This is a genomic window from Vreelandella zhuhanensis (genome assembly GCF_009793355.1).
GTDB lineage: Bacteria > Pseudomonadota > Gammaproteobacteria > Pseudomonadales > Halomonadaceae > Vreelandella > Vreelandella zhuhanensis.
The window spans coordinates 1-55,993 of sequence record NZ_WTKP01000012.1; the positions used below are offsets into that span (position 1 = coordinate 1).

Consider the following 55,993-nt stretch of genomic DNA (forward strand, 5'->3'; position numbering starts at 1 on the left):
TATGAGTCCAGCGGACTACGAATCAGAGCTACTAGCAGCTGCTTGAAAAGCATGTCCGGAAAACTGTTGCCAGATCATTCTGCTTTAACGCGGTCGATAAAGAAAAAATAGACAACGGCTTATTTGTTAAACATACCGCCAAGCAAGCAGACGAGGTGTTTACCTTCCACTCGGGCTGGCACTACAGCGGGCAAGGTGAAAAGCAGTCGCTCAGGCTGAGCATTGAAAAATCCAACACAGACGCTACTCAAGTATGGAACGACGAACACCCCATGGTAGCGGTCAGTTTTGTGGAGTTAACCGCTCTGCTGGCGCCTTACTTCGAGGTGCATGTATTTGAGCACAACTACCAGACCATCACCCCCTGGGATAACGTCTCTGGCAATGCGATTTTCGTCTGCGTGAAACGTTAACAACCACCTAATCTGCTGCGATTATTGGTTGAGTTCAGGCTCTATCTATAAGGCAAGAGGAGGCAAGCGCCTCCTCTTGCCTCTACCGTTTGATACACAGCGCTGCCGCGACTTTATGGATTCAAGTCTCTGAATCCGCTCCATTTTGATTTGGCCGTAATTGGCGCTGGATACCGAGCAAGAAATTTCGAAGGATTTGATCCTTGCACTCGCGGTAATTCTTATGACTTGGCTTACGGAAAAAAGCACTTAATTCATGGTTGCTTAAAGGCAAGCCGACCAGCTCAAACACCTCTAAAATATCGTCCGCTTTCAAATTCAGCGCGATGCGCAGCTTCTGAAACACCATATTGTTGTTCAACTGCGCTTCCGGCGCGGGCTGCGGGCCTTCGCGCTTGCCACGCTTGAAGCTGATAAAGCCGTTCAGAAACGCCGCCAGCTCTTTATTTTTCATGGTGACAATGGCGTCGTCGTCATCCTTTTTCAGCCAGGCCGTCACCTGCTCCTGGGTCACGCTGACCTCCGCCAAGGCGAAGATATCCACGATGGTGCTGTCTTTTAAATCGAAGGTGTAACGGATGCGGCGAAAAATATCGTTATTGGTCAAAATGGGGTTCCTGGCCAGTGGTTAGTTTTTCGAGAAGCTTATCAATTTCTGCTTTCAATTCGTCATCTTCAATTCTATTAGCGCTGATTTTTGCCTGCTGAAGGCTTTTGATAGCGGCGTCGGTTTGGCCCAATTCAGTTTGCAGCGTCGCCATGGAAAAACCAATGGACGACATATGGTCTTTCGAATCCATGGCGATGGCTTTTTCTAGCGCTTTTTCATAAACCGCCAGAGCGTCTTCCAAGTCTTCTGTAAAGTCAGCCAGCGTTTCCCACTGCTCCGGGTGATCCTTATCGGTGTTTTCGTTGCCGATGCAAATAGCCCGCAACTCCGCATAGAGCGCATCAAAGGCCTCTCTATCCTCTTTATCGGCGGCTTTCATTAGCTTTTCAGCGAGTTCGTACACCGCCTTGTAAATTTTGGTGTTAATCATAGACCACTACCCTCTGACTCAAAAACATATGACTCAAAAACAGTTGTACAGCAGACCCTGGAAGCGTGAGCTTCTGGGTGGATAAGGGGATTATACCTTGTGGGGATGGGGGTACGGGGGAAAGGTTGGTTAGAAAACAGTGTTGATGCACCAGTGGGAGCGTCTTCGCCGATGGGCACTCACCTGGGGGAAGGTCAAGCCAACGATAATATTCGAGCAACGAACGGCTGATTTTACGCTATGCTGCATCACTTTTTATTTTCGACACACCTTACGACCATCTGTCAGAGCTCCTAATGCCATTTTCAAAACTAGGCTTATCCAGTCCTCTTGTTCAAGCGATTACTGAACTCGGTTACAAAACGCCAACGCCAATCCAGAAACAAGCGATTCCCGCCATTCTTTCGGGTAACGACTTAATCGCCACCGCACAAACAGGGACAGGCAAAACCGCTGCCTTTGTTCTGCCTCTGCTAGAACGATTCAGCAAAGCGGGAACGTTACGCGGCAAGCGCATACGTGCGCTGATTCTAGTGCCGACCCGCGAGCTAGCGGTTCAGGTCGAAGCCAGTGTGGCTCAATACGCTAAACACACGCACCTAACCTCTATGGCTGTGTATGGCGGTGTGGATACCGACGCTCAAAAAGAGCGCCTAATCAAAGGGGTAGATATTCTGGTCGCCACTCCAGGCAGATTGCTTGATTTGGCTCATCAACGTGCGCTGCATTTTGATGAGCTTCAAGTCATGGTATTGGACGAAGCGGACAGAATGGTCGACATGGGTTTTGTCGACGATATCCATAAAATCATAGAACGCCTACCTGAAAACCGTCAGAACTTACTGTTTTCGGCCACAATGACCGACGACGTTCGCGCTCTCGCCTACGATTTTTCAGATAGCAAGATGACCGATCTGGCGGCTGAAATAGCCATTTCTCCCAACATCCGCGCCGCTGCTAACATCAAACAATGGCTAATCACAGTAGACAAGGACAACAAGTCCGCCCTGTTGAGCCACCTGATCAGCGAGCAACAGTGGGATCAGGCGCTTGTTTTTACCGAGAAAAAACACAATGCGGCCAAGCTTGTTGCTCAACTGGAAAAACGCGGCATCAAGGCGGACTCCATTCATGGCGATAGAAGCCAAGCGATGCGCGAGAAGATTTTGGCTCAGTTCAAATCTGGCGAGCTAAAGTACCTGGTCGCCACGGGGGTGGCCGCTCGTGGTTTGGATATTGGTGAGCTGAGTCGTGTGGTGAATTACGATTTACCTTTTAAGCCGGAAGAATACATCCACCGCATTGGCCGAACCGGCCGTGCGGGTGCCTCAGGTGAAGCCATCTCTTTAGTAGACATGAGTGACTTTAAAAATCTTTGTGCCATTGAAAGGCGATTAAAAACTATTATTGAGCGCAAAGAGATTGCAGGTTTCCCGGTTCGAAAAGCAGTACCTGAATCAAACTTGAACTATAGTAAAAAAAGTAATCGTTGATATTTACCAAAGAAGCTTACCTCTTAAAAAAGGTAAGCCTCTTTATTACAGACATTTCAAGAGGCTGGTAAAAACCCATCTAATAGCCCGGCATTAGTGGGATATTTCTCCAACAACTCAAGCAACTTCTGCGCACCTTCTGCGGGTTTAAGTTGTGTCAACGCTCTACGCAATGTCCGTACTTTTTCAATGTCTTTTGCATCAATCAAAAGCTCTTCTCGACGGGTACTGCTCTTGGCGATATCTATCGCAGGGAAAATCCGTTGATTTGCCACTTCGCGTGATAACACGAGTTCCATATTGCCCGTGCCCTTGAACTCCTCGAAGATCACCTGATCCATACGGCTTCCCGTATCCACCAGCACGGTGGCCAGAATGGTAAGCGATCCGCCGTTTTCGATCTTTCTCGCGGCGCCAAACAGTCTTCGTGGTATTTCCATCGCGCGGCTATCCAGCCCACCCGACATAGTGCGACCATTGCCTCGCTGCTCGGCATTATGAACTCGCGATAGCCTCGTCAAAGAATCGATCACAATCATCACATCATGACCGTCGCCTGCTTGCTTACGCGCCGTCTCAAGAAGCTTATCGGCCATACGCACATGGTGTGTGTAGCTTTCGTCCGAAGACGATGCATGTACTTCTGCCGACACACTGCGCTTAAAATCAGTCACTTCTTCGGGGCGCTCATCAATCAGCAAGGCATACAGCTTTATGTCAGGATACGCTTCTGCCACGGCCTGACAGATATGTTTTAACATCGTCGTTTTGCCAGAGCCAGGCGGCGCAACTATCAACCCTCGTTGACCCATCCCAATGGGCGTAATCAAATCCATCGCTCGCACAGTACGCTGCTTAGAGCCAGGCTCTAAATAAATGCGTGGGGAGGGATGAATAGCAACACCATTTAAAAAACGTTTTTCGGGATCATTAGGCAATTGATCTTCCACTTCGTCGGCGGGCTTGGCATCTATCTGTCTTTTCGTCTTCAAACTTAATATTTTTCTCGCCATGATATTGATGGTTCGCCTTGTAAATTTTGGTGTTAATTATTGGCCACTACACCTGCTACTCAAAAAAACTAGTGCTTTTGGCTCTGCCCACTCAGGATAGCCTTCAAGTACCAGCCATTCTTCATTGTCGTTATCTACAACCGAAATTAATGATTCAGGGTTTGGCAAATCGTTGGCTTCATGAATCCATTCTTTGTCACTTGTAGCCCAGTTTTCGTGTTGTTCAGTGAGCCACCATTTAGCATCAGTTGACTCTTCGTTTTCCCACTCTGAATATCGAAGGAGCATTGATGGTTCTATATCCCGAACATTTGGCTGCCAAGTCCCTTATAGCCGTGCAAAATACCGTAAATAACTGTTTTAAATATCTTATTTCTATCGCCTGGCAGCATATACAACATTCGCGTGACCGCTCGTTTTTACATTTCAATCTTACTCTATTAATAAATTTTGCTTAGGTCACGCAGATTTTGGGAAAATTGTGCAGGGGCCAAGTGGTGGGTGGTTTGGTGTTAGCGGCACTAGAGTTGGGGTGCATGCTTGTGGCGCGGTGGATGGGCGGCTGGACGCCGCCATCGTGGGTGCCTTTGGCTCGTTACCTAGCCAAGCGTTACGCCGCGCTACGGATTAGCTGAAGTTCCTTCTCACAGCCATCGCTGCGAAAGTCCATGGAGCTTCAGTTACTTTCCTCTCACGCCTTACCCTTCACACCTCACCCTTAAAGCTCAACCCCTGCCTGAGCCTTGATGCCCTGATCCTTGAAGGCGTGCTTGACCACTTTCATTTCGGTGACGGTGTCCGCCAGGTCGATCAGCTGCTGGGGCGCATAGCGACCGGTGACCACCACATGCTGCATCTCGGGCCGGGCCTGAAGGTCGTCGAGCACCTCGTCCAGGTCCAGGTATTCATGGCGCAGGGCGATGTTGAGTTCATCGAGCAGAATCAGTTTATAGCTATCGTCGGTGAGCATCTTTTTCACCACCTCCCAGGCGGTGCGAGCGGCCTGTTCGTCCTGCTCACGGTTCTGGGTGTCCCAGGTATACCCCTGACCCATGACGTGATAGTCCACGTTGGAATGATCGCTAAAAAAGGCTTCTTCACCGGTACTGAACTTGCCTTTAATAAACTGCACCACCCCGATCTTCATGCCATGGCCCAACGAGCGCGCCACCATACCGAAGCCGGAGCTACTCTTGCCCTTGCCGGGGCCGGTCAACACCAGCAACACACCCTGCTCTTTCTGGGCGCGTTCGATGCGCTCGTGCATGATCTTCTGCTTGGCCGCCATACGGCGGGCATGGCGTTGCGGTTCCTTGGCATTGTCACGCATGACCGAGTTCTCCATTGTGTCCGTTGAACAGATCGGCCACCCACTGGGGGGCCGAGGGAAAGTAGCCGTGAAAATAACTCGCCGTCAGGCGGCCCGCCATACGCGCCTCCCCCGGCATCAGCCCGAACATGGCGTGTTGGGCCCCGTCAGCGTCGCGCAGGGTCTCGACACAGGCCATCAGTCCGCCGCATTCGGCCAGGATCGGCTTGCCTTCGCGGTGATGAGCGTGAACGGCCCGCCGCATGGCCGTATTGGCGGCCAGAGTGGCGCCGTGTAGTTCCGGGTAACCACCGGGCAGCCAGAGGGCGTCGGCTTGGGGCAGCGCTATATCGCTCAAGGGCGAAAAGAAGCTCAGCTCGGCGCCCATGGCTTCCAGCAATTCCAGGTTGGCGCGGTAGATGAAGGCGAAGGCATTGTCCCGGGCGATGGCGATACGCCGCCCTTCCAGCAGACGTGGCGGCGGCGTGGGAGCCGGGGCCTCAAGGCTGACTTTTGCCGGCAGCCGATCCAGGCCCGCTTCCTTCAAGACATTGGCGGCGGCATCCAGAGAAGCATCCAAATCGGGCAACTCACCGCCAGATCGGCGCTACAGGGGTCGCCGCCGAACAGGCCCATGGAGCCTTCCACCAGCACCAGGTCCACGTCACGGGCGGCTTCGGCCAAGCGCCAGCGAATCTCCTCGTCGCCGGTCATCCAGCCGTGCACCTGATAGACCGGTTGGCCGGAGGCCACTTCCAGCACCATGGGGTCGAGATAATCCGGCCCGTGCTTGAAGACCCGCACCTTGCGCCCGGCATTACGGTGCAGGCGGACCATCGCCGCCGTCACCATCGACTTGCCATGACCGGAGGCCGGAGCGGTAATCAGGGCGGCATGGACTTCACCGCGAATCATGGTCGTTGGCATATCACCGCACAGGTACGAAAACGGGAGCGCCGTCGATGTCGGCCGTGGCCAGGCGTTGGTCATACAGGCGTTCGAGAGCGCTCAATTCCAGCATTTGGCTGCATGGCCCCCAACAGGCTTCGCCGTCGGGATACAGCAATAAGAGGTGATCACACCAGCGCGCCGCCAGATTGAGGTCATGCAGGCACATCACTACCGCACTTCCCGCCGCGGCCTGCTCGGCGAGTAATTCCATCACCGCGGTCTGATGATGTAGGTCCAGGTGGTTGGTGGGCTCGTCGGCCAGCCAGATCGTCGGCGACTGGGTAAGTACCGTGGCGATGGCAACGCGTTGACGCTCGCCGCCGGAAAGGGTGCTCACCAGACGATCCGCCAGATGAGCTACGTCCATTCGCGCCAGGGCTGCATGCGTGATGCACAGGTCATCACCGCCTTCCATACGCCAGGGAGAAAGGTAAGGATGACGACCGATCAAGGCGGTTTCGCGCACCGTGGCGGGAAAGCCATCCTGGCGCTCCTGGAACACCAAACCCAGCTGCTGGGCGACCCGGCGACGATTGAGCCTCGCCAGCGGTTCACCGTCCAGGTGCACCTCACCGGAACGTGGCGCCTTTAGCCCCGCCAAGGTATGCAGAAGCGTGGTCTTGCCCGCCCCGTTGGGGCCGAGCACCCCCCACCTCTGCCCCGGCGCCATGCAGAGGTTGAGCGCCCGCCCGGAGGCACGCCCCGGCACATCGATGATCAGCTCCTGGGTGTCAAGTCGGCTCATCAACGGCTCCGGTAAAGCAGATAAAGGAAGGTCGGCACACCCAGAAGTGCGGTGATCACCCCTACCGGCAACTGCTCAGGGGCGATCAGGGTGCGCGCCAGGGTATCGGCCAGCACCAATAGTGTGCCACCGGCCAGCGCGCAGGCCGGCAAGACCAGACGCTGATCATTGCCCACCACCAGACGCAGCATGTGCGGCACCACCAAGCCCACGAAACCGATGCTGCCGGCGGTGGTCACGGCCATGGCGGTCAGCAGGCTGGCGCTGATGTAGATCGTCCATTCCAGCGGGCGTACCGCCACCCCCAGCGCCGCCGCCTGCAACGGCCCCCGGGCCAGCACATTCAGGCTACGCCCCAGCGGCATTACCAGAACGCAGACGACTGCCAGCAAGGCCAGGGGTGGCCAGGGAGTCCGGGCGTAGGAGAGATCGCCCATCAGCCAGTAGAGCATGCCGGGCAGACGCCCGACGGGACTGATCGCCAGCATCAAGGTGATCACCGCGCCCCAGCCAGAGGCCACCACCACCCCGGTGAGCAGCAAGCGTGACGGCGTCCAGCTTCCCGTGCCATGAGCCAGGCCGAACACCAGCAGCGTCGAGGTGAGCGCCCCGGCGAATGCCGAACCGGAGATGACCATGCCACCCATTCCCGCCAGCATGGCGACCAAGGCCCCCACCGAGGCGCCGCCGGAAAGCCCCAGTACATAGGGGTCGGCCAGCGGGTTGCGCAACAGCACCTGCATCAATGCCCCCGCCACCGCCAGCAACCCCCCGGTAGCGAAGGCGGCCAAGGTACGCGGCACCCGGAGCTCAAGCACCAGGGTTTGCGCCAAGGCGTCGCCTTCGCCACGCAACACCGCCCACACATCCATCAACGAAAGCGAAGCGCTACCCACGCTGAGCGAAAACCCCATTGCCAGCAGTGCGGCCAGCGACAGGATGCCCAGCGGCAACCCCAGCGAACGCCACCAGCGCCGGGGGGCGACGGAATAGGCAAGATCAGCGCTGTTCACGCGCCACCTCGAGTTTTTCGCAGAATAGCCGGCTGCCTTCGAGCAGGCGCGGCGTGGGGCGTTGGATCAGCGAAGGCGGCACAAAGAACAGGTTGTCGCTTTGTACCGCCTGAAGGTTGGGATATTGCTCCCAGTGGGTCAGCCAATCGCGATTTTCTTCACCCATACCGCCCGCCAGAATCGCTTCGGGATCGGCGGCCAGCACCGATTCGTCATCTATGCGCGGTACCAGGCGCGAAAGATCGCCGAACACATTGACGCCACCGCACAGCGTCAGCACCTTGCCGATGAAATGTTCATCGTTGATGGTCATCAAGGGTTCATCCCAGACTTGATAGAACACCTTCACCGGCTCGGCATTCTTGAACGTTGCGGCAAGCTCGGCAATTCCCTGACGAAAATCCTCCGCCGCCCGAAAGCCTTCTTTCTGGCTAGCCGCCAGCTGCGCCAGCCGCTCGATGACGCTGGCAACCCCTGCAAAATCGCGCGGCTCGATATAGAACACCGGCAACCCCAGCGCTTCGATGGTTTCCAGCTGCTCAGCAGGATTACCGGTGGTCCAGCCGATCACCAGATCCGGGCGCAGCGTGACCAGCGCTTCCAGATCTATGCGCGTGTGGCTACCTACCGACTGCACCTTTTGGGCCTCGGGCGGGTAGTCACTGTAGGAGACCACCGCCACCACCTGCTCTCCGGCGCCGGCGGCGTAGACCAATTCCGTAGCACCTGGCGAAAGCGCGGCAATGCGCTTGGCGGGAGCCTCCAGGCACACTTCGCGCTCCCGGTCATCGACTGCGCATACCTCTTCGTCGGCCAGGACCGCTGCCAGGGGCAGCAGCGCCAAGGCCAAGGCTAACCAACGCAATAGGCTAGTGATCATCATCCACCGAAGTGCAGGTTAAGGAAGGCGGCACGGCCGGCATTGAGGTAGTCGAACGGCATCGCCTGGAAGGTGACCGGATCAAAGTCGGCGCCCTGAGCAGTGACGATCTCCTTGTCGAAAGCGTTCTCCAGCGTGGCGCGCAGCGACCACATCGGGGCAAAGTCCCAGCCAGCACGCAAGTTGACGATGCCGTAGCCGGGCAGTCGCTCGGAATTAGCTGCGTCATTGTAGCGATGATTCTGGGTGATCCAAGAGCCGCCCAGCGACCAGTCGCCCAGTTCCCGATCCACATCCAGGCGCAGCCCCTGGGTGGCACGACGCGCCAGGCGGTTGCCGGCGTTGTCACCGCTGCGGCTCTCCGGGTCCATCCAGGTCAAGGCGGCGGCAAGGGTCCAGTCATCGATCTCGGCACCCAGGGCCAGCTCGGCGCCGCGGATGCGTGCCTCGTTGACGTTGACCGGGCGGAAGGCCTCGTCGAGAGCGATCAGGTCATCCACCTCCGTCTGGTAGGCGGCGAGGTCCCAGAACCAGTTGCCGTACTGGCCGCGCAGGCCAAGCTCGAATGTGCTCGACGTTTCCGCGCTCAGGTCGGGATTGCTGGAGCCCGCGAAGGGAAAGTAGAGCTCGTTGAAGGTGGGTGCACGGAAGGCCGTCCCATAGCTTGCACGCGCCACATGTTGCTCATCCAGCGCATAGCCAAGGGCCAGGCTGCCGGTCAACTCCTCGCCGAACGCCTGGTTGTCATCATGGCGCAGACTCAGCTGGGTCGTCAGCGGATAAAAATCCAGGAAACCCTGCGCAAAAATGGCTCGGTTGTATCGCTGCTCTTCATCGAAGGAGAGCCCGGATGTCTGGCTATCGCCAAGATCATCCTCGCTGTACTCGGCACCCATTACCACCTCATGAGGGCCGAATGCCAGGATGTTCTTCCAGTTGGCGGTGCGAGTCCGGGTCTCGAACAGCGACGTATAGGTCGGCGCTACGGTATCGCGCTCGTCGCGAGCCTCACTCAGGGTGACGCGGCTTGACCAGGAGTCCGTCACCGGAGCTTCCGCATAGACCGCTGCGACCTGCTGAACGAAGTCATCTTCGGCAGGGCCGGACGAGTCGTACTCGGTGCTGCCACGCCCCCGCAGCGCCAGCATGCCCACCTCGGCGCCACCGTCGAAGGTATGCGAGAGCCGAACCAACCCGGAGGTATTGTCATACCCCTTGTCGTCACCGCCGCGGCGCACCGGTGCGCCCTCGGTATCGAAGCGGCTGACGGCGAAATGGTAACGGGTACCGTCCTCGGCGCCGGAGAGGCTGGCGCTGTAGCGCTGGGAATCGAAGGAACCGCCGCCCACTGAAATGCGCGGCTGGGGTGCGCCCTCTTCACCTTCGGGTGTAAACAGCTGGATCACGCCTCCCACCGCATCGGCACCGTAGAGGCTGCCGCGCGGCCCGCGCACGATCTCGGCACTCTCGAACATCCGCGGGTCGAGAAACTCCCAGGCGGCCGCCCCGGTGGTGGCGGAGCGCAGTCGAATACCGTCGATCAGCAGGATGTTGGCATTGCTGCCGGTGCCGCGTAGGAAGAGACTGCTCTGCTTGCCGAAGCTGCCCTGGGTGGTGATGTCCACACCCGGCTGGCCGCGCAGCAGGTCGGTAACGCTGGTGGGATCCTGGCGACGTAACGTGGCTTCATCGAGCACAGTGACGGACGCCAGCGTTTCATCGGCGGTACGCGGTGCCAAGGTGGCGGTGACCACAACCGGGTTGAGACGCTGGGGGGCATTGGAAGTATCGAGAGTATCAGCCTGGGCCTGAACGGCCATCGGCAGCGCGGCCAGGCTGAAGGCAGCTAGACCACGGGTGGCATTAATTCTGGTTTTCATGAGTATCCCTTGCTCGCCGTACTCACCCGTACGGCTGGTTATCTTGGCAGTCGTCAGGACACGGCAAGAGATCGAGGAAGAGAAAGGGAGAACGAAAAAATAAAATGGCGACGCCTGCCCCGCCTCAACGTCGCCCACCGCAACCCGGCATTGAACTCTCGGGCCGGTCTCCGGGCTGACGAGCGAAAGCAGGGTTTGAAAGACCCGGCTTTCCGAACGGCTGCCTTCCCGTGCACGCGGCACAGTGGCGTAAGAGCCGTTCTTGTCTCGATCACCGTTGCGGGGGCAGCGTCGGAATAGCGTTCAAAAAGCGCACCGACTTCCCGTTTCACTGACGACAACTTGATTGCCACCAGCACCTGAGAGAAGGCGTAAATTAGCAACCCGGCCCGGGAAGGTCAATGACGCATCTCGGGTAACCCGATGCTTTCATCCCAGGCGCTTGGGCAACCCATGGCATGGGCACCAGGTTTATCAGCGTAACCCGCGGCATTTTTATAGCTTGACAAATGTCCAACCTGGCCCAATATAACATCCATATGGATGGCACATGGATTCCATCCACCCGATATTACCTTCAGAGGAAACTCCATGGCCGTACACGAATTACGTCGCAAGCCCGGCGATACCAGCGAAAAGATCACCATCAACCTTGGGGTGGTCGACCTGGGCCAGATCGATCTGCTGGTACAGGAAGGCTTCTATTCCAACCGTACTGATCTGATTCGCACGGCGATCCGCAACCAGCTGGCTACCCATGCGGAAGTGGTCAAGGAAACCGTGGCTCGCAAGACCTTTGTACTGGGCATGCAGCATTACAGCCGCAGCGATCTCGAGGCGTTACAAGCCGCCGGAGAAAAGCTGCAAATCCAGGTATTGGGGCTTGCCAGCATTGCCGAGGACGTTTCCCCGCAGCTGGCGCTTGCCACTATCGATTCGGTGGTGGTGCTGGGTGCCTTGCACGCCAGTGCCGCCGTCAAGTCCGCCTTGGCGGACCGGATCCATTGATGTCGCCAAGGCGACAAGGATAACTCAATGAATAACCCCATGCTGTCGGAAAAAATGCGTGAAGCCACCCGCCTTACTCAGGCGGGAAGGCTCGATGAAGCAATGGCATTGATCCAAGGCTCCTTGAATGGCATGCCCGGCGACGCTTTCGCTTCCGGGGCCGCTAATGGTGCAGAAGCCCCTACTTCAGGGCAGGGAGAGACCATAGAAGGAAGCTGTGAGGTAGTGGATGAGAAGCAAGATGCTCAACCCAAGGCCAGGCAGTGGAAAACGGCCAAGCCAAAGCCGACCGCAACAGCGAAAAGCTGGTCCTCAGCCTTCACTAACGTCAACGTCAACGCCGAGCCGGACAGCCCACCCGCCCCGGGGAAATTTACCAGCGGCACCTACAAGAGCGCCGTGGGCTTGCGCCGCTACAAGCTGTATATTCCTAGCGGCTATACCGGCCAGCCCTTGCCGCTGGTGGTCATGCTCCACGGTTGCACCCAGGATCCCGATGATTTCGCCAAGGGAACCAACATGAACCGCTTGGCGGAAGAGCAGCTATGTTGCGTGCTCTACCCCGCCCAACCCGCTAGCGCCAATGCCAACAAGTGCTGGAACTGGTTCAAGACTTCCGATCAGCAGCGCGACGGGGGCGAACCTGCGATCATTGCCGGGATGACCCGCCAGATTCTCGAAGAGCATCACCTCGACCCCAGACGGGTCTACGTAGCCGGTTTATCAGCCGGGGGCGCCATGGCGACAACGCTTGCCATGACCCACCCGGATCTTTACGCCGCGGTGGGCGTGCATTCAGGGCTGCCGCACGGCGTTGCTCAGGACTTGCCCTCCGCGCTCGGGGTGATGCAAGGCGGTACCGGCCCCTTGGCCAATGCCAACCCCACGACGACGTCCCCCTGGTCATCCCCTGTGCCCGCAGTGGTATTTCATGGCGACCGCGACACCACCGTGCATCCGTCCAATGCGGAGCGAGTTGCCGGGCAATATGGCGTAAAGGCGGCCAACCAGCGTGACAATGTAAAGGTGCAAGCTGGCCGAATTCCCAACGGCCATGCTTATACCCGTACCATTCACCATGACGCCAAGGGTAAGCCCCGCCTGGAGCAGTGGCAGATTCACGGTGCCGGTCATGCCTGGTCGGGGGGCAGCTTGCAGGGCTCCTATACCGACCCCAAAGGCCCCGATGCCACCGGCGAAATGCTGCGCTTTTTCTACGCCCATGCGAAAGAGTAAGCTCTGAAGAGTAAGCCCTGTACAACCACTACCAACCTGGAGAGCAGCGCGATGACCGCCATGTTGAGCAAAACCAAATCCAGCTTTTACCGGCGGCTCTACGTTGCCTACCTGATCGATCAAGGCATCGCCAGTGTACCGGCCTTGATCGAGACGACCCGAATGCCGAGACGTACCGCCCAGGACACTATCACCTCCCTGGCCGAACTGGACATCATCTGTGAGTTCGAGAAAGACGTTGGGGAGCGCCACAATATCGGTCAGTACCGGATTCGCGACTGGGGGCCTATCGACAAGCAGTGGGTGGCCAACCATGCCGATAGACTCAAAGCTGCTCTGGGTTACGATTAACCGCTTCGGGTCATGATCGACCGACTGGGGTCCTGATCAATCGTCAACTGTCTTCCTCACGCCAAGCCAGGCGCGCGGCATTCAAGGTCACGCTCAAGGAGCTTGCCACCATCGCCAATACCGCCATCAACGGCGGTATTGGCATCAGGATGACCAGCCCCAGCGCCAAGCCATTGTAAAGCCCTGAAAACACCAGGTTCTGACGCATCACCCGGCGGGTGCGCCTTGCAATACGCAGCGCCTGAGCCACCCCCGCAATACCCGGACTCATCAGCTGAACTGCAGCCCCTTCCCGGGCGGCATCACCAGCGTTCAGAGAGGCAACTCCCACCCCGGCACCGGCCAACCCCAGCGCATCGTTGATGCCATCGCCGACGTACAGCGTCGGCGATGGCAAACCTTGCAGCAACCGCGCCTTGGCTTCGGGCGAACGCCCCGGATAGCACTCGCCTGGCTTAAATCCTACGGCTTTGCCTAATGCCATGGCCGGCCCCGCTCTGTCACCACTGATCAGCGCAAGCAGATACCCCTCGCGGCGCAGTCCGGCCAAGGTTGCATGCGCATCCGGCAAAGGCTGCTCCCCCAGATAAAAGCTTGCCAGCCATTGTCCGTCACAACCCAACATCACTTCCGAGTTATCGGGGTGGGCAATCGCCTGGCTATCCGGCACCGTGATGCCATTGGCTTTCAACCAGGCGCAGCTACCCAGGTAAAGCTCGCGGCCATCCTTCAGGCGCACGTAGCGCCCCTGGCCGGGAATTTCCTCGGTGGTTTCGCTCGCCATATTCACGTCTTGGCTACCCTGCTCGGCCCAGCGCCCCAAGGCCTGGGCAAGTGGATGCTCACTGCGTTGCGTGGCGGCGGCCAGCAATGTGTTCAATTCCTCTGCCGATACAGTTCGCGCCGCATTGAACGAGATTACTTCGGGCAAACCCGGCGTCAGGGTGCCGGTCTTGTCGAAAGCCACCGAGCGCACCTCGGCCAGGGTTTCAAAGCTAGCCGGGTCGCGCAGCACCACGCCCTGCCCCAGGGCGGCGCTGCTGCCCGCGAGACTCGCCAAAGGAACCGCCAGCCCCACGGCACAGGGACAGGCCACAACCAGCACGGAAAGCGCTCGCACCATGGTATCTTCCCATGGTACCCCGACCAATGCCGCCACGCACAAGGTTGTGGCGGCCAGTACCAGTGCCACCGGACTCAACCAGGCGGCGAAGCGGTCGGCCAACCGCTGCAGCTCGCCTTTGCGCGCCTGATGAAAACGCATCTGTTCGCGCATGCGATCCAGCCGACACTCCCCCGCCACCGCACTGACCCGCATCACCAAATCAGCACCCAGGTTGCGACAACCTGCATGGAGGGCGGTGCCAGGCGGCAAACGGCGGGGCACGCTTTCGCCGGTCAAGGGAGCCAGATCGACCCAGGCGGGCGAGTCTTCGACATAGCCATCCAGAGGAAGGGTGGCGCCCTTGTCCACGCGGATTCTGGCATTACGCGGCACTTCAGTTCGGGCGCGCTCTTCCCAACGCCCCTGCTCCCGGCAGGCAACGGTCGTTTCGGGTAGCGCTAGGGCATCCAGGGCGCGCAGCCCGCGATGACGACACAGGGTATCCACCAGGCGTCCCACCAACAGCAACCCAATCAACATCACCGCGGTATCGAAATACACCTCGGCCGAGCCACGCGCCAAAAGACCCAGCGAAACGACTACGGCACCCCAGACACCCAGGCTCACCAGAACGTCCATACCGGGTTTTCGGGCGCGCAAGGTGCGCCATCCGGCGCGGTAAAACGGCACGCCGGAAAATAGCACCACCGGCAAGGAGAATGCGCCCGAAACCCAGGCCAGAACGTACTCGATCTCGGCTGAAGATACCGCCTCGGCATAAATCAACAGCGAAGCCAGCATCGTCCACATGCCGAACACGGCTGCCACCGACAGGCGCAATGCCAGGTAACGGCTTTCCTTTTCCAGCCGCGCATGGGCGTCGAGGGTGGTCTCAGGCAGGCCTAGCGAATAGCCCAGTCGGCGCACCACCGGCGCCAGGGCTTCCAAGGTGATTCCCGAGGTTTTGGCTGACGCTCTCCCTCTGACCCAAAGGCTCGCACTGGGATAATGCACGCTAGCCGCCGCCACCTCGGGAAGGCGTTGCAGCCGCGCCTCGATAGCCAGGGCGCAGCTGCTGCACCACATGCCACCAAGGGAAAAGAGTGCCTCCTGGCTTGCGGTGGGCTTTGCATCAGGTTCGGGCGAAAGAGGAGTATTCATTCAGTGGGTGACAGCCCTACGCAGAAGCGTGACAAGAGTCGTTAGACACAGGGTGACAAGCCAAGCACCGGTACGCCCACAAACAGCACCGCAACCATGGAAGCCAAATAAAGCCCCGCGGACACAATGGCGCAAAAGTGTGCGGCTCGCATAGTTGTCTGTTGCGAGGCGTGAAAGCATTTCCAGGCCAGCCATGCCAAGAAGGCGACGGTTATCAGGGTCAATAGAGCAAGTCCAGCGTTGAGCAGAGTAAGCGGGCCTTGCTCGGGATCGGGAGGCGCTATTGCACAGACCACCGACAGCCCGCCATACATGGCCACAAACCATACACTCCACAGCGTCAAGCCCACGACCAAATTGATAGGGTGCGTCCAGAGTATTTGCCTCATGTGGTCCCTCCTATCATTCTGGGAAGTACCGCCAGAGAAACCACGACTATCCAGTAAACTCCCAAGTTATAACGCCATAGAAGTCTGACCACCACGGGTTCCAGGGGAGCTTCCACCCCCACATAACCGTAACCCACACGCAGGCCTTGCAATAGCGTGAGTACCGCACCAAAGCCAGTGTGCAGCATCACATAGACCAGGCTGACCATCAGCACGGCATCATGCGCAGTGGCGGTCACGTCCAGCTCAGCCAGCACCAGCACCCACACCAGCAGGCCAAGCTGAACAGCCCCCAAGGCACTGATCATATAGAGGCCTTTGGCCAGGCCAGCCCCTTGGCGACGGCGAAGACGACGTACACAGCGTTCCAGCCACAACCAGCCGGCACTCGACGCCAGCCCGGCCAATACCAGAAGCGTGAGTGAAAGCGGTGATTCAGGCGGCATGCTCCACTCGGGTGAAATCGTCCAGAGGTAGAACCAGCCGAATAGCAATGAAAGAAAGAAGGCCCCATTGGCCAGCAAGGCCACTGCCATGGTCCAGACGCCGGGGCCATCCAGAGTACGGGAGTGAAGCGGCGGATTGCCGGGCTGCTCACGGGTATCCGGCGCCGCCCTGGGGTGAGCGCCGTTCTCCCAGGACCAACGCAGCAAGAAGCCGGCCGCGACCAGAACGGCTATGCCCGCCAGCGGATACCAGCGCAGCAACAGGCTGATACACACCACCGCCAAGGCCAGGGCGGCGAACAAGGGCCACCAGGAATTGGTGGGTATATGGATCACTTCGCGCAACTTGCCGGTCAAGGGATCGGTTCCCCATATTTCACGACGTCCATGAAAGGCCGCCGCCAAGCCATGCCTGCCTTCGGCGATAGTGCGCGGAAGTTGCGGATATTCCCACAGCGGATGGCGGGTTTCGACCTTGGGCAAGCTGACGAAGTTATACGGGCTGGGCGGCATGGAAGTCGCCCATTCCAGGGTGTCAGCATTCCAGGGGTTTTGTCTGGCCGGTTTGCCGAAGCGAAAGTGCAACATGATGTCCACCAGAATCATGGCGATTCCCATGGCCATCAGGAAACTACTTACCGAGGAGATAAGATTGAACAACTGCCAGCCTTCATCGGCGCCGTAGGTATATACCCGCCGCGGCATACCCAGAAGCCCGGTCCAGTGCATGATCAAAAAGGTGCCGTTGAAGCCCAGAAACGTCAGCCAGAAGCCCCATTTCCCCAGCGTTTGTGAAGGCATGCGCCCGGAAAACAACGGCAGCCAATAATACAGCCCGCCGATCAAGGGAAAGAACATGCCGCCCACCAGCACATAATGCATGTGGGCCACCACGAAGTGCGTATCGTGGACTTGCCAATTGAAAGGCACCAGCGCCAGCATCACCCCGGTCAAACCACCCAATACAAAGACAAACAGAAACCCGAAAATCCACAGCATGGGTACCTGCAATCGCGGCTTGCCCAGCCACAATGTCGCTAGCCACAGAAATATCTGAATACCCGTCGGCACCGCCACCAACATGCTGGCGGCGGAAAAGAAGGTCTGAGCCAGCTGCGGCATGCCCACCGTGAACATATGGTGCACCCAGAGCCCGAAGCTAATGAAACCAGTGGTGATAACCGCAAACACCGCCCAGCCGTAACCCACAATGGGGCGTCCTGCGAAAACCGGAATCAAGGTCGACACAATTCCCGCTCCCGGCAGGAAAATGATGTAGACCTCCGGATGGCCGAACAGCCAGAACAAATGTTGCCAAAGAATGGGGTCACCGCCGCCCGCGACGTCGAAAAATGGCATGCCTACGGCACGTTCCAGCTCCAGCAGAACGCTTCCCAGAATCAATGGCGGAAACCCCACCACGATCATCATGGCCATCGCCAGGATGTACCAGGCGAATAGCGGCATCTTGTGCAGCGCCATGCCTTGTGTGCGGGTACGCAGAATCGACACCACCAATTCGACACCGGCGGAAAGCGCCGATATTTCGACGAAGGTGATCCCCAGCAACCAGAAGTCCGAGCCCAGCCCCGGCGAGTAGACCTTGCTACTTAGCGGGGTGTACATGAACCAGCCGCTTGACGGCGCCATCTCCATGAACAGACTGGAAAGCAGAATCAGTCCGCCGAACAGATAGCACCAATACCCAAAGGCGGATAGACGCGGGCACACCAGATCCCGGGCGCCGATCATCTTGGGAATCATGTAGATCGCCAGCCCTTCCAGGATCGGAATCGCAAACAGGAACATCATCACCGTTCCATGCATGGTGACGACCTGATTGTAAATTTCCGGCGCCATGAAGTTTTGCCCCGGAAACGCCAGTTGAGAGCGTATCAACATGGCCAACACCCCACCCACCAGGAAAAATGCCATGCCGGTAAGCATGAAGCGCAGCCCTACGGTGGTGTGGTTGACGATGGTCAATGCGCCTAAGCCGCGTGGATTCGCCCAGACTCGTTCCAGGTCCTCAAGAAAACGCCGGGTATCTTCAGGGGCGGTTTTCCGAGAACTATCTTGAGAGCTATCGTTCATGGGCTTAGCGTCTCCAGCCAGTCGCCGATGGCTTGCAATGCCGGGGGTTCAAGCGCCAGATGCGCGGGCATGCGGTTGCCCGGCTTGAGCTGTTGATGATGCTCCAGCCAATAGCCGATGGCGCCTTCCTCCATGGCCAGTACCCCGGCCCCCAGGGTGGGCCGTGCGCCAATATCCGAAAGATCCGGCCCTTGTATAGGCGCAAGCTCCCATTGCGAGTCGGGCACGGTCAATCCCGCCACACGGTGGCAACGGGCGCAATATTCGACGAAGACCTCACGCGCGGGTGCATGGGCGTCGGATTGCACGGCAAGGGTTTCCAGCTTCGCTGCTTGACGCTCGGCGAGCCAGGCCTCGTAATCGCTGCGCTCCATCGCCTCCACATACAGCTGCATGTGGGCATGCTGGGTGCCACAGAATTCAGCGCACTGGGCACCGAAAACACCCGGGCTATCCGCCTCCAGGCGTATGCGGTTGATGTGTCCGGGAATCATGTCGATCTTGCCGCCCAACCGCGGGATCCAGAACGAATGGATCACATCCGCCCCGGTGACGTGAAAATCCACCGGCTCTCCTGCCGGCATCACCAGCTGGTTGGCGGTGACGACTTCACCGCCCTCGGCCCCCGGATAACGAACCTCCCACCACCATTGGTGGCCGGTAACCTGGATGACATCGGGCGGGGTGCCCAGTGGCACCGGCAACATCCGCTGACCCGCCGGCACGCCGAAAATCAGCAGCACCCCAATGGTTGCGACCGGCAACAAGACGCCACCGCCGAGTATAAATCGCCGAGCCAAGCGCTTTTCCTCAAGCGCCGAAAGTTTCGGCCTCGAACGCCGGCGAAAGCTATAAAGCCCCAGTGCCACCACCATGATCAAAACAAGGCTGAAAAATCCCGCCATTCCCCACCATACCAGGGCGACATCGGCGGCCGCCCGCCCGGCAGGGTCGAGAATCGACTTGTTCCCGGCGCAACCGGTCAACAAGACTGCCAAGAAGGCCGGTATCGACCATACTCGTATCAACCGGGCTCTCATCCACTGCACTCTCATTAACCCCATAGACGTCAGACACGGGAGAGGATCATGGCGGAAGTGAAACAACGTAATATCAAAAGCCACGCGGCTATTGCGGGTCATCCGCTTCATCCCTTGATGATTCACTTTCCGGTGGCGGCACTGATAGCGCTGGTAGCGAGTGACCTGGGGTATCTCTACACCCAGGACCCGTTCTGGATTCGCGCCGGCATGTGGCTCGCCGGAGTGGGCGCTTTCGGAGGCTGGCTGGCCAGCCTGGCGGGGATTGTCGACCTGATCACGGTCAAGAAAATTCGTTCCAAGATAACCGGCTGGAATCACGCCATCATCGCGGTGATGATGTTGTCGTTGGCGTCGTTCAATTGGCTGTTGCGAATCAATGACCCAGAGATCATCTTGCCATGGGGATTGGCGATTTCGCTGATGACAGCTGGCATGATCGCCGCTGCAGGCCTGCTTGGGGGGCACCTGGTGTACGAACATGCGGTAGGGGTGCAGGTCGAAAAATGATGATGCAGGCGATGAATTTCCTTCCTCATGCAGAAGAGATGTCGCTGGCTTCAACATGGCGGCTCAACTCCAATCCATGGGTTTGGCCAGAACCAGCGTCAGCACCGTCACGATGGCTGACACGGCTAGCAGAGCAAAGAGAACACTGCCCACCGTGGCACCTAGCGTGCGCCCGTTTTCCAGCCGGGTAATCAACCAGCCCAGCCCACCATGGGCAGCCACCATCCCCATGACCGCAAACAACTTGAAGACTAGCCAGCCTCCCGTTTGATGATGCAACAAGAACAACACAGTCCCGGTAACGATGGCGACCAAGGCGGCGGGCGTGGCGGTTGAAATGAAGAAAAAGCGCGGCATCAATGGAGCGTTCTGGGCAAAGCCCGCATCTGGGCGGGCTCGCGATGACTGGATGGTGAGGGCGGGAAGATACAGCAACGAGCCGCACCAAATCACTAATGCAATGATATGCAGTAGTTTAAGCCAAGGCATTACAGCATCCTTGCATCGACAAACCCATAAACCGCTCTCAGCAAAAGGTGATTCTTTTACCTTAGCAGGTTGCCGCCGACTGACCAGTCCACCTATTGAATCGCCACTTCATAGCCGGTGTACTTGCGCAGGTTGATCACGCCGCTATCCAGCATCAGATATTGCCCTTTGATGCCCATCAGCGTACCGCTCACCAGCGGTTGTTTATCGAGATTATGCGATACGACTTTTTGAGGAAATGTGTGTACCGGGTAAGTGAAATGCTGCACGGGACCGTTCAATCGGCGCAGAGCGCCTTCGCCGAACTGCTCACTCAGATCGCTCAAACCGCTCTCCAAGCCGATCAACAAGCGGTCGCGTTCTTCTTGCAAATCGAGGGGAGGCACCTGCCCTTTCAGCATGGCGCGCCAGTTGGTCCGATCGGCCACCTGTTCCTTGAACAACATTTCCACCTGCCCCGACTGCAAACGTGTATCCACTTCAAGGATCGGCAATGCCTGGATAGCGCCCTGATCCATCCAGCGGGTAGGCACTTGGGTGTTGCGCGTGATACCCACCTTGAGGCCCGAGGAATTGGCCAGATATACTACATGCGGTTGAAAGCAGTGCTTTTCGCCCCACTGCGGCTCCCGGCAGGTGCCTTGGAAGAAATGGCAGGTTTCGGGTTTGACGATACAGGTGTCGCACTGGGCCAAACGCTTGAAACAAGGGTAACAATGGCCCTGAGCAAAACTTTTGCGTGTCGCGCGTCCGCAATGGGTGCAGGCGATCGCGCCGGTCCACTGAATAGACAGGGGTGAGCCGATACGCTCATTAAGTGAAAGCTCGTGCTCGCCAGCGCGCAAGGTATAACTCACTTCCCCTTGCGCGCTCACCTGAGCAGCCATCTTCGTTAAACAGCCGCGAACTCCTTCAGCCACGACCGACATCCTGTCCCAGACCGGTCATTTCCGGCGAAACATCCGCACCGCTTGCGGCGGCGCCACAGGTGCGATGTTCCAGATAGCCAACGCGCTGATCTTCCGGAACGTTGTTTTCCGCCTCGAAGCGCATCACCGCTTCCAGGCAAAGTTCGGTCTGTTCGGGCGTCAAACGGCGGCCATCCGGCCATTTGCGCAGGGCGACCGATTGTTTCAGGCTTTCATAGATCGCCGGGGTCATCTGGCTGATCATTTTATCGAATGTCATGTCGCTCATGGCGGGCTCCTGAGATCAAGATTTCAAACGTCGTGAAGAATAATACCAGCCGCTGGCCAGGCCCACGATCAATCCGCCTAAATGCGCCTCGTTGGCGACATTTCCGAAGCCGATGGCACCGGCCATGTCGGTCATGGTGAAAACCATCCAACCGAGCATGAACACCACCAGCATCTGGGGAACGAAGAATCCGCTTTGGGGTGCCCGCTGCGACATCAGCCATACATGTCCCAGGAGGGCATACACCACCCCGGACATGCCGCCAAACAGTACCGTGCCGGTGACATACTGAGCCAGGTTAGCGCCGATGCCCGCGACAACCAACAGCAGCAACATCATGCGGCTACCTTGCAATAACTCTATCTGACGACCGAAGTACCACACCCACATCAGATTGAAAATCAGGTGCATCCAGCCGAAATGCAAGAATGCCGGTGACAACAGCCGCCATACCTGGCCCGAGCCCAGCATTTCGCTCAAGGAACCGAACGCCAGCTGGCCATTGGCAATACCCACCGGCACGATGGTCAAGCTGACGATCAACAGGTCGCCGAAAAGACCTGTCAGGGCAAACACCAGCAAGCTTATCGCTATTATGGAAGCCGTCACCGGCACTCGGCGTAATATGGGCCAGACCGCTTGTGTGGAGTGCCTTTTGCGGCGCTGAGGCAGTTCCAGAGACGCCCCGCTTTGCCAGCGCTGTACAAGGCTTCGTAACTCATCATATTGCGTGGGGTCGGCCACCCAGATCAGCTGTCCATCGGCTTCCTGAGTAATACGATGGCCGATGCGCCGTTTCCACAACGCTTGGCGCAAGGTGCGAGTATCCGCATCATGAGGCAGAAGCATCACAGGATGCATAGTGTCTCCATTCAATGCCGTTAGACGGCGTTTATCCCTGATTTGACTGTATGGTGGCTTACCGGCCCCACAAATGACAGACACGAAAAAAAACCGGCGGAGGGAACCGCCGGGATCTAAGCAAGGGATCATTCAAGGGAACACTTACTCTGATTGTGTCTCATTGGGTAAGTTCCACCTGTCGATAAAAAATTCATGCGATAAAAAAGTCATTCGAAGTCGATTTCCCAGGGTCGCGGCTGGTCATTTATTTCCTGAGGAACAGGAATCCAGACGAAATGATCGGCATTCAAGCGTTGCTCGCCACTCCAGCGATAGGCTACCAGACGCCCGTATTTGACCGCACTATAATCCAGACAGGCAATATTGGCGCTAGGCAAGGCGGGAATGCCTTCGCACCAATAATGGCCGATGAAAAGCGGTGGCTTATCAGGCCCATAATAACTCAGGCGCGCCACTTCGCTGGGCGACAAGGGACGCTGTTCGAGATCGCCCGGCAAGTTGTCCGGCTGAAACACCACATCCCCCAACGTTTGCGGCTGCCTGGCCCAGAAATGCGCTCGAAAACTGCGCCGGGTAAAGCCGTCACCAGAATGAATATGAACGCCTTCCGGCAAGGGAATCGAAGTGCCCCGGGTAAGCCGGTCCAGAATGTGGTATGCCTGTGTATCCGGGTCGGTGGATTCCACCAGAAACTCCGGCGTCATGCGGGCGTCGGGCAAGCGCTGGTAGAGTTGCTCGATCAACGCCTCGTCCCAGCAGGCATGCACCACCCGAAGGCCGTCCAGTTCCAGGCATAGCGGCATTTGCATGAACCAGGCCAGGTTGTCTTCCCATTCACTGGGGTAGTCGCGGTACTGCGTCAAGGTTTCCTGGATAATCCGGTTATGCCGAGGGCTATGCTCACGCAACCAGCGCTGTCCACTGCCAACCGGTGCCGGATGGTAATAGGCCAGGGCGTTGTATTCGTGGTTGCCCATGACGATATGGGCTTCGCCCTCTTCCACCATGCGCCGAGCGATGTTGACCGCCAGCCGGATGCGCGGCCCGCGATCGATCAGATCTCCCAGAAAGATCACTTTACGCCTTGGGTGACGGTAGACGCCGTTGCGCTGGTGATAGCCGAGCTTTTCGAGCAGCGCCGCCAGGGTGGCACCGCAGCCGTGAACGTCGCCGATCAAGTCATAGCCTTGCATATCAGTCCCCCAGGCGATGACCCCAGCCCAGCTTGCTGCGCAGGACTTCATAATAATTATGCCCAATGGGATGCACCATCTGGACCCGCTGCGGCTTGCGCCGTATCACCAGGACATCGTCGGGCTTGGCCACGGCACGGGTCTGGCCGTCACAGCTGACATGGGGGTAGGTCTGGTTGGTTTCCCCGATATGTATCCGAATTTCACTGGCCGCATCTATCACGATGGGGCGGCTGGACAACGTGTGCGGGAACATGGGCACCAACGTCACTACATCCAGCTTGGGATGCATGATGGGGCCGCCCCCAGACAGCGCATAGGCCGTGGAGCCGGTGGGCGTGGCGATGATCAAGCCATCGCTGCGCTGGCTGTAAACGAAATGGCCGTCGATGAACAGTTCGAACTCGATCATCCGCACGGCTTTTCCAGGATGAACCACCACCTCGTTCAAGGCCTCACCGTTACCCACAGCAACGCCGTTACGGTAAAGCTCCGCCTCGAGCAGAAAGCGCTCTTCGAGTTCATAGCGCCCTGCGAGCACCTCGCCCACGCGGGTTTCCAGCTCATCGGGAGAAATATCGGTCAGAAATCCCAGCCGACCACGGTTGACGCCGAGCATCAAGGTACCGGTGTGACATAGCGTACGCGCCGCCCCCAGAAAGCTACCGTCACCGCCGACCACAATCACCAGATCACACAGCTGGCCGAGCATGCGTCGGCTGGCTTCCGGCTGGCCATGGTCGGGGATCACGGTTGCGGTGCGATCCTCGACGATCACCTTGTAGTCTTGCTGCACAAGGAAATTCACCAGGCGGTTGAGCGAATCGACCACCTTGGTGCTGCCCAGGCGCCCGATCAAGCCGATGGTGGCAAAAGGACGTGCGGCACCATGGGTGGATGAACCTGAAACCGGTGTTTTGTTTACGTTTTCGGTCATGCGCGGCTCTCTCGCGAATCAGCGGTCATTATGCGCACAGCCGAGGCGACGAGCAAACACGCCCGGCGCCTCATCATCTCACTGTCTCAGCGTCTCATTGCCTGAAAGGCTCAGGCCGGGCTGGTGGCTCTGCGCTGTAACCACCAATGATTGAGCCACAACGAAGCCGCCATGATCAAAGCCCCGAGCAGCAAGCGCCCCAGCTCAGCCTCGCGGTTCCAGATCAGCAGGTTGACGACCAGCCCGGCGGGAATCAAGGCATTGTTCATGACCGCCAGGGTTCCCGCATCCACCTTGGTAGCTCCCCGGTTCCAGGCAAAGTAGCCCACCCCGGACGCCGCCAGCCCAAGCCAGACCAATACCGACCACTGCACGGCGGTGGTCGGCAAGGCCGTGCTATTGCCCAATAACAGGAAGGCCGGTACCGCGACCATCAACGCCCCGATGAAAAACCAGCCGAAGACGTTATGCCAGGGCAACGACGCCGGTAAATCAGAAGCCAATCGGCGATAGCCGACCTGCCCCAGGGCGAAGCACAGATTGGCCCCTTGTACCACGAGGAACCCCAACCAAAAGCCACTATCGATGCCATCGTAACGAATCACACCGGCGCCGATGACCGCCAATAGTGCGGTAACCAGATACATCGGGGTGAAGCGCCCGAACAGCATGTCGTCGAGCAAGGCGATATAGATTGGCGTGAAGATGGTGAACAGCAGCACCTCGGGTACTGAGAGCAGCAGAAATGACTGATAGAAAAAGATATACATCACGCCCAGCTGAAGTGCCCCGAGTGCCATCAGTGCTAGCCGCTGCCTGCCACGCAGCAGGCTAGGCCGCAGGAACGGCAGGAACACCAATGTCGCTAGACTGATGCGTAACAGCACCGCAAAATAGCTATCCACCTGCCCGGCGAGATACACCCCGATCAAGGAGAACGAAAACGCCCACAGCAGTGTAACGCCGACCAGATACCCCATTGGTAAACCTCATTGGTAGAAATAGTTTACCGGGATTATACGCACTGCGGCGGGCTTGCCAAGGGCGTTTATTGACAGTCTGTTTACTGCCCTGAATTCATGGAAAACGGCGACGCAACCAGACCAACGCCAATATGACGCCCGGCAACCAACCGGCCAGGGTCAACAGCACCCCCAACGCAATACGCCGCCCCCCGGCGCCAGAAAGCGCCAAGGCCAAGGGCGGCAATAACACGGCCAGGAAATAATAGGCTATTTTCAGCGCTGGCATTGCGGGGGATGATGGCGGCTCAGTGGCGGGAGGAGCCTCCACCCTTTTTGCCTTGGGGGTAAAATATTCGACCCCACTGCCACTTGCCTCGGATTTGCCTGCTTCGGGGCTGTTTGCTTCAGGCTTGGCTTGCCCGGAAGCATGCTCAGCGGCCTGGCGATGCGCTTGCTTGTCGATTTTCTGTTCCAGGCTTTCAGAGCCTTCGGCCAGATCCTCATGATGCCGCTCCCATTCTTCCCAGTCATGCGGCGTGCCGACCTTGGGCCGCTCGTGCCCGGCACCCCGAGCACGTTCCCAGGCCTTTTCTTCCAGGGTATTGGGCTTGTCTGGATCGCGATCCAGAGGCACCCCTTTTCGATTCAGATATTCTCTCGCATCCATTGGCCACTCCGATTCTTATGAGGTGAGCGATTAAGACAAACACCCTATCATTCACAAACGACCACGTATCCGGCATAAAAATTCAATACCGATCATTACCGGCATACAAAGCCAGGAGTCTGGTCCCGCAAACCAATCGCTGACCAACACCACCGGAGCCAACCATGCGACTCTCTAGATTCTCCCTAACACCCTTACTGCGCTGGCTGTTTGTTCCCTGGCTGGCCGTGGTGATCAGCCCAGTGAGCGGCAGTGATGACCTGCACTTCTCCCCCTACCACATGGAGCGCTGGCCTACCCGCAGCTTTGAGGGTGAAACCGAATATCGCGTGGTCGACAAGGATGGTCAATCCGTCTTGCAGGCGCGCGCCAACCAGCAGGCCTCCGCGCTTTACCTTGAGCGCGAGATCGACCTGACACAGACGCCCTACCTCAAGTGGTGCTGGCAGGTGGATCGCATTTATCCCGGCCTGAACGAAAGAACCAAAGCCGGCGACGACTACCCGGCGCGGGTTTACGTCGCCCACAAGACAGGCATCCTGCCCTGGCAGGTGCAGTCGGTGAACTATGTGTGGTCTTCGACGCAGGCAGCCAGTACGGCATGGCCCAACGCCTTTACCCAACGCGCCCAGCTGTTGGCGCTGCAAGGCGGTGACCAACAGGTTGGCGAGTGGGTCGCGGAGGTACGCAACGTACGGGAAGACTACCAGCGCCTGTTCGGCGAACGCCATGACCATATCGATGGCGTGGCGCTGATGAGTGACGGCGACAACGCTGGCGGCAATGCCACTGCCTGGTTCAGCGGACTCACCTTCTCCGCCAGCCCCACCCCGCCGGAATGCCCGTCTTCATGACGTTGCCCACCCAAGCCGATTCTTAACCGCGAGATAGTTACACCGGCATCACCCGCCGCCCGTGAATGGCTTATGCTGATCGAAGCCAAAGGCGGCATGTTGAATGAGGCGGTGGTTAGGGAGGTGATGCGGGTGAGTGGCTGGAAGCCTGATCAGGAATCATATTAACGTTGAAGCTGAGCCGCGGCGAAGGCATCCGCTCCAGCTAGCGCCTGGTTAGCCAATCCCAAAGTTGGCACGGAGGCCTGTCGCCCCATCTGAGAGCAGCAGCCACGCTAGCGCTCCAGTGTTGACTATGGTCGTCGTCCAGAAGACGAACTGGAACGGCTGCTTCCTCGTTTTATGGCGAAACACGCGCTGCGCGACCAAAGCACCTGGCCACCCCCCGATTAGGTCAGTGAGATGAAGGGTCGTCTCCGCAGTACGCCACGCCCCCCGCCTCGCCGCCGACTTGTCCAACGCGTACATGATGAAGGATACGGCGCTTATCAAAGCGTAGAAGCCAACGACCGTCAAAGGCGCGATTCCGGCAAGCACGGAGTAGAATAACGCGGCAAAGAAAGCGGCCAACAAACCGAGCGCTGGCTAACGGGGTGAAGCGTGATATGGGGCGTATCCTGCATCATTAGGTTCCCTGCGGCATTTTTGCTCTAGTACATCCAGCTTACCAGCCAGTTTAGATTAAGCCCATCTCCTGTAGCCACATTTTAGCCTGCGGGGAAATGCTCACCTAGCCTGTACTGCTTAGATAGATTGCCCACAAAAAAATGCCCCGGCAGGCAACCGAAGCGTTTTAGCGTTTTCTACTGCCCGAAGCCGATGCCCAGTCGCAGCGCCTGGAGGCCATCGAGCTCGACACTTATCTCATCGAAAAACAGCGGGTGTCCCTGCACCGTCAAATTCAGTGCCGCCTGAGAGCCGCGGTAACTGACGGTCGCCGAGATATTCGCGGATGTGTTGAGGGGTGCCAGTAGCCCATACTCGACGTTATCAACGCTGACCGAGGTGAGGCCACGATCATCCAGCTGTTGCTGAACTTCCTGTTCGACGGCAACGCCGTAATAGAAGTACAGGCCGGCATAGCCAAGCGCCAGCAGTACGATCAGTGAGAAGAGCTTTCCCATTGTTTCCCCTAGGGGTTGCAGAATCCTTGATGGTTGCTGCCTGCGGTCAATATGCGTTCAACACGGCCTGACCGTCTGTTAAGCGTGCGACACGCAGGCAGCCGCAAGCGCTGATAATGCCTGCGGCGATCAGGACGCACAAGCAATCAAAAATGAACATTTTTACCAATTAGCGCGTAAAGCTTCGCCCAATCGGGCGGAGATACAAACGCGCACCGCGCAGTGGTGCTGTATTGATATTGCCCTTAACCCCTGATATTTTTTCCAGTATGACAAAACGTGCCTACAAAGAACGTCTCTACCCCACACCAGAACAGGCTGTGCTGTTGGCACAGTCGTTCGGGTGTACACGTTTTGTCTGGAACAATAGCCTGGCGTATCGCACCGAGGCGTATCAGCAGCACGGCGAGTCGGTGTCGTCTTCCGCAGCGGAAAAGCGCCTGGTGGACTTGAAAGCCGAGTTTCCGTGGCTCAAGGAAGTATCGAGCGTCATCCTGCAACAAACCCTGCGTGACCAGAAAACCGCCTTCGACAACTTCTTCAACTCCAAACTTCGGGCGCGCTATCCGCGCTTCAAGCGCAAGGATGGGCGGCAGTCGATCCGCTTGACCAAGGCGGCCTTTCGCTATCGTGATGGCGAGATCATTATCGCCAAGTCCAAGGTGTCGTTGCCGATCCGCTGGAGTAGGCCGCTACCCAGTGCGCCCTCCAGTATCACGATTTCGCAAGACCCTGCGGGCCGCTATTTCATCAGTTGCCTATGTGAGTTTGTCCCGGATGCCCTCCCGATCACGCCGAAGATGACCGGCATCGACCTGGGGCTCACTGACCTGTTCATCACCAGCGATGGCGCGAAATCCGGCAACCCGCGCCACTTGAAACGCTACGAAGCCAAGCTGGCCTACCTTCAGCGCCAGATGGCCAAGAAACAGAAAGGCTCAAAGAATCGCGCTAAACTTCGCCGGAAAGTGGCGACGCTCCATGCCAAGATCGCGGACTGCCGCCGCGATGCGACCCATAAAGCGACCCGCATGCTGATTAACGAAAACCAAGTGCTGTGTGTCGAGTCGCTGAATATCACTGGCATGGTGAAAAACCGATCGCGAGCCAAAGCCATCGGTGATGCCGGCTGGGGCAAATTTGTCCGCCAGCTTGAGTACAAGGCCACCTGGGCCGGTCGACAAGTGGTGAAAGTGAGCCAGTGGTTCCCCAGCAGCAAGCTGTGTCATGGCTGTGGCCACAAGGTTGAAAAGCTGCCGCTGTCGCAGCGCCACTGGCACTGCGACAGCTGTGGCCAGGTGATCGACCGCGACATCAATGCGGCGAAGAATATTCTAACCGCCGGACTGGCGGGGCTCGCCTGTGGAGCGACTGGAGCGGGGGCAGCGGCCTAGCCGTTGTCTAGTGAAGGCGTGTCGAAGCAGGAAGGTTCTCGGGGTGACCCAAGAACCCTCGCCTAAAGCGCGAAGCGCGGCAGGTGGGGAGTGTCAGCAATGAGCAGCCTGGCTGCGTACATTTATTGCTATCGCTATTTGGTAACTTTGCCCTGCGCTTACGAAAGATAGCGCGAATCTGCTTGCCTCGTAAATTTCATCGCAAAACGCCTCGCATCTACATACCTTGTTCACTTGAACAAAAAATATTCAGTAAACAGCGGAAACACGGTTTTTATTAATCTGGATGTGCCTGCTAACCCTACCTACGGCACGCCCTGACGCTTTCGGCCAGTTCGCTCACCAGGCCATGTATCCGTTCAACGGCGTCGTCGGGGGTGCTGGCGTACTCTATGCAGTCTACCAGCGCGGAGCCGACCACCACCGCATCGCTGAACCGGCCAATGGTGGCGGCCTGTTCGGTGGTGCGAATACCAAAGCCCACCGCAATGGGCAGCTGGGTATGTTCGCGCAGTTGGCTAACCGAGTTTTCCAACCGTTCGGGTGTGGGTGCGCTGCCGCCGGTAACGCCCGCCACGGATACGTAGTAGATAAACCCGGAGGCGTTGCTGAGCACTTTGGGTAGACGTTTGGCATCGGTGGTGGGGGTGGCCAGGCGGATAAAATCAATGCCATGCTGGGCTGCTGGCTGGCAGAGTTCTTCATCGTGCTCGGGAGGTAGGTCAACCACAATCAGCCCATCTACCCCGGCACGGGCGGCATTCGCCAGAAAGCGATCAACGCCGTAGCAGAAAATGGGGTTGTAGTAGCCCATCAGCACAATCGGTGTGGTGCTGTTCTGCTCGCGGAAGCTGCGCACCATTTCCAGCGTTTTGGCTTGGGTTTGGCCGTTTTCCAAGGCGCGCAGCGCGGCTTTTTGAATGGCGGGGCCATCAGCCATGGGGTCGCTGAAGGGCATGCCGAGTTCGATGATATCCACTCCTGCTGCTGGCAGCCCGTGCAGCAGGCGGCGCGAGGTGGCGGCGTCCGGGTCGCCTGCAGTCAAGTAGCTAACCAGCGCTGGACGGTTTTCTTTCTTGAGCGCGGCAAAGCAGTGTTCAAGACGGGAAGCATCGTTCATGGGAATCTCCTGGGTCGCGCTCATGCGTTCTTCATCCCGAATTTATCACCGAGATGGTGGGCCACGCTCATCATGTCTTTGTCGCCACGCCCGCTTAGGTTGACCACCATTAAGTGCTCGCGGGGAAGCGTGGGGGCACGCTTGGCGACTTCGGCCAGGGCGTGGGCGGTTTCCAGGGCGGGAATAATGCCTTCCTGGCGGCAGCAGATCTGGAACGCTTCCAGCGCTTCGTCATCGGTGGCGGACACATACTCAACCCGCCCCTGTTCGTGCAGCCATGCGTGTTCCGGCCCGATACCGGGGTAATCCAGCCCCGCTGAAATCGAGTGAGCGTCGGCAATCTGGCCATCTTCATTTTGCAGCAGGTAGGTGCGGTTGCCGTGCAGTACTCCTGGCGTGCCGCCGTTCAGGCTGGCCGCATGCAAGCCGCTTTTTACGCCTTTGCCGCCCGCTTCGACGCCAATCATTTTTACCGAAGGGTCTTTCAGGAACGGGTGAAACAACCCCAGGGCATTCGAGCCACCGCCCACGCAGGCCACCAGCGAGTCGGGCAGGCGACCCTGTTTTTCGAGCATCTGGGTGCGAGTTTCGTGACCGATCACTGCCTGGAAGTCGCGCACCATGGCGGGATACGGGTGTGGCCCGGCCACGGTGCCAATGATGTAGAAGGTGTCATCAACGTTGGTGACCCAGTCGCGCAGCGCTTCGTTCATGGCATCTTTTAGTGTGCCGGTGCCGGAGGTTACTGGAATAATCTCCGCGCCCAGCAGCTTCATGCGGAACACGTTGGTCTGCTGGCGTTCGATGTCCGTCGTGCCCATGTAGATCACGCAGGGCAGGCCAAAACGTGCCGCCACCGTGGCGGTGGCCACACCGTGCATGCCAGCACCGGTCTCGGCGATAATGCGCTTTTTACCCATTTGCTTGGCCAGCAGCACCTGGCCGATGCAGTTATTGATCTTGTGCGCGCCGGTGTGGTTTAGCTCTTCGCGTTTCAGGTAGATGCTGGCTCCGCCAAAGTGTTCGGTCAGCCGTTCGGCAAAGTAGAGCGGGCTGGGCCGTCCCACATAGTCGCCCTGAAAGTAGGCTAACTGGCGCTGGAATTCGGGGTCGTTTTTGGCGACGGCGTATTCGTCTTGCAGCTCTAGAATCAGCGGCATCAGCGTTTCGGCGACGAAGCGGCCGCCGAAGCTGCCAAATAAACCGTTGGCATCGGGTAGGTTCACAGGTTGGTTCATCACGACCTCTGGGTGCGTTCTGGATTGTGATGAAGGTAGCGCAGGCAGGCGGTGATAAAAATCGATAAGATGGCAGCAACATGTGAGCTGGAGTCACCAATTGATGCAAAACAGCATGCCGCCACTCAGCGCACTGCGCGCCTTTGAAGCCACCGCCCGGCTGGGCAGCGTTACCGCTGCTGCCCGTGAGCTAAGCGTGACCCACGGTGCAGTCAGCCGCCAGCTGCGCAGCCTGGATGACCATTTTGGCGTGGCGCTTTTCGCCAAAGCGGGGCGTGGGCTGGTGCTTACCCACCATGGTGAACGATTACAAAGCGGCGTAGGCGAGGCATTTACCCGCCTGCGGGATAGTTGTGCAGCGCTCAAGCATGAGGTGGAGGAAGCGCCCTTCATCCTGGCCTGTCCTGGCAGCCTGCTGGCGCGCTGGCTGATTCCCCGCTTGGACCGGCTTCACCGCGAGCTGCCCCAGCTGAAGCTGAAAGTGGTGGTAAGCGAAAGCGAGCTTCCCGGCAAGCAGGCGGATGCCAGCGCCACCCTGGCGTTTTCCGCACCACCCTGGCCTGCCAATGTGGAGGTTGTCTCGCTAATTCCAGAGCAGATTTGCGCAGTGATAAGCCCCCAGCTGGCCGCTCAATGCGACCCAGCCAAGCCAGAATCGCTGTTTGCCAACAAGCTTTTAGTCACCGCCTCACGCCCACAGGCCTGGCCCCAGTGGGCCAACACCCAAGGGCTTGATATGGCGCAGCTTGAGCAGGCGCTAAGCGATGGCCAAGGGTTTGATCATCTCTACTATCTGATGGAAGCGGCGGTAGCGGGATTGGGTGTGGCAATTGCGCCCAAATTGCTGGTGGAAGATGACCTGAACAGCGGGCGGCTTGTTGCGCCCTGGGGAAGTATCGAGACCGCCGCCCGGCTGTGCCTGTGGCTACCTGGAAAAGCCAGTAGTCGCCGCAGTGAGCCGCTAACAGAGTGGCTTAAGAGGGAATTGGGGGATAGGGCTTCCCCCTCTCCGAAAGAGAAGATAAAGGCCGGGCCAGCATCAAGCAAGCAAGATGAACGCTTTATTCAACCAGCGTCCGGGCAGCTTCCAGATAGTCCGCCCCGTTGGTAGCCACGCGCTCCTGGTCAAGCATTTCCGACCCTAGGTGCACCTCTTCCAGAGACACCGCCATGCTCTCCCCTTCCTCGGCAATTTTCTGTAGGGCATTCTCCAGGGTGTAAGTCAGCATGTGAAGCTCGCCCATCTGCTCGCTGGATAGCTCCTCAGAGGCTAGCAGTTCCTCCAGCTGTTGATTGCCCTCGGAGAAGTTGGCAACCGCTTCTTCCAGCGTCTCGGCCTGCTTGCCCTCAAAATGCTCGGCACGATCATGTTCATCCTCATGATCATGCGCCATGGCCACACCGCTACTTATCAGACCTGCCAGCATCAAAAACGCAATATGTTTCATGAAACGCTCCTTTTGGTTGATATGATGCGCATTAACGAATGCGAATTAATTTCAATTAAGCAACATACCATTCAGAAATGCAAATAAGAAGCATTCTTTACAGCCTCTCCTCTACTATCAAACGATGGATACAGGCTCTGAGTGCAGCATTGCTTAATGGGCTGCTGACGAAGCTCGCCAATTCCGACCTACCGGCATGCGCTGTTAGTGAAACGACTTCGTGGCCCAGGCGCATCGCCCCTGACCCTGCCCTCCCCAACGAGAAGAGCCAGCGCAATGCGCTGGCTCTTCTCGTTATGTCATGTTGCTCTGGCTCGCCTTGAGCCAAGCACAACCTCTTCCACTAGATATAAAAGTGGTTCAGCAAGTGGGCCTTGCGTCGACGATAAGTGGATTCGGTCATCCGCTCGAACAGCCGAGAGGCGGATTCGCCCATTCGCTTGATCAGGGAGGCCTCAGGGGCGGTGATGGGCATGCTGCGTGAAAGCGTCTGGATAGTCATGGGATTAGAATCGTCATATCGTGAGTATGCTAACAGTATACCCGCCCATAAGACTTTAGTCCAAGCCATTCACCTTTAGTCGCTTTAACTCGACTCGACCGATGCGATTGGGGGGTGACCATTATTCCAGCAGCTGTTAAAGAATGCCGACTTCGTCTGGGGCTTTCGTAGCGCCTCACCGGTTTACTATGATCGCATGGTGGCTGCCGGCCTGGATATCGCCATCGTCCGGCCACCAGCAGCTCGCATCCCACACCGGGCATCCGCTTTCTGCACCTAGAGGCGACATGCCCCTGTGGATGGCCTGGAGGTCGAACAACGACACCCCTGCCCTGCTGAACCTGGTTGAGCTTATTGACAATTCGTTTGGGGATTTAGAGTAGGGGAGAGACATCATTTAACCTGTCGAACAGCCCTGTCGCTTGAAAACGTTGAAAGTCGTGAGTGCCTTATCGAAACATGAACGGATAAATCACCTACAGTTGAAGAATCTCATTTGTATATCGGTACGAGAAGGAGCTTAGACATGGCTGGCAAAATGCCCGAGATCGTTCGCGACATCATGTCCAGGGATTGTTACCGAGTCTCTCCCGAGACATCCATCACCACGCTTGCTAAAGGGTTGGCCTTGCACCGCTTGCCCGGCGTGCCTGTGGTCGACCATCACGACCATCTCGTCGGTTTCATTTCCGAACAGGATGTTCTAGGGAAAGTGCTGGAAAGCCTGTACCACAATGACGAGCCGCCATTGGTCAAGGAATTAATGCGGCATGAGGTCTTGACCGTCACACCCAACAAGGGCATTACCGACCTGGCCCAGGAAATGCTCGGCATCAAACCCAAGGTGTATCCCGTCGTCGAACAGCGCCGGTTGGTCGGCATCGTCACTCGCCGTGACATTCTCAATGCACTTCTGCACGTTCGTCGACACTGATCCCGGTATCCAGCACATGCCGATTTCATTGTTAGCAAAATCAGCGACAAAAAAAACCGCCACTCGTGAGAGCGGCGGAAACAAGGGATCGAAAACAATAAGCAAGTGCAACATTCCTAGCGACTGCTATCGCTGTGTTGCCTCACTTTATCTGACACTGATCGCACAGAAAGTTCGCAAAAAGGCAAAATCTTCGTTTTCCGCTCTTACCGGGTATACTTGCAGGTTGGCCAAACGTGACGGTGAATCGACGTTGCTCACATCCGATGGAGTATAGTAGTGGCTCTTTTTTTGCTGGTTTTTGCTGTCTGTCTGCTGATTATCGGTGCGATGGTGATTATCTTGCTCAACTCTCGTACGCCGCGATACCGCACCCAGCCCAATGATTTATTGGCATTGTTCGACAAGGCCCTGAACAGCCAGGTCAGTGAAACGGAGTGGAATACCATTATCGGCTATCCGATTCGTCATGATGACTATCTCGATGGAATACGACGCCGTGCGGCACGTTTGATGGAAGCTCATGGGCGCCATTGGCGGGTAGCCCAAGGCAAGCCGTTGCTGGATCAAGAAGGCCAGGCGGAATTGAAGGGATTGCGCGACCACTTGGCGGCACATACGTCGCTGCGCGAGCAATATTAGCTTCCGCTAGCGGTACAAGCTAACGCTGCGGATCTCGCGCAACCATAGCAGTCCTCAGTCTTGCTCAGGAGACATTCCATGCCCAGCATTATTCGTCAAATTCCCTTGGAGCGGGCCACTCGCCATCACTCCCATGATTTTCATCAGCTAGTCATCACGCTGAGCGGTGCGGCGGAATTCGAGATAGAAGGATTGGGCGGACATGTCAATGCGTTTGCAGGCTGCATCGTCCCTGCCAATCATGAACATTATTACTCGGGCAGCGGCCATAACCGTCAATTGATTCTCGATCTTCCCGAGGACGCCCCCGCCTTGACCGGCGACCATCGCGAGTTGGTGGCCTTGTTCGATGCACCGCGCTTTTTTACTCTCGACAAGGCCCTTCGCCATTATCTGGCATTTGTCGATATCGAGCTGAACCAGCAATGCGGACTCGGTGAAGCCGGCGCCTTGCAGCAGGACCGTCTTGCCGTCACGCTATTGGGCTCCCTCAAGGCCAGGCTGGGAGACGAGGCTCCTCATGGCCGCAAGCGCCTGAACATGTCCCTGCTGAACCGTTATATTCAGCAGCATTTAGGGGATGAGTTACGCGTCGCGGATCTCGCTCGTCTGGCCTGTTTGAGCGAAACGCATTTTTCCAGCTGCTTTCGTGCACAAACCGGTCTTTCTCCCTGGCAATACGTCAAGCGTCAACGCCTGACTAGCGCTCGACACCTGTTACTTACCAGCCGCACGCCCCTGGCTGATATTGCCGTGCAAACCGGGTTTGCCAACCAAAGTGCGCTTTCCCATGCGTTCCGGCGCAATTATGGATTATCACCACGTCAACTGCGTCAAACTTGGCTGCACAGTCAATACCACAAACGATGACGACCCCTTTGCCGCTTCCAACTGTTTAGTTGAGGCTCAAGAACTAGACTAAGGTAGTAAAGTTACTTAATTTGCCTTGAAATTAGCATGTTTTGCGTCGAAACCGACATGCAGCAAATAACCCCGCGCATTACATTCGGTGATTAGATTGGGTGTTATGCCCGGTATTACCCTTCCGTTATTGCTTAGACCTTCGGGGGCTTCGATGCTCAACGCCAAGAAACTACGTGATCCTGCCACCTGGCAAACCGATCTCGACACCTTGATGGCCCGTATCAGCGACCATTACCTTGTCGACGAAGATATCTACGTCGGTGAACTGATCAAGCTTCTGGACACGGATCGTGAAGACTTCGACCGTATCGAGCAACGCACCGCAGAGCTGGTCCGCGACGTACGCCAGATGGATACCGCCGTGGACACCATCGATGAGCTGCTGCAGCAATACAGCCTCGATACTCACGAAGGCCTGATGCTGATGTGCCTGGCCGAAGCCATGTTGCGCATTCCTGATAAGGCGACTGCCGATGCCTTGATCGAAGACAAGCTCGGCCCGGCGGACTGGCAAGCGCATATCGGTAAAAGCGACTCCTGGCTGGTCAATACCTCCACTTGGGGGTTATTGATGACTGGCCGTGTGCTCAAGATGGATCACCCCAAGGAAGGGCAACCGGCGACCTTCATTAATCGTATGGTCAACCGCCTGGGCGAGCCGGTCATTCGGCGCGCCATGTATGAAGCCATGAAGATCATGGGCAAGCAGTTCGTCCTGGGTCGGGATATCGACGAAGCCCTCAAACGCTCCAAGCCGCTGTTCGATAAAGGCTATACCTATTCATACGACATGCTTGGGGAAGCCGCTCGCACTCGTGACGATGCCAAGCGTTACTTCGATGATTACGCCAAAGCCATCGACCAGGTAGGCAAGACCTGCAAGACGCTTTCCGCCAAGACGCCTTCGCCCTCGGTTTCGATCAAACTCTCGGCGCTGCACCCGCGCTATGAATTCGGTCGCCGCGAGCAAGTTCTCACCGAGCTGGTCGATACCGTGATCGCACTGGTTAGCCGTGCGCGCAAGCTCAATGTGGCGGTGACCATCGACGCCGAAGAAGTCGACCGTCTGGAGCTGTCGCTGGAAGTCTTCCGCGCGGTCTATGAAAGCGAGGCGGTAAAAGGCTGGGGGCATTTTGGTCTGGTCATTCAGGCCTATGCCAAGCGTGCGCTGCCGGTGCTGCACTATATCAACCGTCTTGCCGACCAACAGGGCGATGAAATTCCCCTGCGCCTGGTCAAGGGCGCGTACTGGGATACCGAAATCAAGGAGTCCCAGCAGATCGGAGTGGAAGGCTACCCGGTCTTCACCCGCAAGGCCTGTACCGATGTTGCGTACCTGGCCTGCGCGCAATTCTTGCTCAGTGATGCGACAAGGGAGCGGATTTTCCCTCAGTTCGCCACGCACAATGCGCATACCGTGACCGCCATTCTCGATGTGTCCAACCAGAACAAGCGCCCCTTCGAGTTTCAGCGTCTGCACGGCATGGGCGAAGCCCTTTACGAAGCCGCCTTGCAGCGTGCTCCGAAAGGTACTTATTGCCGTATCTATGCGCCGGTGGGGGCGCATAAGGACCTCCTCCCCTACTTGGTGCGCCGACTGCTGGAAAATGGGGCCAATTCTTCGTTTGTCCATCAGTTGGTCGACCCGGACGTCCCGGTGGAATGGCTGTGCCAGCATCCGGTGATCAGCCTGCGTAAGTACAAGACGCTGTCCAATCCCAATATTCCGTTACCCCGGGACATCTACGGTCCGGCGCGGCGCAATTCTCGTGGCGTGAACCTGAATATTCGCAGCCATTACCAGCCGCTGATGAAGCAGATGGCCAGCTTCATGGACGTCACCTACCGCGCCAAGCCGCTGCTGGCCTTTGACGTCGCCGACGATGCTGCTCAACTCAAGACAGTGACCAGCCCGTTCGACCGGCGCAAGCAGGTGGGTAGCGTGCAATGGACCACCAAGGAGCAGGCAAGCAAAGCCCTGGATGCCGCCTGGGCCGCTTTCCCGCGTTGGGAAGCCACGCCCATTGCCGAACGTGCCGCCATCCTGCGTCGTCTGGGCGATTTGATGGAAGAGCATATGGCGGAGCTGATGACGCTGTGCTCACGCGAAGGCGGCAAGTTGCTGACCGACGGCGTGGACGAGATCCGCGAAGCTGTGGATTTCTGCCGCTATTACGCCATGCGTGCCGAGGAGACGTTCGGCGAAGCCACTGAGCTTCCTGGCCCCACCGGGGAATCCAACCGCTTGATAATGGGCGGCAAAGGGGTGTTCGCGGCGATCAGCCCTTGGAATTTTCCAGTGGCAATTTTCTGCGGCCAAGTGGTTGCTGCCGCCGTCTCGGGTAACACCGTGCTGGCCAAGCCTGCCGAACAGACGTCCATCGTCGCGCACCGTGTCATCGAGCTTTTATACGAAGCCGGCATGCCGCGTGATGTCGTGCAACTGTTACCCGGTGATGGGCCGACTGTCGGCAGCGTTCTGACCTCCGATCCACGGGTCACCGGGGTGGTTTTCACCGGGGGTACCGACACCGCTCAGATCATCAACCGCGCCCTGGCGGCACGGGAAAATGCCCCCCTGCCGACCCTGGTGGCGGAAACCGGCGGCATGAATACCATGATTGTCGACTCCACCGCCCTTCCCGAGCAAGTCGTGGTGGACGTGATTCAGTCAGCATTCCAGAGTGCCGGGCAGCGTTGTAGCGCCTTGCGTGTCCTGTACTTGCAGGATGACGTTGCGGACCGGGTGATTGAAATCCTCAAAGGCGCCATGAACGAGTTGCGTATCGGCGACCCGCGCGACCTGGGCACCGATGTCGGCCCGGTGATCGATGAAGATGCCCGTAAAGGCCTCAATGCTCACATTGAAAAGCTCAAGGGGGAAAAACGCCTGGTAGCTGAAACACCGTTGACGACCGAACAGACCGAACATGGCACCTTTGTGGCACCGGTCGCATTCACGATCGATAGCATCAAGGCACTCGAGCATGAGCAGTTCGGCCCGATATTGCACATCGTGCGCTACAAGGCCGGCGAGCTGGATCAGGTCATCGACGACATCAATGGCCGAGGCTATGGCCTGACCTTCGGTGTGCATAGTCGTAACGAGTCTTTCGCCGCCGAAATAGCGCAGAAAATTCGCGCTGGGAACGTCTACATCAACCGTAACATCATTGGAGCGGTGGTCGGTGTACAACCTTTCGGTGGAATGGGGCTTTCCGGGACCGGCCCCAAGGCAGGCGGGCCGCATTACCTGCTGCGCTTTGCCACGGAAAAAACCCTCACCAATAATACCGCTGCTCTGGGTGGCAATGCATCGCTATTGGCGCTGGGCGATGAGTGAAACACCTCATCAAATGTTGAATGAAGCAACTATAAAACCAACCTGACTCCTGGAAAGGAAACGTATCATGGTTCAAAACAACCTGGGCATTGCCTTTACCTTCGTGGCGTACTTGATACTGATGCTGGGTATCGGTGTCGTCGCTTATAAACGTACCAACAACCTGTCCGACTATATTCTCGGCGGCCGCTCACTTGGACCCTGGACTTCCGCGATTTCCGCCGGGGCATCGGACATGTCAGGCTGGCTGTTGCTGGGTCTGCCCGGCGCTGCCTACATCAGCGGCATTTCAGCCAGTTGGATTGCGATTGGTCTGCTGATAGGCACCTGGCTCAACTGGCTGCTCGTGGCGCGTCGTCTGCGCCTTTACAGCTTCAAGGCCAGCGACTCCCTTACCTTGCCGGATTTCTTCGCCAAGCGTTTCCGCGATAACTCACAGCTGTTGCGGGTCATTTCGGCGATCTTCATCTTGATGTTCTTCCTGTTCTACACAAGTTCCGGTCTGGTGGCAGGCGGCAAGCTGTTCGAAACGGTATTCGGTTACGATTACTCGATCGCCGTGACCATCGGCACCATCGCCATCATCTCCTACACCTTCTTCGGTGGGTTTTTGGCGGTATCCTGGACCGACTTGATTCAAGGCTTGATGATGGCGGTCGCGCTGCTGATCGTCCCAGTCGTGGCCTTCATGGATGTGGGTTCGACAGGTGCCGCGGAAGCCTTGGCGGGGCAAAGCGAGCACATGCTCAGCTGGTTCCGTGATGCCTCCACCGGTGAAGCCTTGAGCTTTGTGGGTATCGTCAGTTCGTTGGCATGGGGCCTGGGTTACTTCGGCCAGCCGCATATCCTGGCGCGCTTCGCTGCCATTCGCAGCGAAGCCGACATTCCCGCCGCACGCCGCATTGCAGTCACCTGGTCCGCACTGACCCTGGTGTGTGCCATCGCAGTGGGTCTGTTGGGCGTGGGTTTCATCGAGCGCGACCTGGCCGATGGCGAAACCATCTTCATGGTCATGGTGAATGCCATCTTCCATCCGGTGATCGCCGGTGTGCTGTTGGCCGCCATTCTGGCTGCGGTAATGTCCACAGCGGATTCCCAGCTGCTGGTGTCATCCTCTGCACTGACCGATGACTTTTACAAAGCGCTGTTCCGCAAGGATGCCTCTCAAACCGAGCTGGTCTGGGTAGGTCGTTTTGCGGTCATCGGTATCGCCGCCTTGGCCTATATGCTGGCGCTCAATCCGGAATCCAACGTTCTGGGACTGGTCTCCTACGCCTGGGCAGGCTTTGGTGCCGCCTTCGGTCCGGCCTTGATCATGGCGCTTTACTGGCGCCGCATGAACCAGTGGGGCGCGCTTGCCGGTATTATCGTGGGCGGTGTTACCGTGGTGCTCTGGGCTGAGATCTCCGGCGGTATCTTCGATCTGTACGAGATCGTCCCCGGCGTGATCCTGGCTTACATCGCGATTGTGGTCGCCAGCCTGGCAACAGCGCCTCCCAGCGATGCCATCACTGCCGAGTTCGATACTTACGATCAGAGCTGAGGTTCGGTTGGTTCTATAAAGAAGCAAGCAAACCAAGCTAGTAAGAGACCGCCTTCGGGCGGTCTTTTGTTTGGGCTGTATTATATAAGTCACCGGGTGCGACTACCGAGGAATAAACTCTTGCGCTGGATCAATAACTGCATAGGCACAGCTGGTTAGAATCGCTTTCATCGGTTCTCAGCGACTATCAGCCAATCTATTCCACAAGAGTGTCCTCATGCATAAAATGACTTTGCCTGCCCTTCTCGCCGCCGGCATTGCCGCCGCCGCTTTCACCACCAGCACCCAAGCGCTTGCCTATGGCGAAGGTGATTTCTTTACCCGTGTAGGTGCGGCGAAGGTGGATCCGAAAAGCGATAATGGGGAAGTTCTCGGAGCCGACGTCAATGTCGACTCGGAAACAAATTTAGCTTTCACCTTGGGTTACCGTTTCCATGACAAGATGGGAGTCGAGCTGCTGGCCGCGCTGCCATTCGAGCATAATCTAGAGGTCGAAGGTGTTACCGGTGGTTCTACCAAGCACCTGCCGCCTACCCTGACAGTTCAGTACTACCCGCTGGGAGGCACAGAAGCACGCATTCAGCCTTATATCGGCGCGGGCATCAACTACACTAACTTCTTCGAGGAAGAAACCGATATCGGTGCTTCATTGGAACTCGATGATTCATGGGGTGCGGCCGGCCAGGTGGGTATCGACCTATTGATCGATGACAACTGGGCACTCAATGCTGCAGCCTGGTACATCGATATCGATACCGATGCCAAGGTTGGTGGCGCAGATGCCGGTACCGTCGAAATAGACCCGTTAGTGGTCATGGGTGGCCTCAGCTACCGTTTCTAAGCTAGCCTTGTCGTAAGGTCTTCAGTGTCCAGCCAATGCCCGCCTTCCGGCGGGTATTGGCTTTTTGCTATCTGGTGTTTAGAAAGTTAATTCTCCGTTACCAGCCGGTCCACCTCTTCCACCGTCCGGAGTATCGCTACGCGCTCAGTGGCAGGTACATTTGCCTGTTGCAGATAGGTCTCGAGCGCGGGCGCCACCTCGCAACGCGCCGGCAGGGAGCCTTGCGCCTCCGCTAGCGCACCAAGGCGGGGGATAAATACAAAACGCAGCCATTGCGGTAACGTCATGGTATCCACACAGAACGGTTGTTTGCTGGTGAACGCCGACGCTTCGGGAGGCGTCATGCGCCACAAGCCCGCCTCTTCAAGTGCTGTTTCAAGGCGTTGCAAAGCAATTTCAAGCTGTTGATATTCCGTCATGTCATGCCTGGTTATTAAAAAGTGTTGGCTTATTATCACGGCTATTTTTGAGGTTTTCCACCGCTGATAGCCATTGCCAGGCGTCATCCAAAGATTCACAGAAAACTTGCAAGAGCCTGTGGATAAGCTATGGAAGGATGTCGCTTAGCCTACCCCTGCGGGCTTTGAGAAATTTGGTCATTTTTTGACCTTTCTGTTCCCATTGAAGCCGTGATTATTCCTTATATACGGCTGACAGCCGCTCATCTGCAAGGTAAAGTGCACGCTTGAAACGCGGAAGGATGCCATGCAACCAATTCACACCCTTGATGATTTTTTTACTCGCAGCGGCGCGAGCGTCACCCTTTACCATATGGGCAGGCGAGTCACACCCTGCGCCCGAAACGTGCTTGCCCAGTTCGAGCATGAAAATGCGGCCTGGCCGGACCCTTGGCAAGGCAAGGCACGCTTGGCGATCATGTTTCGCCTGGGTGATATTGCAGAACCGGCCATCTGGTTTCTGGCGCTTTCCCTGGATGAGCTAGGCCAGATCGACCCCGCCCCCCGTGATGCGTTTTTACAACGTTTGTTGGAAACCCTGGGGCATAACGTCAGTCAGGTGGGGCGCAACGATACCCAGCAAATCGACAACCTGATGAAAGATAATCCCCTGGTGTTCACCCCCAGCCTGAGCTTTCAGGCCATCATGCATGCTCGCGCCAGCCATGACCTTGCCCAACCCGCCAGCCAGCACCTGGAACTGGTGGAAGCCTACGTCAGCCGTCAGCAAGAACTCGACTGGCAAGCCTTAGGGCTACAGGGACTTGCCGATTTTGTGATACACATGGACACCGCAGCCGAACAGCAATTGGCCGAGCGCCTGCCGAGCCTTCCCGAGCCGGTATTGCACTCTCTATGCTATTGCCTGGAGCACGTTGCACCAGGCGAAACGCTGATGGCTGCATTGCGCGTACGCGGGGAGCAAGCCGCCCAGGCCGGTGATATAGAAACCTTGTGCTGCTGTGTCCGCGCCGTGGGCGGTACCGACCACCCCGCGACAGGCGAATGGTTCGACAACCTGCTTGCAGATAACGCAGCGTGTGGACCCGACCTGCTTGCCGCCATTGCCGCCCGTGGCTGGGAACATCTGGAAGACGCTGAGCGTCTACCTTGCTTTCTCGAATGCCTGGCGAAGGAGCCGCGTAGCGATTTCGCTGCCGTGGTACGCGACCTGGCATCGATTCCACGCCTACGCTTGCCGGTCGTGATGTGTCTGCGCGATGCGCACGCCTCCTCCGCCACCAAAGCCAAGCTAACCGAGCTTTCCGCACCTTCCAGTCGCATGTAACCATCAGTCGCATGCAACCATTGCGGTACGTTAAAGCATGCCCAAGGAGTCTCTTGTGAAGGAATTGCCTTATCAAGCCAAGGCAGTGATCGGCCGTCGAGAAATGGTCACCCTGCCGGAACTTGGCTTGCACCTGTGCTGCAAGATCGATAGTGGAGCACGCACCTCTGCGCTGCATGCCGAAGAGTTTGAAACATTCGAAGACGAGCATGGCCAGCTGTGGGTCAGTTTCATCACCCATAGCGGCGGCCCGGCCACCCCCGGGCACCGCCTGCGGGTGCATCTTTATGATCGGCGAAAAGTCACCAGCTCCAACGGCCAGATGGAATGGCGTTACGTGATCCGTACGCTGCTACAGATGGGGGAGATGGAGTTCCCGGTGGAGCTCACCCTGACCGACCGGCGTGACATGCGCCACCCAATGCTATTGGGTCGTCGTGCCATGCGCCGTTTTCTGATAGCGCCCGGCGCAGCGTTCTTGCACGGCGAACCTTGACCTAACCCTTTACCCTTTACCTGGCCACGATCCGGAGTCTTTCATGCATATTGCTTTGCTGTCCCGCAATCGCAACCTTTATTCGACCCGCCGGTTGGTGGAAGCGGCTGAAAGCCGTGGCCATAGCGCACGCGTAGTGGATACGCTGCGCTGCTACATGAGCATTGCCTCTCATCATCCCTCGATTCACTACAAGGGCGCGGAATTCGAACACTTCGATGCAGTGATCCCGCGTATCGGCGCCTCGGTGACATTCTATGGCTGCGCGGTCTTGCGTCAGTTCGAGATGATGGGCACTTATGTGCTCAACGACTCTGTCTCCATCACCCGTTCTCGCGACAAGCTGCGTTCCTTGCAATTACTTTCGCGCAAGGGTCTCGGATTACCGATTACCGGCTTCGCTCATTCCCCCGATGACATTCCGGACTTGATCACCATGGTCAAGGGAGCGCCCTTGGTGATCAAACTGCTGGAAGGCACCCAGGGTATCGGGGTAGTACTGGCGGAAACCAACCAGGCGGCGGAATCAGTGATTCAAGCCTTCATGGGCCTGAAAACCAATATCATGGTGCAGGAATACATCAAGGAAGCCAGAGGTGCCGACATTCGCTGCCTGGTGATCGGCGATAAAGTGGTCGCCTCCATGAAGCGTCAGGCCGCCGAAGGGGAATTTCGTTCCAACCTGCATCGTGGCGGCACCGCCAGTGTGATTCGCATCACCCCGGAAGAACGCTCGACCGCTATTCGTGCGGCCAAGGCCATGGGGCTACGCGTCGCTGGTGTGGATTTGTTACGCTCCAATCATGGCCCGGTAATCATGGAGGTCAACTCCTCGCCAGGACTGCAAGGCATCGAAAACGCCACCGGGAAAGATATTGCCGGCTTGATCATCGAACATATTGAAAAAAATGCCGTAATACCGCGTAAAACACCCACCAAGCCAAAAGGCTAAGGTAAAAGCACCAAAATAATCCCTTAGAGGGGTGGCAAAACAACGCTGCCACCCCCACAATCTGCGTCACCGAAGGAGGTAGACGCTCATGTTTCTCGACAATCGCCAAGTGGCGATGGATAACGCACTGGAAGCCTTGGCCGACAGCATCGATTATTTCCAGGACAATCTCGAACGCCTGCGTCCCTCGCTGCGCGATGCCTTAAAACCGCATTACGAAGCCAGGTTAGAGCAGATGCACAAGCTGCAGGAACTGGCCAGAACGCATCTCAAGATGCTGCCACGCGAAGCGGATGTCGAACGCGACGATTTCTTGTGGCTGTGGAGCCGGCTGAAAAGCTTCGTGGGTAACGATAGTCAAGTCTTGATCAACGAACTCCTGGAACAGGAACGTGTGTTGATGCAGGCACTCTCGACCCTATTCACTCATCCACTTCCAGCACCTATCGAGCCGGTAGTGGAAGAATGTATTAAAGGCTGCCGCACCTTGATCCGCGAGCTTTACGCCTTGCAAAAGCAAAAGGCCAGACGCTGACATGGCTGCTGAGAATCTGGGCGGCTGAGAATCAGAGCTATCGAGAATCGAGTAACCGAGGAGCGACTGAATCCTCCCTGCCTTCCACACCCTCTTCGATAATCTCAAGGGGGTATGGCTGCTGAACGTCTATTATCAATGGTTCTACCGGTCCGAGAAAATACGGTTCACGCCTCCACAGATATAGATCCCCCAAGGTCGCTACGCGCGCCACCCACTCTCGAAGCTTGAGTCGCCACACACCTGCAACCGGGCGTTCAAGCGCGGCACACCCTCTCACCTCCATTCCCAGCGCCCGGCCGATATACACCGCCCGAGGCAGATGCCAGGCCTGAGTCACCAGCACCGCTTTTTCCACCTTAAACACCCCTTGGGCACGCGATAAGGTATCGAAGGTACTGAACCCCGCAAAATCCATGGTCATCTGCTCGGCCGTCACACCACGCCGATTCAGGTCGCGCCACATCGCCCGAGGTTCATTGTAGGCTTGGGTGCGGTTATCGCCTGAGATCAACAAATGATCTACCTGTTGATGCTCGATCAAGTTGGCGGCGGTAAGCATGCGCCCATTGAAGTGGGGATTACGTGCGCCGCTGCGGGTCCAGTTCGAGGTGCCGAATACAATCGCTACCCGCTCAGGACCGCACTGGTGAACATCACGTTCGATATAGGTTGAGGTATGGGCTAGCACCCATACATTGCCGGCCACCAACACGAATATCGCCAGAAGCAGCAACGCCCCCAGCGACATCAAAACTATCTTCAGGCCCTTCTTTAGCCCTTTCTGCAACAGCCGATACATGGCGTTCCTTGAGCTCGCTCAGAGGCAGATCAGAACATGCCCAGTTCCAGCTTTGCCTCATCACTCATCATGTCACGGCTCCAAGGGGGGCTGAACACAATTTCCGTATGAACCTTGCTGATTTGTGGCGCCCCTAGAATCTTGTTGCGCGCATCGGCCGCAATCACATCACCCATACCGCAACCGGGCGCAGTCAATGTCATGCGAATAGTGACAATTCGTTCGCCACTGATCAAGCGTTCGATGCGGCAGCCATAAACCAGGCCTAGATCGACTATATTGACTGGAATTTCCGGGTCAAAGCAGGTTTTCAACTGATCCCAGACAAACTGTTCGATTTCCTCGTCGCTGGCCTCTTCAGGCAGGCTCGGACGGGGTAATGGCTCCAACCCCAAAGCATCCAGATTACGGCCTTCGATCAAGTAGAGGCGCCCGCCAAACCCCACACTTACCGAGCTGCCCTTGGCCTGCATCACGCTGACCACGCTGTCTTCCGGTAGGGTTTCCGTCTTGCCGAAAGGAATGGCAATGGCATCCACATCGCGTTGCAAGGGTAATGACTGGCCTTTGGCCAGTTGAGTAATCTGCTCGATATCCATAGGCCTCTCTCAGCGCACCATGTTAACCACACGGGTGAGTGCGGCCGCGAAAACGTCGACCTCTTCAAGGGTATTGTAAGCTGCAAAAGAGGCACGGCATGTAGCTTCGACTCCGAATTGCGCCAATAGCGGTTGAGCGCAATGATTGCCGGTACGTATGGCCACTCCAAGCTGATCGATCAATAGACCGATATCCTGGGGATGAGCGCCTTCCACCACGAATGACAGTACACCGGCCTTATGCGGGGCGGTCCCTATAATCCGCAGACCCTCGATGTCACTTACCGCCCGAGTCGCATGCTGCAACAACTGCTGCTCCCAGGCACCGATGGCAAAAAGACCGATACTTTCCACCCACCTTAACGCCGCCCCCAGGGCGATCACTTCGGCAATCGGTGGCGTACCCGCCTCAAACTTGTGCGGCACAGCGGCAAAGGTAGTCGGCACATCGAACGATACGGTTTGAATCATTTCACCGCCGCCCTGCCATGGCGGCATCGCCTCAAGTAATTCGAGCTTGCCGTACAGCACGCCTACCCCGGTAGGACCATAAACCTTGTGGCCGGAAAACGCGTAGAAATCGGCGTCGATCTCGCGCACATCCACTATCTGATGCGGTGTCGCCTGGGCGCCATCGACCAGTATCAAAGCCCCATGAGCATGCGCCATGGCCGCCATCTCGCGTACCGGATTGATGGTTCCCAGCGCATTCGACACATGATTCACCGCCACCAGCCGCGTGCGCTCGGTCAACAAGGCCTGGTAGGCGCTGATATCCAGCACACCACGCTCATCCACCGGAATGACCTTGATCACCAGCCCCAACTCCGCCGCCAGCAATTGCCAGGGCACGATGTTGGAGTGGTGCTCAAGCATCGAGATCAGCACTTCATCACCGGGCTTCAGGTTGGCTCGGCCCCAGCTATTGGCGACCAGATTGATGGCTTCCGTGGTCCCGCGGGTGAAGATGATCTGGCGGCGATGCTCGGCATTGAGAAAGGCGCGTACGGTTTCGCGTGTGTCCTCATAAGCCACCGTGGCTTCATCCGCCAAGGTGTGCAGGCCACGATGAATATTGGCGTTGTAACGACTGTAATAGTCGCTGAATACATCGATCACCTGGCGTGGCGTCTGGCTGGTAGCCGCGTTATCCAGGTAGACCAAGGGCTTGCCATGAACCTGGCGTGAAAGAATGGGAAAATCCGCACGCACCTGCTCCACATCGAATGGCACGCTTTCCAGGATACGCTCAGGTGCACGGTCAATGGCGGATTGTGTCATGGCTACTCCTCGGCTTACGCCTCATTGAAGGCGGCGGCAATTTCCACCAACCCGGCCAGATTGAAACGTTCCGGCAGCTTACCGGCCACCGCTAGCTCGACTCTTTCGGTAATCGCATCGATATCTACCTGCTCCATGACTTCCCCAGCGAACGCCAGCGTCAGCAAGCCACGTGCGGTCTGCTCATCGATGCCCCGGGTACGCAACGCATAGATCGCTTCCTTGTCCAGCTGACCGGTGGTCGAACCGTGAGAACATTTGACGTCGTCGGCGTAGATCTCAAGTTCCGGCTTGGTATCGATCTCGGCGCGATCCGAAAGCAGGAGGTTGGCATTGCTCTGGAAGCCTTCGATTTTCTGGCTGTCACGCTTGACTACTACCTTGCCGTTGAATACGCCATGGGCGCGATCGTCCAGGATGCCCTTGTAATTTTCGTTGGAAAACGTCCGCGGCGCATTGTGGTTGGCCAATGTATGGTTATCCACGTGCTGACGACCCTGGCCATAGAACAGGCCATAGAAATTGGCTTCGGCACCCTGGCCATTAAGATCGGTCACCAGATCATTACGCACCAGGCCCCCACCCAGATTCAAGTTGTAGGAGGTATAACGACTGTCGCGACGCTGTTCCACATGAATGCTGGCAATGTGCAGGTCGGCAAGCGGTGCTTCCTGCAGCTTGTAGTGGGTCAGAATCGCACCACGATCGAGCATGATTTCTGCGACCAGGTTAGTGAAATTGGCCGCATCGCTATCGCCCATATGGTGCTCGATCACGGTCGCCTGGCTGCGTCCGGCCGCTTCAATCAGTACCCGGGGGTGACTCATCACCGGCTGCTCACCCGCGCGAGACACAAACTGCAGAATAATGGGCTTATCGACTACCGTTCCCGGCGCCAGACGAATCACCGCCCCTTCTTCCATGAACGCCGTATTGAGTGCCGAGAACGGCGAAAACTCCACGCCGGTCAAGCGACCCAAGGGCCCCCCTACCGCTTCGTGATTTTGTTCCAGTGCCTGGGAAAGCGGCATTACCTGAACGCTTTCGGGCAGCCCTTCCATATCCGAAAGCCTGGCGGAGAACACACCATCGACAAAGGTCAGCCGGTAGGCATCGATGGGCAAGGTCAGTGCCGCCGCCTTGGCCGAGGAATAGTCGGCGTCTTCCGCCAGCTCGAAGTGTCCCTGGGCGATCTGGCGCACATTGGTATATTTCCAGGCCTCATCGCGCCGGGTGGGAAAGCCCATGGCTTCGAAGCGTGCCGCACCGGCTTGGCGTCTAGCGGCAATCCAGGTCGGTTCCGAGCCACGCTGTGCGAGACGTTTTTTCAGTACGTCCAGAAAATGAATAACTTCGCTCATGCTGCCGGCTCCTCGACGATGTCTTCGTAACCCTGAACTTCAAGTTCCTTGGCAAGCTCGGCATCGCCACTCTTGACGATGCGTCCATCCATCAGGACGTGAACCTTGTCCGGCACGATGTAGTCCAGCAGCCGCTGATAGTGAGTTACCAAGAGAATGGCACGCTTGCTGTCTCTCAAGCTGTTGACGCCGTCGGCGACCACTCGCATGGCATCGATGTCCAGGCCGGAGTCGATTTCATCGAGCATCGCAAGCTTGGGTTGCAGCACCAGCATTTGCAGAATTTCGTTACGTTTTTTCTCACCACCGGAAAAACCTTCGTTCACCGCACGCTGCAGAAAGCTCGGGTCCATCTGCATCTGGGCGATCTTTTCCTTGACCAGTTTCATGAACTCGGGCGCTGGAATATCGCCTTCGCCGCGGGCCGCACGTTGGGCGTTCAATGCAGCCTTGAGCAGATAGATGTTCTTGACCCCCGGAATTTCCACCGGGTATTGGAAACCCAGCAACAAACCGGCCTGGGCACGCTCTTCGATTTCCATTTCGAGCACGTCCTGGCCTTCGAAAGTGATCGAGCCGGACGTCACCTCATAGCCTTCCTTGCCGGCGATGACCGCTGAAAGCGTGGACTTGCCCGCCCCGTTGGGGCCCATGATGGCGTGCACTTCGCCAGCCTTGATGGTCAGGTTCAAGCCTTTGAGAATTTCTTTCTTTTCGACAGTAACGTGCAGATCTTTGACTTCGAGCATGATGATTACCTTTGATCCTGACGAGCCGCCTCGGCGGCTTCGATAAATATGATGACCGACTATCCAGGCCTATTCGCCCCAATGGACGACGTCTTAACCCACGGCACCTTCCAGCGTGACGTTCAGCAGGGCTTCGGCTTCCACGGCGAATTCCATCGGCAATTCCTGGAATACATCCTTACAGAAGCCGTTGACGATCATGCTGACCGCATCCTCTTCGGAAATGCCCCGGCTGCGGCAATAAAACAATTGGTCCTCACCGATTTTCGAGGTGGTCGCTTCATGCTCGACGGTCGCCGTGCTGTTACCGATTTCCTGATAAGGGAAGGTATGCGCGCCGGAAGTATCGCCGATCAGCAGGGAGTCGCACTGAGTAAAGTTACGCGCGCCCTTGGCTCTTGGACCGATTTTGACCAGGCCACGGTAGGACTGATCCGAGCGTCCGGCGGAAATGCCCTTGGAAACGATATAGGAACGCGTGCCTTCGCCGATATGGATCATCTTGGTGCCGGTATCGGCCTGCTGGCGACCGTTGGTTACCGCAACCGAGTAGAATTCACCGACACTTTCCTTGCCGCGCAGCACACAGGAAGGATATTTCCAGGTAATTGCCGAACCGGTCTCGACCTGCGTCCAGCTGATCCGCGAACGGTCACCACGACAATCACCGCGCTTGGTGACAAAGTTGTAGATACCGCCTATGCCATTTTCATCGCCGGGATACCAGTTCTGTACCGTGGAGTACTTGATGTAAGCATCCTCCAGGGCGACCAGCTCGACCACGGCGGCATGCAGCTGATTTTCATCGCGCATCGGCGCGGTGCAGCCTTCCAGATACGATACCTGGGCGCGGCTCTCGCAGATGATCAGGGTGCGCTCGAACTGACCGGTATTGGCGGCGTTGATCCGGAAATACGTGGACAACTCCATCGGGCAGGTCACACCTTCCGGCACGAACACGAAGGAGCCGTCTGTAAATACTGCCGAGTTGAGTGCCGCAAAGTAGTTGTCAGCCACCGGAACCACTGTGCCTAGGTACTGCTTGATCAGTTCCGGGTAGTCGCGGATCGCATCGGAAATCGAGCAGAAGATGACGCCGGCCTCGCCCAATTCCTTCTTGAAGGTGGTGGTGACCGACACGGAATCGAATACCGCATCCACCGCCACACCGGCGAGCGCCGCACGCTCATGCAGCGGAATACCCAGCTTCTCGTAGGTTTCCAGAAGTTTGGGATCGACTTCATCCAGGCTTTGCGGCATGTCTTCGGGGCGCTTGGGCGCGCTGTAGTAAGAAATCGCCTGATAATCGATAGGCGGATAATCCAGATGCGCCCAGGATGGCGATTTCATTTTCAGCCATTGATGGTAAGCATCGAGACGCCATTGAAGCATCCAGTCCGGCTCGCCTTTCTTGTTGGAAATAAAGGCGATGGTGCTTTCATCCAGACCAGGCGGAACGGTTTCACTTTCAATGTCGGTAACGAAGCCTTCTTTATAATCGCGACGAACCAACTGTTCCATTTCTTCAGTTGCCATGGTAATTCCCCTCCCGGGCAGTTGGGTGGGCGAGCAACAGGCTCGCCGTAAGCTTTAAAATAATGAGCAACCTCAGGCCGACTCGGCCGCAAGACTGATACTTTGAATGGGTAGCTGTACCGGTAGCTTGATCGGTGCGGTGTCGGCCAGATGGGCCAGGGTGACGCTATCCAGCAATGAGCGGATAGCCAACGAGACTCGCTGCCAGTTATCCGATACACCGCAGGTAGCCGCCAGCTCACAGTCGCCCTCGGCCTGGCTGCATTCGGTCATGGCCACCGGGCCTTCAATGGCGGCGATGATATCAGCCGCCGTGATCTGGGATGCCGGTCGCGCCAGGCAATAGCCGCCCTGCGCGCCTCGCTGTGAAACCAAAAGGCCCGCGCGCACCAGCATTTTAAGTGTCTTGCTGACAGTCGGCTGTGGCAGCGTCACCGCCTGGGCCAGTTCAGCCGCCGCATGCGGCTTGTGCGGGTAACGCGCAATCTGGGCCATGACCACTGCCGCATAATCAGTCAACCGCGAAAGCTTGAGCATATTGGGTACCCCGGTGTGATTCACCTGAATGGGATTGATTGGGTACCATTTTAGTCCTGTATAAAAATGATGTGAAGCCCTTGAGCAAAATGCGCTGCAATTATTGTATTTTCCTGGCACGTTCGGCGCCATTACCAACAATAACGCCAATCATTCTCATTCATTATGAGCTGCCAGGATGGTCCTTCAAGCCACTTGCAGGGCGTCTAAGCTTTTTCTCCATACATAAAAAAACGCCCTGCAGCTTTTGGCCGCAGGACGTTTTGTCGGTATCGGCTCTCTCAAGCCTTCTTGACAAACTCGGACTTCAATTTCATCGGGCTACCGTTTACGCCCCACCTGACTGGATAATTCAACCCCGCCGATAGGTACCGATCAGGCGGTTCATACCCAGAATATGCGGCTCCAGCTCCTCCAGCAGTTGAGGCAATGTCAGCCCCTCGGAAAGCTGCGTCATGTCATCCAGCGCCAGCACCCAGAAGTAATAATGGTGAATGCCATGACCCTCCGGGGGCATGGGGCCACCATAACCCAGTTTGCCAAAATCATTCTTGCCACCCGTTCCTTCCTGAGTGCCTTCTTCCAGCCGAGTGAGATCTCCCTGCAAGTTGTAAAGCACCCAATGGACAAAGCCGTAACTTCCATTTTGTACCAGCGGTGCATCCGGGTCATGACAAATCAGCGCAAAGCCCTTAGTGCCTTCCGGTGGTTGCTTCCAGCTCAGCGCCGGTGACACGTCTTCACCATCCCCGGTGTATTTTTCGGGAATTGCTTCGTGACTACCAAATGCATGGCTCTCCAATTGTATATCTGACAAGGCGAATGCCATTGGAATTACCTCCTTGAGAAATGAGCTGTGTGTTAAAAGAGTCGATGATCGTCCAAGGAGTGTCAACGTTACTGCCAACCCGAAAGCAATAAAGGCTATGCTGTAATCAAGCTAGTTTGTGTGCGTGGCTTTTCGCTTCACGCCTTTTTGTTAGATATCGAGGAGCCTCGACAGTGGCCGATATTAACCAAGTCATCGCTTTCTACGATCAACGCATGCTGGACCATGAGCCGAATATCGAAGCCGATTTTCTGAACGAGCGCATGGATCGACGCATCCGACTGCTACTTTCCGGTCTTGGCGTGCCCTGGAGGTACCCGGAACACCCCGGACGCTTGACCGCCATTCTCAACCTGCTGAACAGTGAACCGATTCCGGGGTTATTTTTTGAAGGCGGCCGAGTAGCCACGCATGAACAACTGGCCCGCGTGCATACCACTTCTTATCTGCACGATATCTTTCATTTACGCGGTACCAATACATGGCTTGATGTGGATACCACGGCGGTATCCCCCGGCAGTATCGAGGCCGCCGAAGTCGCGGCCGGCACCGCCATTGCAGCCGTTGAAGCCGTGATACAGGGGCGTTCGCGCAGCGCATTCGCTCTGACAAGACCGCCGGGACACCATGCTGAACCGGTTCGAGCGCGCGGCTTTTGCCTATTCAATAATGTCGCGGTGGCCGCAGCACATGCCAAGGAAGCGCTGGATTGCAAGCGCGTCTTGATCGTGGACTGGGATGCTCATCACGGCAACGGCACTCAGCAAATTTTCTGGGCCGACCCGGATGTCATGTTCTTCGATATTCATCGCGCAGCTCCCTTCTATCCCGGTTCCGGGCAGCTCGAAGATATCGGCGCCGGCCTGGGTGAAGGCACGACCATCAACGTTCCTCTGCCGGCAGGGTCGGGAGACCAGGCGTATCTCAAAGCCTTCCGTGAAATATTGACCCCGGCGGCAGAGGCGTTTCAACCGGATTTGATACTGGTATCAGCCGGCTTCGACCCCCATTGGCAAGACTTGGCACTGAACGTTTCCTATGAAGGTTTCGGGGCGCTGACCGGTATCCTGCAACAATTGGCGCAACGCCATTGCGATGGTCGTCTGGCATTTGTGCTTGAAGGAGGCTACAACCTGGAATCGCTGGCGAAAGGCACAAGAGCCGTGCTTTCGGTACTCGCCGGCCAAACACCGCCCGAACCCGGCATTTGCGGCGTGGCGGAAGTCGAAACTGCTGCGGCCTTCCATCGCGATGCTTTTATCAGCCCCGACACACCAGCGCCTCCAGCGAAGCCCGCCCACTGATGTCTCAAGAGCAATAACATCTGAGCAGCAAGTCGAACATCTGCTGATTTCATGCGAGCCACTCGCGTTCAGCGGAAAGGAGTCAACGACTCGCAGTTGTGGCGACTTCCCAGAAATTCGGGTCTTGGATTATTGCCGCAGAAAGGGCTGAGTAGCTGATTATCGACATGATTGTAAACAAAGAACAGATTGCTTCGCGGCCAGCAAGACATGTTGATGTTCGAGCCGTGAAGAGTATTGCACTCGAAAAGCACCAGTGAGCCCGCTTTTCCTTTCGGGGCTTTTATGCCTTCGTCGACCATCAGTTCACGCAGGCTGGTGTCGTCAGGAACGCCGACGTACTGGCTTTTGAGCGACTCCTTGTAATTATTTTCAGGCGTGCGCCCTACACAGGGAATGAAACGGTTATGCGAACCCGGCACCAACATCAAGGGGCCATTGAATTCATTGTTATCGGTCAGAATGATTGAGCAACTCAACGAGCGCATTCGTGGCATACCGTCTTCACTATGCCAAGTTTCAAAATCGGAATGCCAATCGAACCCCTTACCTTTAAAGCCGGGTTTGTAATTGATTCGTGATTGGTGAATATAGACATCACCGCCCAATAACTGCCAAACCATTTCCAGCAGACGCGGGTCTCGCGTCAAACGACTGAAACGTTCAGACACCTCATGAATGCCGAAAATAGACCTGATTTCCTGTCGTCCAGGCTCAAGAATGGTTCCCTCGGAAAGCTTGATGTCCTCATCGTCTTCATAGTCACTCAGCTCCTGAATGAACGCATCCATTTCTTCCTTGGAAAAAAAACTTTCAAAAAATAGAAAACCGTTTTTTTCGTATTCGACAAGTTGCTCTTCATTCAAAGGGCCCTTACTACGTTGCGCTCCTTCGCTGTGAACAACAGGATCAAGACGCTCGAACATGCTTAGCTTACGTTCCAACCGAGTGGGAAAAAGATCTTGAACAT

58 protein-coding genes, 1 pseudogene and 1 riboswitch (1 of these 60 cut by a window edge) are annotated in these 55,993 nt (G+C 57.2%); of the genes and pseudogenes, 20 read left to right on the forward strand and 39 right to left on the reverse strand.

What is annotated here, in order from left to right; genetic code table 11:
* Positions 1 to 77: 77 nt before the first annotated feature.
* Positions 78 to 413 (forward strand): annotated as a pseudogene (locus tag GPM19_RS13995) (SAM-dependent methyltransferase); the annotation flags it as partial.
* A gap of 121 nt (positions 414 to 534) precedes the next feature.
* Here GPM19_RS13995 and GPM19_RS14000 read toward each other — a convergent pair.
* Complete coding sequence (locus GPM19_RS14000) at positions 535 to 1,020, reverse strand: YehS family protein (protein WP_160419642.1); 486 nt, start codon at positions 1,018 to 1,020, stop codon at positions 535 to 537.
* On the reverse strand, positions 1,010 to 1,453 hold the full coding sequence (locus GPM19_RS14005; protein ID WP_160419643.1) for a tetratricopeptide repeat protein: 444 nt from the start codon (positions 1,451 to 1,453) through the stop codon (positions 1,010 to 1,012). The genes GPM19_RS14000 and GPM19_RS14005 overlap by 11 nt, the downstream gene beginning before the upstream one ends.
* Positions 1,454 to 1,749: 296 nt before the next feature.
* Here GPM19_RS14005 and GPM19_RS14010 point away from each other — a divergent pair, with 296 nt between their 5' ends.
* The gene (locus GPM19_RS14010; RefSeq protein ID WP_160419644.1) at positions 1,750 to 2,946 is read left to right on the forward strand and encodes a DEAD/DEAH box helicase; all 1,197 of its coding nucleotides are present in this window, start codon (positions 1,750 to 1,752) and stop codon (positions 2,944 to 2,946) included.
* Positions 2,947 to 3,002: 56 nt separating this feature from the next.
* Here GPM19_RS14010 and rho read toward each other — a convergent pair whose 3' ends face one another.
* The 9 genes from rho to GPM19_RS14050 all read right to left on the reverse strand — a co-directional run bounded on the left by rho (position 3,003) and on the right by GPM19_RS14050 (position 10,737).
* On the reverse strand, positions 3,003 to 3,959 hold the full coding sequence (gene rho / locus GPM19_RS14015) for a transcription termination factor Rho (protein ID WP_160419645.1): 957 nt from the start codon (positions 3,957 to 3,959) through the stop codon (positions 3,003 to 3,005).
* Between the two features lie 36 nt (positions 3,960 to 3,995).
* Positions 3,996 to 4,247: a hypothetical protein gene (locus tag GPM19_RS14020; protein ID WP_160419646.1), complete on the reverse strand. Its 252-nt coding sequence runs from the start codon at positions 4,245 to 4,247 to the stop codon at positions 3,996 to 3,998.
* A 430-nt stretch (positions 4,248 to 4,677) separates the two neighbouring features.
* Positions 4,678 to 5,289, reverse strand: coding sequence for a cob(I)yrinic acid a,c-diamide adenosyltransferase (gene cobO / locus GPM19_RS14025; RefSeq protein WP_160419647.1), 612 nt, complete (start codon positions 5,287 to 5,289; stop codon positions 4,678 to 4,680).
* Positions 5,282 to 5,857, reverse strand: a complete 576-nt coding sequence (locus GPM19_RS15625; RefSeq protein WP_319928134.1) for a hypothetical protein — start codon at positions 5,855 to 5,857, stop codon at positions 5,282 to 5,284. The genes cobO and GPM19_RS15625 overlap by 8 nt, the downstream gene beginning before the upstream one ends.
* Positions 5,812 to 6,195: a hypothetical protein gene (locus GPM19_RS15630; RefSeq protein WP_319928135.1), complete on the reverse strand. Its 384-nt coding sequence runs from the start codon at positions 6,193 to 6,195 to the stop codon at positions 5,812 to 5,814. The genes GPM19_RS15625 and GPM19_RS15630 overlap by 46 nt, the downstream gene beginning before the upstream one ends.
* Before the next feature lies 1 nt (position 6,196).
* The gene (locus tag GPM19_RS14035; protein WP_160419648.1) at positions 6,197 to 6,964 is read right to left on the reverse strand and encodes an ABC transporter ATP-binding protein; all 768 of its coding nucleotides are present in this window, start codon (positions 6,962 to 6,964) and stop codon (positions 6,197 to 6,199) included.
* Entirely contained in the window at positions 6,964 to 7,878 is a 915-nt protein-coding gene (locus GPM19_RS14040) for a FecCD family ABC transporter permease (RefSeq protein WP_160419709.1), read from the reverse strand. Before GPM19_RS14040 ends, GPM19_RS14035 begins: the two co-directional genes overlap by 1 nt.
* Before the next feature lie 85 nt (positions 7,879 to 7,963).
* Positions 7,964 to 8,860 (reverse strand): cobalamin-binding protein, encoded by an 897-nt coding sequence (locus GPM19_RS14045; protein ID WP_371829369.1) that lies wholly within the window; start codon positions 8,858 to 8,860, stop codon positions 7,964 to 7,966.
* Entirely contained in the window at positions 8,857 to 10,737 is a 1,881-nt protein-coding gene (locus tag GPM19_RS14050; protein WP_160419649.1) for a TonB-dependent receptor domain-containing protein, read from the reverse strand. Before GPM19_RS14050 ends, GPM19_RS14045 begins: the two co-directional genes overlap by 4 nt.
* 144 nt (positions 10,738 to 10,881) lie before the next feature.
* Positions 10,882 to 11,115, reverse strand: a riboswitch (cobalamin riboswitch).
* Between the two features lie 213 nt (positions 11,116 to 11,328).
* Between GPM19_RS14050 and GPM19_RS14055 the strand changes: the two genes are divergently transcribed.
* The 3 genes from GPM19_RS14055 to GPM19_RS14065 are packed head-to-tail and all read left to right on the forward strand — an operon-like array spanning position 11,329 to position 13,332.
* The gene (locus GPM19_RS14055) at positions 11,329 to 11,745 is read left to right on the forward strand and encodes a ribbon-helix-helix domain-containing protein (protein WP_114486841.1); all 417 of its coding nucleotides are present in this window, start codon (positions 11,329 to 11,331) and stop codon (positions 11,743 to 11,745) included.
* Positions 11,746 to 11,772: 27 nt separating this feature from the next.
* Positions 11,773 to 12,981, forward strand: a complete 1,209-nt coding sequence (locus GPM19_RS14060) for an extracellular catalytic domain type 1 short-chain-length polyhydroxyalkanoate depolymerase (RefSeq protein WP_160419650.1) — start codon at positions 11,773 to 11,775, stop codon at positions 12,979 to 12,981.
* 51 nt (positions 12,982 to 13,032) lie between these two features.
* The gene (locus tag GPM19_RS14065) at positions 13,033 to 13,332 is read left to right on the forward strand and encodes a winged helix-turn-helix domain-containing protein (protein ID WP_160419651.1); all 300 of its coding nucleotides are present in this window, start codon (positions 13,033 to 13,035) and stop codon (positions 13,330 to 13,332) included.
* 43 nt (positions 13,333 to 13,375) lie between these two features.
* On the opposite strand, the gene GPM19_RS14070 is transcribed toward GPM19_RS14065, so the two are convergent.
* The 4 genes from GPM19_RS14070 to coxB are packed head-to-tail and all read right to left on the reverse strand — an operon-like array spanning position 13,376 to position 19,567.
* Entirely contained in the window at positions 13,376 to 15,598 is a 2,223-nt protein-coding gene (locus GPM19_RS14070) for a heavy metal translocating P-type ATPase (RefSeq protein WP_227842459.1), read from the reverse strand.
* A gap of 41 nt (positions 15,599 to 15,639) precedes the next feature.
* Positions 15,640 to 15,987: a hypothetical protein gene (locus tag GPM19_RS14075; RefSeq protein ID WP_160419652.1), complete on the reverse strand. Its 348-nt coding sequence runs from the start codon at positions 15,985 to 15,987 to the stop codon at positions 15,640 to 15,642.
* Positions 15,984 to 18,527, reverse strand: coding sequence for a cytochrome c oxidase subunit I (ctaD, locus tag GPM19_RS14080; protein WP_160419653.1), 2,544 nt, complete (start codon positions 18,525 to 18,527; stop codon positions 15,984 to 15,986). Before ctaD ends, GPM19_RS14075 begins: the two co-directional genes overlap by 4 nt.
* A complete protein-coding gene (gene coxB, locus GPM19_RS14085) occupies positions 18,524 to 19,567 on the reverse strand; it encodes a cytochrome c oxidase subunit II (RefSeq protein WP_227842461.1) in 1,044 nt (347 codons plus the stop codon). Before coxB ends, ctaD begins: the two co-directional genes overlap by 4 nt.
* 48 nt (positions 19,568 to 19,615) lie before the next feature.
* Here coxB and GPM19_RS14090 point away from each other — a divergent pair, with 48 nt between their 5' ends.
* A complete protein-coding gene (locus GPM19_RS14090) occupies positions 19,616 to 20,077 on the forward strand; it encodes a DUF2231 domain-containing protein (RefSeq protein WP_160419655.1) in 462 nt (153 codons plus the stop codon).
* Between the two features lie 63 nt (positions 20,078 to 20,140).
* Here the strand turns inward: GPM19_RS14090 and GPM19_RS14095 are convergent, their stop codons facing one another.
* The 8 genes from GPM19_RS14095 to GPM19_RS14130 all read right to left on the reverse strand — a co-directional run bounded on the left by GPM19_RS14095 (position 20,141) and on the right by GPM19_RS14130 (position 26,389).
* Positions 20,141 to 20,566, reverse strand: a complete 426-nt coding sequence (locus tag GPM19_RS14095; RefSeq protein WP_160419656.1) for a CopD family protein — start codon at positions 20,564 to 20,566, stop codon at positions 20,141 to 20,143.
* A gap of 92 nt (positions 20,567 to 20,658) precedes the next feature.
* A complete protein-coding gene (locus GPM19_RS14100) occupies positions 20,659 to 21,495 on the reverse strand; it encodes a DUF2797 domain-containing protein (RefSeq protein ID WP_160419657.1) in 837 nt (278 codons plus the stop codon).
* Positions 21,479 to 21,763, reverse strand: a complete 285-nt coding sequence (locus GPM19_RS14105) for a YeaC family protein (RefSeq protein ID WP_160419658.1) — start codon at positions 21,761 to 21,763, stop codon at positions 21,479 to 21,481. Before GPM19_RS14105 ends, GPM19_RS14100 begins: the two co-directional genes overlap by 17 nt.
* A 15-nt stretch (positions 21,764 to 21,778) precedes the next feature.
* Positions 21,779 to 22,624 (reverse strand): rhomboid family intramembrane serine protease, encoded by an 846-nt coding sequence (locus GPM19_RS14110; RefSeq protein ID WP_160419659.1) that lies wholly within the window; start codon positions 22,622 to 22,624, stop codon positions 21,779 to 21,781.
* Positions 22,625 to 22,833: 209 nt separating this feature from the next.
* Positions 22,834 to 23,820: a metallophosphoesterase gene (locus GPM19_RS14115; protein WP_160419660.1), complete on the reverse strand. Its 987-nt coding sequence runs from the start codon at positions 23,818 to 23,820 to the stop codon at positions 22,834 to 22,836.
* Between the two features lies 1 nt (position 23,821).
* Positions 23,822 to 24,757, reverse strand: a complete 936-nt coding sequence (locus GPM19_RS14120; protein ID WP_160419661.1) for an NAD(+) kinase — start codon at positions 24,755 to 24,757, stop codon at positions 23,822 to 23,824.
* 110 nt (positions 24,758 to 24,867) lie between these two features.
* Positions 24,868 to 25,737, reverse strand: a complete 870-nt coding sequence (locus GPM19_RS14125; RefSeq protein ID WP_160419662.1) for a carboxylate/amino acid/amine transporter — start codon at positions 25,735 to 25,737, stop codon at positions 24,868 to 24,870.
* Positions 25,738 to 25,834: 97 nt separating this feature from the next.
* Positions 25,835 to 26,389, reverse strand: a complete 555-nt coding sequence (locus tag GPM19_RS14130) for a YqaE/Pmp3 family membrane protein (protein ID WP_160419663.1) — start codon at positions 26,387 to 26,389, stop codon at positions 25,835 to 25,837.
* A 164-nt stretch (positions 26,390 to 26,553) separates the two neighbouring features.
* Here GPM19_RS14130 and GPM19_RS14135 point away from each other — a divergent pair, with 164 nt between their 5' ends.
* A complete protein-coding gene (locus tag GPM19_RS14135; RefSeq protein WP_160419664.1) occupies positions 26,554 to 27,243 on the forward strand; it encodes a DUF3047 domain-containing protein in 690 nt (229 codons plus the stop codon).
* A gap of 216 nt (positions 27,244 to 27,459) precedes the next feature.
* On the opposite strand, the gene GPM19_RS14140 is transcribed toward GPM19_RS14135, so the two are convergent.
* Both GPM19_RS14140 and GPM19_RS14145 read right to left on the reverse strand, forming a co-directional pair.
* A complete protein-coding gene (locus tag GPM19_RS14140) occupies positions 27,460 to 27,780 on the reverse strand; it encodes a DUF1294 domain-containing protein (protein ID WP_319928138.1) in 321 nt (106 codons plus the stop codon).
* A gap of 266 nt (positions 27,781 to 28,046) precedes the next feature.
* The gene (locus GPM19_RS14145) at positions 28,047 to 28,367 is read right to left on the reverse strand and encodes a hypothetical protein (RefSeq protein WP_160419666.1); all 321 of its coding nucleotides are present in this window, start codon (positions 28,365 to 28,367) and stop codon (positions 28,047 to 28,049) included.
* Between the two features lie 269 nt (positions 28,368 to 28,636).
* Between GPM19_RS14145 and GPM19_RS14150 the strand changes: the two genes are divergently transcribed.
* Positions 28,637 to 29,761, forward strand: a complete 1,125-nt coding sequence (locus GPM19_RS14150; RefSeq protein WP_160419667.1) for an RNA-guided endonuclease InsQ/TnpB family protein — start codon at positions 28,637 to 28,639, stop codon at positions 29,759 to 29,761.
* 301 nt (positions 29,762 to 30,062) lie between these two features.
* Here GPM19_RS14150 and trpA read toward each other — a convergent pair whose 3' ends face one another.
* Together trpA and trpB are read right to left on the reverse strand one after the other, a co-directional pair.
* Positions 30,063 to 30,881, reverse strand: coding sequence for a tryptophan synthase subunit alpha (trpA, locus tag GPM19_RS14155; protein ID WP_160419668.1), 819 nt, complete (start codon positions 30,879 to 30,881; stop codon positions 30,063 to 30,065).
* Positions 30,882 to 30,901: 20 nt separating this feature from the next.
* Positions 30,902 to 32,119, reverse strand: coding sequence for a tryptophan synthase subunit beta (gene trpB, locus GPM19_RS14160; RefSeq protein WP_160419669.1), 1,218 nt, complete (start codon positions 32,117 to 32,119; stop codon positions 30,902 to 30,904).
* Positions 32,120 to 32,222: 103 nt separating this feature from the next.
* Between trpB and GPM19_RS14165 the strand changes: the two genes are divergently transcribed.
* Positions 32,223 to 33,230, forward strand: coding sequence for a LysR family transcriptional regulator (locus tag GPM19_RS14165; protein ID WP_160419670.1), 1,008 nt, complete (start codon positions 32,223 to 32,225; stop codon positions 33,228 to 33,230).
* Here GPM19_RS14165 and GPM19_RS14170 read toward each other — a convergent pair.
* Both GPM19_RS14170 and GPM19_RS14175 read right to left on the reverse strand, forming a co-directional pair.
* Complete coding sequence (locus tag GPM19_RS14170) at positions 33,181 to 33,567, reverse strand: DUF6746 family protein (RefSeq protein ID WP_160419671.1); 387 nt, start codon at positions 33,565 to 33,567, stop codon at positions 33,181 to 33,183. The two genes, GPM19_RS14165 and GPM19_RS14170, sit on opposite strands and share 50 nt — an antisense overlap.
* A gap of 343 nt (positions 33,568 to 33,910) precedes the next feature.
* Positions 33,911 to 34,069, reverse strand: coding sequence for a hypothetical protein (locus GPM19_RS14175; RefSeq protein ID WP_160419672.1), 159 nt, complete (start codon positions 34,067 to 34,069; stop codon positions 33,911 to 33,913).
* Between the two features lie 526 nt (positions 34,070 to 34,595).
* On the opposite strand from GPM19_RS14175, the gene GPM19_RS14180 reads away from it, so the two are divergent.
* The 6 genes from GPM19_RS14180 to GPM19_RS14205 all read left to right on the forward strand — a co-directional run bounded on the left by GPM19_RS14180 (position 34,596) and on the right by GPM19_RS14205 (position 42,296).
* On the forward strand, positions 34,596 to 35,003 hold the full coding sequence (locus GPM19_RS14180; RefSeq protein WP_160419673.1) for a CBS domain-containing protein: 408 nt from the start codon (positions 34,596 to 34,598) through the stop codon (positions 35,001 to 35,003).
* 279 nt (positions 35,004 to 35,282) lie between these two features.
* Positions 35,283 to 35,645: a hypothetical protein gene (locus GPM19_RS14185; protein WP_160419674.1), complete on the forward strand. Its 363-nt coding sequence runs from the start codon at positions 35,283 to 35,285 to the stop codon at positions 35,643 to 35,645.
* 78 nt (positions 35,646 to 35,723) lie between these two features.
* A complete protein-coding gene (locus GPM19_RS14190; RefSeq protein WP_160419675.1) occupies positions 35,724 to 36,515 on the forward strand; it encodes an AraC family transcriptional regulator in 792 nt (263 codons plus the stop codon).
* A gap of 205 nt (positions 36,516 to 36,720) precedes the next feature.
* On the forward strand, positions 36,721 to 39,912 hold the full coding sequence (putA, locus tag GPM19_RS14195) for a bifunctional proline dehydrogenase/L-glutamate gamma-semialdehyde dehydrogenase PutA (protein ID WP_160419676.1): 3,192 nt from the start codon (positions 36,721 to 36,723) through the stop codon (positions 39,910 to 39,912).
* A gap of 67 nt (positions 39,913 to 39,979) precedes the next feature.
* On the forward strand, positions 39,980 to 41,455 hold the full coding sequence (gene putP, locus GPM19_RS14200) for a sodium/proline symporter PutP (protein ID WP_160419677.1): 1,476 nt from the start codon (positions 39,980 to 39,982) through the stop codon (positions 41,453 to 41,455).
* A gap of 217 nt (positions 41,456 to 41,672) precedes the next feature.
* Positions 41,673 to 42,296: an OmpW/AlkL family protein gene (locus tag GPM19_RS14205; protein ID WP_160419678.1), complete on the forward strand. Its 624-nt coding sequence runs from the start codon at positions 41,673 to 41,675 to the stop codon at positions 42,294 to 42,296.
* Positions 42,297 to 42,382: 86 nt separating this feature from the next.
* Here GPM19_RS14205 and GPM19_RS14210 read toward each other — a convergent pair whose 3' ends face one another.
* Positions 42,383 to 42,715 carry a YqcC family protein gene (locus tag GPM19_RS14210; protein WP_160419679.1) on the reverse strand — a complete coding sequence of 111 codons (333 nt, stop codon included), beginning with the start codon at positions 42,713 to 42,715 and terminating at the stop codon, positions 42,383 to 42,385.
* A 286-nt stretch (positions 42,716 to 43,001) separates the two neighbouring features.
* Between GPM19_RS14210 and GPM19_RS14215 the strand changes: the two genes are divergently transcribed.
* From GPM19_RS14215 to GPM19_RS14230, 4 genes are all read left to right on the forward strand, one after another.
* Positions 43,002 to 44,042 carry a DUF3549 family protein gene (locus tag GPM19_RS14215; RefSeq protein ID WP_160419680.1) on the forward strand — a complete coding sequence of 347 codons (1,041 nt, stop codon included), beginning with the start codon at positions 43,002 to 43,004 and terminating at the stop codon, positions 44,040 to 44,042.
* 55 nt (positions 44,043 to 44,097) lie between these two features.
* A complete protein-coding gene (locus tag GPM19_RS14220; RefSeq protein ID WP_160419681.1) occupies positions 44,098 to 44,538 on the forward strand; it encodes an ATP-dependent zinc protease family protein in 441 nt (146 codons plus the stop codon).
* A gap of 43 nt (positions 44,539 to 44,581) precedes the next feature.
* On the forward strand, positions 44,582 to 45,490 hold the full coding sequence (gene rimK, locus GPM19_RS14225; protein ID WP_160419682.1) for a 30S ribosomal protein S6--L-glutamate ligase: 909 nt from the start codon (positions 44,582 to 44,584) through the stop codon (positions 45,488 to 45,490).
* An 88-nt stretch (positions 45,491 to 45,578) separates the two neighbouring features.
* Positions 45,579 to 46,025, forward strand: coding sequence for a hypothetical protein (locus GPM19_RS14230; RefSeq protein WP_160419683.1), 447 nt, complete (start codon positions 45,579 to 45,581; stop codon positions 46,023 to 46,025).
* A 37-nt stretch (positions 46,026 to 46,062) separates the two neighbouring features.
* Here the strand turns inward: GPM19_RS14230 and GPM19_RS14235 are convergent, their stop codons facing one another.
* The 8 genes from GPM19_RS14235 to GPM19_RS14270 all read right to left on the reverse strand — a co-directional run bounded on the left by GPM19_RS14235 (position 46,063) and on the right by GPM19_RS14270 (position 53,719).
* Complete coding sequence (locus GPM19_RS14235; RefSeq protein ID WP_160419684.1) at positions 46,063 to 46,827, reverse strand: SanA/YdcF family protein; 765 nt, start codon at positions 46,825 to 46,827, stop codon at positions 46,063 to 46,065.
* Positions 46,828 to 46,856: 29 nt separating this feature from the next.
* Complete coding sequence (sufT, locus tag GPM19_RS14240) at positions 46,857 to 47,426, reverse strand: putative Fe-S cluster assembly protein SufT (protein ID WP_160419685.1); 570 nt, start codon at positions 47,424 to 47,426, stop codon at positions 46,857 to 46,859.
* A 9-nt stretch (positions 47,427 to 47,435) separates the two neighbouring features.
* A complete protein-coding gene (locus tag GPM19_RS14245; RefSeq protein ID WP_160419686.1) occupies positions 47,436 to 48,707 on the reverse strand; it encodes a cysteine desulfurase in 1,272 nt (423 codons plus the stop codon).
* Between the two features lie 14 nt (positions 48,708 to 48,721).
* A complete protein-coding gene (gene sufD / locus GPM19_RS14250; protein WP_160419687.1) occupies positions 48,722 to 50,068 on the reverse strand; it encodes a Fe-S cluster assembly protein SufD in 1,347 nt (448 codons plus the stop codon).
* Positions 50,065 to 50,817 carry a Fe-S cluster assembly ATPase SufC gene (sufC, locus tag GPM19_RS14255; RefSeq protein ID WP_160419688.1) on the reverse strand — a complete coding sequence of 251 codons (753 nt, stop codon included), beginning with the start codon at positions 50,815 to 50,817 and terminating at the stop codon, positions 50,065 to 50,067. Before sufC ends, sufD begins: the two co-directional genes overlap by 4 nt.
* A gap of 93 nt (positions 50,818 to 50,910) precedes the next feature.
* Positions 50,911 to 52,353 (reverse strand): Fe-S cluster assembly protein SufB, encoded by a 1,443-nt coding sequence (gene sufB / locus GPM19_RS14260; RefSeq protein ID WP_160419689.1) that lies wholly within the window; start codon positions 52,351 to 52,353, stop codon positions 50,911 to 50,913.
* Positions 52,354 to 52,425: 72 nt separating this feature from the next.
* Positions 52,426 to 52,890 carry an SUF system Fe-S cluster assembly regulator gene (locus GPM19_RS14265; protein ID WP_160419690.1) on the reverse strand — a complete coding sequence of 155 codons (465 nt, stop codon included), beginning with the start codon at positions 52,888 to 52,890 and terminating at the stop codon, positions 52,426 to 52,428.
* 352 nt (positions 52,891 to 53,242) lie between these two features.
* Entirely contained in the window at positions 53,243 to 53,719 is a 477-nt protein-coding gene (locus GPM19_RS14270; protein WP_160419691.1) for a YbhB/YbcL family Raf kinase inhibitor-like protein, read from the reverse strand.
* A gap of 173 nt (positions 53,720 to 53,892) precedes the next feature.
* Between GPM19_RS14270 and GPM19_RS14275 the strand changes: the two genes are divergently transcribed.
* A complete protein-coding gene (locus GPM19_RS14275; protein ID WP_319928136.1) occupies positions 53,893 to 55,023 on the forward strand; it encodes a histone deacetylase family protein in 1,131 nt (376 codons plus the stop codon).
* Between the two features lie 68 nt (positions 55,024 to 55,091).
* On the opposite strand, the gene thpD is transcribed toward GPM19_RS14275, so the two are convergent.
* Positions 55,092 to 55,993, reverse strand: the 3' portion of a protein-coding gene (gene thpD / locus GPM19_RS14280; protein WP_319928137.1) for an ectoine hydroxylase. The gene runs 46 nt beyond the window's last position; the window shows 902 of its 948 coding nt (coding positions 47-948); its start codon lies off the right edge, out of view; its stop codon occupies positions 55,092 to 55,094.

Coding starts and splice junctions, on each gene's coding strand:
- GPM19_RS14005 (WP_160419643.1), bottom strand. CDS start 1,453: ATGATTAACACCAAAATTTACAAGGCGGTGTACGAACTCGCTGAAAAG.
- GPM19_RS14010 (WP_160419644.1), top strand. CDS start 1,750: ATGCCATTTTCAAAACTAGGCTTATCCAGTCCTCTTGTTCAAGCGATT.
- rho (WP_160419645.1), bottom strand. CDS start 3,959: ATGGCGAGAAAAATATTAAGTTTGAAGACGAAAAGACAGATAGATGCC.
- GPM19_RS14020 (WP_160419646.1), bottom strand. CDS start 4,247: ATGCTCCTTCGATATTCAGAGTGGGAAAACGAAGAGTCAACTGATGCT.
- cobO (WP_160419647.1), bottom strand. CDS start 5,289: ATGCGTGACAATGCCAAGGAACCGCAACGCCATGCCCGCCGTATGGCG.
- GPM19_RS15630 (WP_319928135.1), bottom strand. CDS start 6,195: ATGCCAACGACCATGATTCGCGGTGAAGTCCATGCCGCCCTGATTACC.
- GPM19_RS14035 (WP_160419648.1), bottom strand. CDS start 6,964: ATGAGCCGACTTGACACCCAGGAGCTGATCATCGATGTGCCGGGGCGT.
- GPM19_RS14040 (WP_160419709.1), bottom strand. CDS start 7,878: ATGGGGTTTTCGCTCAGCGTGGGTAGCGCTTCGCTTTCGTTGATGGAT.
- GPM19_RS14045 (WP_371829369.1), bottom strand. CDS start 8,860: ATGATGATCACTAGCCTATTGCGTTGGTTAGCCTTGGCCTTGGCGCTG.
- GPM19_RS14050 (WP_160419649.1), bottom strand. CDS start 10,737: ATGAAAACCAGAATTAATGCCACCCGTGGTCTAGCTGCCTTCAGCCTG.
- GPM19_RS14055 (WP_114486841.1), top strand. CDS start 11,329: ATGGCCGTACACGAATTACGTCGCAAGCCCGGCGATACCAGCGAAAAG.
- GPM19_RS14060 (WP_160419650.1), top strand. CDS start 11,773: ATGAATAACCCCATGCTGTCGGAAAAAATGCGTGAAGCCACCCGCCTT.
- GPM19_RS14065 (WP_160419651.1), top strand. CDS start 13,033: ATGACCGCCATGTTGAGCAAAACCAAATCCAGCTTTTACCGGCGGCTC.
- GPM19_RS14070 (WP_227842459.1), bottom strand. CDS start 15,598: ATGAATACTCCTCTTTCGCCCGAACCTGATGCAAAGCCCACCGCAAGC.
- GPM19_RS14075 (WP_160419652.1), bottom strand. CDS start 15,987: ATGAGGCAAATACTCTGGACGCACCCTATCAATTTGGTCGTGGGCTTG.
- ctaD (WP_160419653.1), bottom strand. CDS start 18,527: ATGAACGATAGCTCTCAAGATAGTTCTCGGAAAACCGCCCCTGAAGAT.
- coxB (WP_227842461.1), bottom strand. CDS start 19,567: ATGAGAGCCCGGTTGATACGAGTATGGTCGATACCGGCCTTCTTGGCA.
- GPM19_RS14090 (WP_160419655.1), top strand. CDS start 19,616: ATGGCGGAAGTGAAACAACGTAATATCAAAAGCCACGCGGCTATTGCG.
- GPM19_RS14095 (WP_160419656.1), bottom strand. CDS start 20,566: ATGCCTTGGCTTAAACTACTGCATATCATTGCATTAGTGATTTGGTGC.
- GPM19_RS14100 (WP_160419657.1), bottom strand. CDS start 21,495: ATGTCGGTCGTGGCTGAAGGAGTTCGCGGCTGTTTAACGAAGATGGCT.
- GPM19_RS14105 (WP_160419658.1), bottom strand. CDS start 21,763: ATGAGCGACATGACATTCGATAAAATGATCAGCCAGATGACCCCGGCG.
- GPM19_RS14110 (WP_160419659.1), bottom strand. CDS start 22,624: ATGCATCCTGTGATGCTTCTGCCTCATGATGCGGATACTCGCACCTTG.
- GPM19_RS14115 (WP_160419660.1), bottom strand. CDS start 23,820: ATGCAAGGCTATGACTTGATCGGCGACGTTCACGGCTGCGGTGCCACC.
- GPM19_RS14120 (WP_160419661.1), bottom strand. CDS start 24,757: ATGACCGAAAACGTAAACAAAACACCGGTTTCAGGTTCATCCACCCAT.
- GPM19_RS14125 (WP_160419662.1), bottom strand. CDS start 25,737: ATGGGGTATCTGGTCGGCGTTACACTGCTGTGGGCGTTTTCGTTCTCC.
- GPM19_RS14130 (WP_160419663.1), bottom strand. CDS start 26,389: ATGGATGCGAGAGAATATCTGAATCGAAAAGGGGTGCCTCTGGATCGC.
- GPM19_RS14135 (WP_160419664.1), top strand. CDS start 26,554: ATGCGACTCTCTAGATTCTCCCTAACACCCTTACTGCGCTGGCTGTTT.
- GPM19_RS14145 (WP_160419666.1), bottom strand. CDS start 28,367: ATGGGAAAGCTCTTCTCACTGATCGTACTGCTGGCGCTTGGCTATGCC.
- GPM19_RS14150 (WP_160419667.1), top strand. CDS start 28,637: ATGACAAAACGTGCCTACAAAGAACGTCTCTACCCCACACCAGAACAG.
- trpA (WP_160419668.1), bottom strand. CDS start 30,881: ATGAACGATGCTTCCCGTCTTGAACACTGCTTTGCCGCGCTCAAGAAA.
- trpB (WP_160419669.1), bottom strand. CDS start 32,119: ATGAACCAACCTGTGAACCTACCCGATGCCAACGGTTTATTTGGCAGC.
- GPM19_RS14165 (WP_160419670.1), top strand. CDS start 32,223: ATGCAAAACAGCATGCCGCCACTCAGCGCACTGCGCGCCTTTGAAGCC.
- GPM19_RS14170 (WP_160419671.1), bottom strand. CDS start 33,567: ATGAAACATATTGCGTTTTTGATGCTGGCAGGTCTGATAAGTAGCGGT.
- GPM19_RS14175 (WP_160419672.1), bottom strand. CDS start 34,069: ATGACTATCCAGACGCTTTCACGCAGCATGCCCATCACCGCCCCTGAG.
- GPM19_RS14180 (WP_160419673.1), top strand. CDS start 34,596: ATGGCTGGCAAAATGCCCGAGATCGTTCGCGACATCATGTCCAGGGAT.
- GPM19_RS14190 (WP_160419675.1), top strand. CDS start 35,724: ATGCCCAGCATTATTCGTCAAATTCCCTTGGAGCGGGCCACTCGCCAT.
- putA (WP_160419676.1), top strand. CDS start 36,721: ATGCTCAACGCCAAGAAACTACGTGATCCTGCCACCTGGCAAACCGAT.
- putP (WP_160419677.1), top strand. CDS start 39,980: ATGGTTCAAAACAACCTGGGCATTGCCTTTACCTTCGTGGCGTACTTG.
- GPM19_RS14205 (WP_160419678.1), top strand. CDS start 41,673: ATGCATAAAATGACTTTGCCTGCCCTTCTCGCCGCCGGCATTGCCGCC.
- GPM19_RS14210 (WP_160419679.1), bottom strand. CDS start 42,715: ATGACGGAATATCAACAGCTTGAAATTGCTTTGCAACGCCTTGAAACA.
- GPM19_RS14215 (WP_160419680.1), top strand. CDS start 43,002: ATGCAACCAATTCACACCCTTGATGATTTTTTTACTCGCAGCGGCGCG.
- rimK (WP_160419682.1), top strand. CDS start 44,582: ATGCATATTGCTTTGCTGTCCCGCAATCGCAACCTTTATTCGACCCGC.
- GPM19_RS14230 (WP_160419683.1), top strand. CDS start 45,579: ATGTTTCTCGACAATCGCCAAGTGGCGATGGATAACGCACTGGAAGCC.
- GPM19_RS14235 (WP_160419684.1), bottom strand. CDS start 46,827: ATGTATCGGCTGTTGCAGAAAGGGCTAAAGAAGGGCCTGAAGATAGTT.
- sufT (WP_160419685.1), bottom strand. CDS start 47,426: ATGGATATCGAGCAGATTACTCAACTGGCCAAAGGCCAGTCATTACCC.
- GPM19_RS14245 (WP_160419686.1), bottom strand. CDS start 48,707: ATGACACAATCCGCCATTGACCGTGCACCTGAGCGTATCCTGGAAAGC.
- sufD (WP_160419687.1), bottom strand. CDS start 50,068: ATGAGCGAAGTTATTCATTTTCTGGACGTACTGAAAAAACGTCTCGCA.
- sufC (WP_160419688.1), bottom strand. CDS start 50,817: ATGCTCGAAGTCAAAGATCTGCACGTTACTGTCGAAAAGAAAGAAATT.
- sufB (WP_160419689.1), bottom strand. CDS start 52,353: ATGGCAACTGAAGAAATGGAACAGTTGGTTCGTCGCGATTATAAAGAA.
- GPM19_RS14265 (WP_160419690.1), bottom strand. CDS start 52,890: ATGCTCAAGCTTTCGCGGTTGACTGATTATGCGGCAGTGGTCATGGCC.
- GPM19_RS14270 (WP_160419691.1), bottom strand. CDS start 53,719: ATGGCATTCGCCTTGTCAGATATACAATTGGAGAGCCATGCATTTGGT.